General features: G+C 64.5%; 48 protein-coding genes and 3 tRNA genes (2 of these 51 cut by a window edge). 19 read left to right on the top strand and 32 right to left on the bottom strand.

What is annotated here, in order from left to right; all coding sequences use genetic code 11:
• Window positions 1–439, top strand: partial view of an alkyl hydroperoxide reductase gene (locus OPIT5_07075; protein AHF90017.1) — the 3' portion only. The gene continues 179 nt to the left of window position 1, outside the view; the window shows 439 of its 618 coding nt (coding positions 180–618); its start codon lies off the left edge, out of view; the stop codon is at window positions 437–439.
• Window positions 440–494: 55 nt separating this feature from the next.
• Here the strand turns inward: OPIT5_07075 and OPIT5_07070 are convergent, their stop codons facing one another.
• The 5 genes from OPIT5_07070 to OPIT5_07050 all read right to left on the bottom strand — a co-directional run bounded on the left by OPIT5_07070 (window position 495) and on the right by OPIT5_07050 (window position 7,469).
• Complete coding sequence (locus tag OPIT5_07070; GenBank protein ID AHF90016.1) at window positions 495–1,823, bottom strand: exodeoxyribonuclease VII large subunit; 1,329 nt, start codon at window positions 1,821–1,823, stop codon at window positions 495–497.
• The gene (locus OPIT5_07065; GenBank protein ID AHF90015.1) at window positions 1,820–2,593 is read right to left on the bottom strand and encodes a hypothetical protein; all 774 of its coding nucleotides are present in this window, start codon (window positions 2,591–2,593) and stop codon (window positions 1,820–1,822) included. The genes OPIT5_07070 and OPIT5_07065 overlap by 4 nt, the downstream gene beginning before the upstream one ends.
• 230 nt (window positions 2,594–2,823) lie before the next feature.
• Entirely contained in the window at window positions 2,824–3,693 is an 870-nt protein-coding gene (locus OPIT5_07060; protein ID AHF90014.1) for a GlcNAc-PI de-N-acetylase, read from the bottom strand.
• A 122-nt stretch (window positions 3,694–3,815) separates the two neighbouring features.
• Window positions 3,816–5,246 carry a transcriptional regulator gene (locus tag OPIT5_07055; GenBank protein ID AHF90013.1) on the bottom strand — a complete coding sequence of 477 codons (1,431 nt, stop codon included), beginning with the start codon at window positions 5,244–5,246 and terminating at the stop codon, window positions 3,816–3,818.
• Between the two features lie 243 nt (window positions 5,247–5,489).
• Window positions 5,490–7,469, bottom strand: coding sequence for a glucosamine-6-phosphate deaminase (locus OPIT5_07050; GenBank protein AHF90012.1), 1,980 nt, complete (start codon window positions 7,467–7,469; stop codon window positions 5,490–5,492).
• Between the two features lie 81 nt (window positions 7,470–7,550).
• On the opposite strand from OPIT5_07050, the gene OPIT5_07045 reads away from it, so the two are divergent.
• Window positions 7,551–8,471, top strand: coding sequence for an AraC family transcriptional regulator (locus OPIT5_07045; GenBank protein ID AHF90011.1), 921 nt, complete (start codon window positions 7,551–7,553; stop codon window positions 8,469–8,471).
• A gap of 82 nt (window positions 8,472–8,553) precedes the next feature.
• Entirely contained in the window at window positions 8,554–10,254 is a 1,701-nt protein-coding gene (locus tag OPIT5_07040; protein AHF90010.1) for a hypothetical protein, read from the top strand.
• Here the strand turns inward: OPIT5_07040 and OPIT5_07035 are convergent.
• The 4 genes from OPIT5_07035 to OPIT5_07020 all read right to left on the bottom strand — a co-directional run bounded on the left by OPIT5_07035 (window position 10,232) and on the right by OPIT5_07020 (window position 15,875).
• The gene (locus OPIT5_07035; GenBank protein ID AHF90009.1) at window positions 10,232–12,082 is read right to left on the bottom strand and encodes a DNA mismatch repair protein MutL; all 1,851 of its coding nucleotides are present in this window, start codon (window positions 12,080–12,082) and stop codon (window positions 10,232–10,234) included. The genes OPIT5_07040 and OPIT5_07035 overlap by 23 nt on opposite strands.
• Before the next feature lie 229 nt (window positions 12,083–12,311).
• Window positions 12,312–13,760, bottom strand: coding sequence for an argininosuccinate lyase (locus OPIT5_07030; GenBank protein ID AHF90008.1), 1,449 nt, complete (start codon window positions 13,758–13,760; stop codon window positions 12,312–12,314).
• 247 nt (window positions 13,761–14,007) lie between these two features.
• On the bottom strand, window positions 14,008–14,562 hold the full coding sequence (locus OPIT5_07025) for a hypothetical protein (GenBank protein AHF90007.1): 555 nt from the start codon (window positions 14,560–14,562) through the stop codon (window positions 14,008–14,010).
• Between the two features lie 119 nt (window positions 14,563–14,681).
• On the bottom strand, window positions 14,682–15,875 hold the full coding sequence (locus tag OPIT5_07020) for a hypothetical protein (protein AHF90006.1): 1,194 nt from the start codon (window positions 15,873–15,875) through the stop codon (window positions 14,682–14,684).
• Window positions 15,876–15,888: 13 nt separating this feature from the next.
• Between OPIT5_07020 and OPIT5_07015 the strand changes: the two genes are divergently transcribed.
• Both OPIT5_07015 and OPIT5_07010 read left to right on the top strand, forming a co-directional pair.
• Window positions 15,889–16,689, top strand: coding sequence for a transcriptional regulator (locus tag OPIT5_07015; GenBank protein AHF90005.1), 801 nt, complete (start codon window positions 15,889–15,891; stop codon window positions 16,687–16,689).
• 96 nt (window positions 16,690–16,785) lie between these two features.
• Complete coding sequence (locus tag OPIT5_07010; protein ID AHF94162.1) at window positions 16,786–18,855, top strand: hypothetical protein; 2,070 nt, start codon at window positions 16,786–16,788, stop codon at window positions 18,853–18,855.
• Between the two features lie 106 nt (window positions 18,856–18,961).
• Here the strand turns inward: OPIT5_07010 and OPIT5_07005 are convergent, their stop codons facing one another.
• A complete protein-coding gene (locus OPIT5_07005; GenBank protein ID AHF90004.1) occupies window positions 18,962–19,999 on the bottom strand; it encodes a LacI family transcriptional regulator in 1,038 nt (345 codons plus the stop codon).
• A gap of 181 nt (window positions 20,000–20,180) precedes the next feature.
• On the opposite strand from OPIT5_07005, the gene OPIT5_07000 reads away from it, so the two are divergent.
• From OPIT5_07000 to OPIT5_06990, 3 genes are all read left to right on the top strand, one after another.
• Window positions 20,181–20,915, top strand: coding sequence for an N-terminal cleavage protein (locus OPIT5_07000; GenBank protein ID AHF90003.1), 735 nt, complete (start codon window positions 20,181–20,183; stop codon window positions 20,913–20,915).
• A gap of 152 nt (window positions 20,916–21,067) precedes the next feature.
• On the top strand, window positions 21,068–25,639 hold the full coding sequence (locus OPIT5_06995) for a hypothetical protein (GenBank protein ID AHF94161.1): 4,572 nt from the start codon (window positions 21,068–21,070) through the stop codon (window positions 25,637–25,639).
• Window positions 25,640–25,755: 116 nt separating this feature from the next.
• The gene (locus OPIT5_06990) at window positions 25,756–27,048 is read left to right on the top strand and encodes a hypothetical protein (protein ID AHF94160.1); all 1,293 of its coding nucleotides are present in this window, start codon (window positions 25,756–25,758) and stop codon (window positions 27,046–27,048) included.
• 8 nt (window positions 27,049–27,056) lie between these two features.
• Here the strand turns inward: OPIT5_06990 and OPIT5_06985 are convergent, their stop codons facing one another.
• From OPIT5_06985 to OPIT5_06950, 8 genes are all read right to left on the bottom strand, one after another.
• Window positions 27,057–27,404, bottom strand: a complete 348-nt coding sequence (locus tag OPIT5_06985) for a hypothetical protein (protein ID AHF90002.1) — start codon at window positions 27,402–27,404, stop codon at window positions 27,057–27,059.
• 288 nt (window positions 27,405–27,692) lie between these two features.
• The gene (locus tag OPIT5_06980) at window positions 27,693–28,235 is read right to left on the bottom strand and encodes a hypothetical protein (protein ID AHF90001.1); all 543 of its coding nucleotides are present in this window, start codon (window positions 28,233–28,235) and stop codon (window positions 27,693–27,695) included.
• 143 nt (window positions 28,236–28,378) lie between these two features.
• Window positions 28,379–28,846 carry a hypothetical protein gene (locus tag OPIT5_06975; protein ID AHF90000.1) on the bottom strand — a complete coding sequence of 156 codons (468 nt, stop codon included), beginning with the start codon at window positions 28,844–28,846 and terminating at the stop codon, window positions 28,379–28,381.
• 4 nt (window positions 28,847–28,850) lie between these two features.
• Window positions 28,851–29,180, bottom strand: coding sequence for a Clp protease adaptor protein ClpS (locus tag OPIT5_06970; GenBank protein AHF89999.1), 330 nt, complete (start codon window positions 29,178–29,180; stop codon window positions 28,851–28,853).
• A gap of 5 nt (window positions 29,181–29,185) precedes the next feature.
• Window positions 29,186–30,979, bottom strand: coding sequence for a prolyl-tRNA synthetase (locus OPIT5_06965; protein AHF89998.1), 1,794 nt, complete (start codon window positions 30,977–30,979; stop codon window positions 29,186–29,188).
• Between the two features lie 140 nt (window positions 30,980–31,119).
• Window positions 31,120–31,193, bottom strand: a tRNA-Gln gene (locus OPIT5_06960).
• A gap of 55 nt (window positions 31,194–31,248) precedes the next feature.
• A tRNA-Thr gene (locus tag OPIT5_06955) sits at window positions 31,249–31,323 on the bottom strand.
• 82 nt (window positions 31,324–31,405) lie between these two features.
• Window positions 31,406–31,480 (bottom strand) — tRNA-Lys (locus OPIT5_06950).
• A 222-nt stretch (window positions 31,481–31,702) separates the two neighbouring features.
• On the opposite strand from OPIT5_06950, the gene OPIT5_06945 reads away from it, so the two are divergent.
• The 5 genes from OPIT5_06945 to OPIT5_06925 all read left to right on the top strand — a co-directional run bounded on the left by OPIT5_06945 (window position 31,703) and on the right by OPIT5_06925 (window position 37,354).
• Window positions 31,703–32,584, top strand: a complete 882-nt coding sequence (locus tag OPIT5_06945; protein ID AHF89997.1) for an AraC family transcriptional regulator — start codon at window positions 31,703–31,705, stop codon at window positions 32,582–32,584.
• A gap of 224 nt (window positions 32,585–32,808) precedes the next feature.
• Window positions 32,809–34,182 carry an FAD binding protein gene (locus OPIT5_06940; protein AHF89996.1) on the top strand — a complete coding sequence of 458 codons (1,374 nt, stop codon included), beginning with the start codon at window positions 32,809–32,811 and terminating at the stop codon, window positions 34,180–34,182.
• A gap of 11 nt (window positions 34,183–34,193) precedes the next feature.
• A complete protein-coding gene (locus OPIT5_06935; GenBank protein AHF89995.1) occupies window positions 34,194–35,015 on the top strand; it encodes an anchor protein in 822 nt (273 codons plus the stop codon).
• Window positions 35,016–35,039: 24 nt separating this feature from the next.
• On the top strand, window positions 35,040–35,750 hold the full coding sequence (locus OPIT5_06930) for an N-terminal cleavage protein (protein AHF89994.1): 711 nt from the start codon (window positions 35,040–35,042) through the stop codon (window positions 35,748–35,750).
• Between the two features lie 77 nt (window positions 35,751–35,827).
• Window positions 35,828–37,354 (top strand): hypothetical protein, encoded by a 1,527-nt coding sequence (locus tag OPIT5_06925; GenBank protein ID AHF89993.1) that lies wholly within the window; start codon window positions 35,828–35,830, stop codon window positions 37,352–37,354.
• A 44-nt stretch (window positions 37,355–37,398) separates the two neighbouring features.
• Here the strand turns inward: OPIT5_06925 and OPIT5_06920 are convergent, their stop codons facing one another.
• The 12 genes from OPIT5_06920 to OPIT5_06865 all read right to left on the bottom strand — a co-directional run bounded on the left by OPIT5_06920 (window position 37,399) and on the right by OPIT5_06865 (window position 50,199).
• A complete protein-coding gene (locus OPIT5_06920) occupies window positions 37,399–38,028 on the bottom strand; it encodes an isochorismatase hydrolase (GenBank protein AHF89992.1) in 630 nt (209 codons plus the stop codon).
• A 161-nt stretch (window positions 38,029–38,189) separates the two neighbouring features.
• On the bottom strand, window positions 38,190–39,692 hold the full coding sequence (locus OPIT5_06915) for a nicotinate phosphoribosyltransferase (protein AHF89991.1): 1,503 nt from the start codon (window positions 39,690–39,692) through the stop codon (window positions 38,190–38,192).
• A gap of 301 nt (window positions 39,693–39,993) precedes the next feature.
• A complete protein-coding gene (locus OPIT5_06910) occupies window positions 39,994–40,839 on the bottom strand; it encodes an ethanolamine ammonia-lyase (protein AHF89990.1) in 846 nt (281 codons plus the stop codon).
• Window positions 40,820–42,220: an ethanolamine ammonia lyase large subunit gene (locus OPIT5_06905; GenBank protein AHF89989.1), complete on the bottom strand. Its 1,401-nt coding sequence runs from the start codon at window positions 42,218–42,220 to the stop codon at window positions 40,820–40,822. The genes OPIT5_06910 and OPIT5_06905 overlap by 20 nt, the downstream gene beginning before the upstream one ends.
• 69 nt (window positions 42,221–42,289) lie before the next feature.
• The gene (locus OPIT5_06900; protein ID AHF89988.1) at window positions 42,290–43,612 is read right to left on the bottom strand and encodes a C4-dicarboxylate ABC transporter; all 1,323 of its coding nucleotides are present in this window, start codon (window positions 43,610–43,612) and stop codon (window positions 42,290–42,292) included.
• Window positions 43,609–44,133, bottom strand: a complete 525-nt coding sequence (locus tag OPIT5_06895; GenBank protein ID AHF89987.1) for a C4-dicarboxylate ABC transporter permease — start codon at window positions 44,131–44,133, stop codon at window positions 43,609–43,611. The genes OPIT5_06900 and OPIT5_06895 overlap by 4 nt, the downstream gene beginning before the upstream one ends.
• Window positions 44,134–44,291: 158 nt before the next feature.
• The gene (locus OPIT5_06890; protein AHF89986.1) at window positions 44,292–45,329 is read right to left on the bottom strand and encodes a C4-dicarboxylate ABC transporter; all 1,038 of its coding nucleotides are present in this window, start codon (window positions 45,327–45,329) and stop codon (window positions 44,292–44,294) included.
• 536 nt (window positions 45,330–45,865) lie between these two features.
• On the bottom strand, window positions 45,866–46,072 hold the full coding sequence (locus OPIT5_06885; protein AHF94159.1) for a hypothetical protein: 207 nt from the start codon (window positions 46,070–46,072) through the stop codon (window positions 45,866–45,868).
• A 321-nt stretch (window positions 46,073–46,393) separates the two neighbouring features.
• Entirely contained in the window at window positions 46,394–47,434 is a 1,041-nt protein-coding gene (locus OPIT5_06880; protein AHF89985.1) for a D-alanyl-D-alanine carboxypeptidase, read from the bottom strand.
• Window positions 47,435–47,707: 273 nt separating this feature from the next.
• Complete coding sequence (locus tag OPIT5_06875; protein AHF89984.1) at window positions 47,708–48,073, bottom strand: drug:proton antiporter; 366 nt, start codon at window positions 48,071–48,073, stop codon at window positions 47,708–47,710.
• Window positions 48,074–48,172: 99 nt separating this feature from the next.
• Window positions 48,173–48,865 carry a DNA-binding protein gene (locus OPIT5_06870; protein ID AHF89983.1) on the bottom strand — a complete coding sequence of 231 codons (693 nt, stop codon included), beginning with the start codon at window positions 48,863–48,865 and terminating at the stop codon, window positions 48,173–48,175.
• Between the two features lie 434 nt (window positions 48,866–49,299).
• Window positions 49,300–50,199 (bottom strand): hypothetical protein, encoded by a 900-nt coding sequence (locus tag OPIT5_06865; protein AHF94158.1) that lies wholly within the window; start codon window positions 50,197–50,199, stop codon window positions 49,300–49,302.
• A 197-nt stretch (window positions 50,200–50,396) separates the two neighbouring features.
• Between OPIT5_06865 and OPIT5_06860 the strand changes: the two genes are divergently transcribed.
• The 6 genes from OPIT5_06860 to OPIT5_06835 all read left to right on the top strand — a co-directional run bounded on the left by OPIT5_06860 (window position 50,397) and on the right by OPIT5_06835 (window position 56,158).
• Complete coding sequence (locus OPIT5_06860) at window positions 50,397–51,788, top strand: hypothetical protein (GenBank protein AHF89982.1); 1,392 nt, start codon at window positions 50,397–50,399, stop codon at window positions 51,786–51,788.
• 96 nt (window positions 51,789–51,884) lie between these two features.
• Entirely contained in the window at window positions 51,885–52,745 is an 861-nt protein-coding gene (locus OPIT5_06855; protein ID AHF89981.1) for an anchor protein, read from the top strand.
• Between the two features lies 1 nt (window position 52,746).
• Window positions 52,747–53,520, top strand: a complete 774-nt coding sequence (locus tag OPIT5_06850) for an N-terminal cleavage protein (protein AHF89980.1) — start codon at window positions 52,747–52,749, stop codon at window positions 53,518–53,520.
• Complete coding sequence (locus OPIT5_06845; GenBank protein AHF89979.1) at window positions 53,517–54,263, top strand: N-terminal cleavage protein; 747 nt, start codon at window positions 53,517–53,519, stop codon at window positions 54,261–54,263. The genes OPIT5_06850 and OPIT5_06845 overlap by 4 nt, the downstream gene beginning before the upstream one ends.
• A 28-nt stretch (window positions 54,264–54,291) precedes the next feature.
• Window positions 54,292–55,659, top strand: a complete 1,368-nt coding sequence (locus tag OPIT5_06840) for a cephalosporin-C deacetylase (GenBank protein ID AHF89978.1) — start codon at window positions 54,292–54,294, stop codon at window positions 55,657–55,659.
• Between the two features lie 136 nt (window positions 55,660–55,795).
• Complete coding sequence (locus OPIT5_06835; protein ID AHF94157.1) at window positions 55,796–56,158, top strand: hypothetical protein; 363 nt, start codon at window positions 55,796–55,798, stop codon at window positions 56,156–56,158.
• Window positions 56,159–56,213: 55 nt separating this feature from the next.
• Here the strand turns inward: OPIT5_06835 and OPIT5_06830 are convergent, their stop codons facing one another.
• Both OPIT5_06830 and OPIT5_06825 read right to left on the bottom strand, forming a co-directional pair.
• Complete coding sequence (locus OPIT5_06830) at window positions 56,214–57,191, bottom strand: hypothetical protein (GenBank protein AHF89977.1); 978 nt, start codon at window positions 57,189–57,191, stop codon at window positions 56,214–56,216.
• A gap of 55 nt (window positions 57,192–57,246) precedes the next feature.
• A protein-coding gene (locus tag OPIT5_06825) for a signal recognition particle (protein ID AHF89976.1) crosses the window boundary here: on the bottom strand, window positions 57,247–57,671 show its 3' portion. Its footprint extends 937 nt past the window's final position; the window shows 425 of its 1,362 coding nt (coding positions 938–1,362); its start codon lies off the right edge, out of view — the gene reads right to left on this strand; it ends in the stop codon at window positions 57,247–57,249.

Here is a 57,671-nt window from a genome sequence, read left to right as displayed (position 1 = left end):
GGTGAATCCGGAATGCCCCTTCGTCGTGAAGCACTACGAAAAGAGTGGCAACATTCCCGGCCTCCAGAAAACCGCCAGCGCCGACGGCATCGTCTGGCTCTCGATCAACTCGGCTGCTCCCGGCAAGCAGGGTGACTACGACAAGGCCCAGGTCGAGGCGTGGTCCTCCAAAACCGGCGCCGCTCCCGCCGCCTACCTGCGCGACACGGAAGGCAAGGTCGGCCGGCTCTACGACGCCAAGACCACTCCGCACATCTACGTGATCAATTCCGAAGGCGTGCTCGTGTACCAGGGTGGCATCGACAGCATCCGTTCGGCCAACCCGGGCGACATCACCAAGGCCGAGGCCTACGTCGTCGAGGCGCTTGCCGCCGTGAAGAACGGCGAAGCTCCCGCCCGGAACAACACCGCGCCGTACGGCTGCTCGGTGAAGTACTGAAACCGGTTTGTTTACGAGAGCGCGAGCCCGCGAGGTTCGCGCTTTTTTTGTGTCGTCATTCCACCGAAAGCCGGGCTTCGCCGTCGGCGAAGCGGGCGCGCACGCAGCCTTCGGGTTTTAGCTGGGCGCGGCGTTGCACGGGCTGGCCGGTGGTTTCGTCGCTCAGGATCACGAAGCCGCGGTTGAGCACCGAATCGGGGCTGGCCGCCTGCAACCGCTTCCAGAGGCCGAGCAACCGGTGCGACTCGATCTCCACGCGTCGCTCCGGCGAACGTTCGCGCAACGCCGCCTGCACCTCCGTAAAACGCTGGCGGTGTCCGCGCACGGCGTCGGCCAGCGCAGCCTGGAGGCGGTTGGAAAGATCGTCGATGCGCAGGAAACCGCGCTCCACCTGCGCCGACGGCGCGAGCAGCCGCAGGCGCGTGCGTGCGTGATCGAGCAGCCGCGTGGCGTCCTCGATGGCGGTGTCGATGTGGTGGTGCAGGTCTTCGGCGAGGCGTTCGCAGCGCTCCAGCGCTTTCACGAAACCGCTCGAAATCAGTTCAGCCGCGCCGCTCGGCGTCTCGGCGCGCACGTCGGCGGCGAAGTCGCACAGCGTGAAATCGATCTCGTGCCCCACCGCCGAAATGACCGGCACCGGGCAGGCGGCCACGGCGCGCACGAGCGGTTCCTCGTTGAACGCCCACAGGTCCTCGATGCTGCCGCCGCCGCGGCCGATCACGAGCAGGTCGAATATCCCGAGGCGCGCGGCCTCGTCGAGCATCGCGATCATGTCCGCCGCCGCGCCCTCGCCCTGCACGCGCGCGGGCAGCACGACCACGCGCCCGCGCCAGCCGCGGCGCGTGAGGATGCGGCAAAAATCCTGCACCGCCGCGCCGGTCGGCGAGGTGATGAAGCCGACCGTCCGCGGCAGCGCCGGCACGGGCCGTTTGCGGTCGGTATTAAAGAGGCCCTCGTCGGCGAGCTTGCGTTTCAGCGCCTCGAACTCGCGCTGGAGTTTCCCGACGCCGTCCTCGACCACGAGCCGCACGATGAGCTGGTACTGGCCGCGCGCCTCGTAAACGCTGACCTGCCCGAAAACGACGACCTGCATGCCGTCGCGCAGCCTGACGGATTGCCGGGCGGCGTCGCCGCGAAACATCACGGCGGAAAGCTGCGCGCCCGCGTCCTTGAGCGAGAAGTAGGCGTGTCCGCTGGATTGTAACCGGAGATTGGATACTTCGCCGCGAACCCAGCCGGCGCGCAGCTGCGATTCGAGGAGGGCCTTCACGCGGCGGGTGAATTCGGTGACGCTTTCGGCGCGGGCGTTGCCCTCGGCGGCGTCGTCGAAGAGGCCGCCGGCGGCGGGTGTGCCTGACGGGTTGGCGGGACGGAACGGATTCATGGCGTCGGGGGTGGCGTGTCGTTGCCGGTGATGACGGCGGCGGCGGTGCCGGATGTGGCCGCCGTTGCGCCGGCCGCGCCGTGTTCGCGTTTGAGGCGGCGGGCGCTGATCTGTTTGCGGAGGATACGGATGCCGACGGTGAGCGCCACGAGCAGGCTGATGCCGAACAGCGCCATGCCGCCGCGTCCCTTGACGAGGGCGTCGCCAAAGATGATGAGGGCAAACGCAAACGAGCAGGTCGCCACCCAGGAGATGAAGAAGTAGGGCCAGAACGGCACGGCGGCCACGCCGAGCAGGAGGCTCTGGAGCGCGTAGGGCGGACCGGGGGTAAACCGGACGAGCATGATCAGGCTGGTGCTGCCTTCGCCGCGCACTTCGGGAAGGTGGTAGCCGAGCCAGGTGCAGAGCCGGATCGCCCACGGGCGGAGCAGCCAGCGCGCCACGACATAACCGAGCGCGACGTTGATCCCGAGACTTGTCGCTGCGAAGACGAGCACCCGGGGCAGTCCGATGACGGGACCGAACAGCGGGCCGGCCGAGAGATTGAAAATGCTGATCGGCATGCCCAGGGCGGGCAGGATAGCCATCGCGGTGAAGTAGGGAAACGCTCCGAGCGAGCGTACCCAGGCCACGCTTTCGTGAAACAGCCCCGCGATCTCCGGCCCCCACAGCCGCCAGGCGACCGCAGCCGCGCCGAGCCCGACAACGGAAAGGAGGGCGAGGACGATGGCAAAAAGCCGTTTGCGGCGGGTGAAGACAGCGTGAGTCATGCGACGCTGCCGAGGGTGTCCGGGCGGCGGTGGCGACGTCAAGGGCGGGGGTGCAAGTGGCACGGGCATCCTTGCCCGTGGACGGCGCGTGGCGCTGCTCCCCGCCCGACTGCTGCGGAGAGGCAACGCTCACGGGCTGGAAGCCCGTGCCACGTCGATCCGGCGGCTTCGCCGTCGGCGGGCGAGACGCCCGCGCCACACGGGCAGGATGCCCATGCCACGCCGGGCGATCACGCAAACCTGGCCAGGCGGTCGCGGACGTCGGCGGCGAAGCGGTCGATGTACGCCTGCGTGTACGCGGCGATATCGAGCGACGGGTCGGCGACGAGCGGGGTGAGGTCCATCGCCCAGTTGATGCCCTGGAAGGCGTCGGTGGCGTGCGAGGTGTGGTAGGTGGCGTGCGCCAGCCGGCGGCCGGCCGTGGCGAGGTCGTAGCGCTTGCCGCCGGAAATCTGCGAATCGAACACGCCGACGGCGGCGGCGGCGACGTTGGGATACCGGCCGGCGTCGAGCACCTGCTTGTCGGTGTCGAGCATCCAGTCGAGGTCGCGCCACACTTCGCAGCCGAGGACGCGCTGCGGGCGTTTGTCCGCGGGAAGCGCGCGCAGGGCACGCAGCGCGTGCGCGAGGACGCCGATATGCGTGTCGTGCTTGTCGGCGGGCTGGTGCAGGTAGACGACCTCCGCGTCGGCGGTTTCGAAGAGGGTGGCGAGGTCGGCCTGGACGTCGGCGTTGGTTTTGTCCTTCACGGCCGAGCTGGGATGGGCGAGTTGCAACTGGATGCTGTAGTCGCCGACGTAGGCGGCCTTGCGCTGCTCCTGGCGGCGGATCGCCTGCATGGCGGTGTCGTCGTACTGGCCGTAGAGGCCCGAGCGCGGACTGCCGGCGCCGTTGGTGACGACCACGCCGCTGAACCAGCGGTCGGAGCGGCCGAAGCATTCGGCGATGCCATGCCAGGCCATGATCTCGATGTCGTCCTGGTGCGCGGCCACGCAAAGGTGGGTGGTGCGGGCCAGCGCGGCCTCGGGCGTGAGCGGCGCGGCGTTGGCCGCGGCGGATTCGGGGACGAAGATGTCGGCGTCGGTACGGGAGAATTTCATAGGGAAGTTGGGATTTTGAAGTTGGGAGTTGGAAGTTGGGAGTTGCAGTTTGAAATTTGTAGTGGGCAGCGGATGCCGGAGCACGGAAGGAGATCGGGATGACGCTTGCGACCAACTTCCAATCACAAACTGCCAACTACTCCGGCGCGCAGCGCCGGCAGGCTGGCGGCGGCGATGGCCTGGCCGTGGCGCTTGTCCTTTTCGTCGGGCGTGCGGAGGCGGATTTTTTCGGCGAGGTCGGGGAACCCGGCACGGAGGGTTTTGATCGCGCGGTCGATGATGATTTCGCCGCCTTCCCCGGAGGTCACACGGCCGAGGATGAGGAGATTGCGCAAGTCGTAAAATTCCGCGTAGTGAGCGATCGAATACCCGAAGCAGGTGCCGACGGTTTCGAACACGGCGCGGGCGCGGGCGTCGCCGGCGGCGAGGGCGCGCTGCACCTCGACGAGGCGTTCGGGGAGGGGGAGGGTTTCGGCAAAGTCGAAACCGGCGAGGAGGGCGAGGCGGTTGATGCCCTGCTGGGAAAAATACTGCACGCCGCAGCCGGCGTCGCCCGACCATTCGTCGCGGGGAGCGTCGTCGCGGTAATCGACGGGGGCGAAGGCGAGTTCGTTGAGCCAGGGCGTGATGTTGCCGGCGGGTGTCACGTAGCCGGCAGCCATGCTGGTGCCCAGGGAGATGCCGAGCACGGCGTTGTCGTTCATCGAGAGGGAGCCGGCCAGCGCGGTGACTTCGCCGTCGTTGACGACCTCGAAGGGGACGCCGCCCCAGCGTTCCTGAAGCGTGAAGAACATGCGGCGGATGTGTTTTTCGAACGCATCGGCCGGCACGCCGCGGAAGAGCGAGGCGACGCGCACCTCGTTGTTCACGTAGACGCCGGCCGCGCTTCCCCCGATGGCATCCACGCGGGGGAGATGCGCGGCGGCGCGGGCGAGCGAGTCATGGACGCCCTCGATGTGATAAGCGGGGTCTTTCTGGAAGTACGGGTCCCAGGGAATCTCTTCGGAGAAGACAACCTTGCCGTCGACGAGCGCGGCGGCCTTGCGGTCGCTGCCGCCGAGATCGAAGCCGATGCGGCAGCCGTCGAGATTGCGGCCGACGGGAAGCGAGGCGGTGGCGTCGGAGGGGAGGTCACTCTCGTCGGCGACGGCCTCGACGCGGAAAGGTTGTCCGTAGATTTTTTCGCCCATCATGGTGTGGTCGAAGGCGCGGGCGCCGCCGGGGGCGTAGATGCGGGCGAGCGCGGCGGCGATGTCACCGGCGCCGTGGATGAGGATGCGGCAGCCGCCGCGTTGCCAGAGGAGGAATTTGAGGAGGCGCTCGACGTAGCGGAGGGTGAGCTCCGCGGCCGGATGCGTGGCGCGAAGGAGGCGGTCGCGGTGGAGCGAGGCGCTGCCGTCGGCGCGGACGAGCGCGAGCGTGACCGGCCGCGCGCCGGGGTCGGTGGCGACGAGGGCGCGGTAGGCGCGGTTCCAGAGAACGGCGGGCACGAACCCGGGATCGAGCGGAGGACGGAGTTCGGGCGGGATGGAGACGGGAAGCGTGGCTGGCATGCGACAGAAGTCTTTTTGAACAGAAGCCCGATGACCCGGCGGGCCGGTGGATCTCGGGAATCAGCTTGTGATAAAGGGAATGAAAAATTGAACAGAAGATAACGAAGGGAACGAAGATTCGCGGGAAGCCGGCGGGGGATTGGGCGAAAGAGACATTTTCTGTTTTGGAAAAAAGGTTCCGGATACAGGACGGGTTACTGGAACCGGAATATCTTCGTTATCTTCTGTTCTAAACGGTTTGGCTTACAGTCCGGCGAGGCCGATGAGGTCGGCGGGGGAATAGCGTTTGAAGGCTTCGATGGCTTCGTATTCGGCGAGGCCGATCTGGTTGTAGGCGACGGCGAGGGCGCGGCTGCGGTCCTCGGTGCGTTGCCAGAATTCGCGGCGGTCGTTGCCGAGGAAGAGCGCCTGGTCCTTTTGCGTTTCGTGGCGGAAAATCGCGGCGCGGCGGCGAAGGACCTCGCTCGGGCTGAGCGGCACGGCCATGTCGATCTCGTCGAGTTCCCAGTCGGTCCAGGCGCCGCGGTAGAGCCAGAGTTCGGTCCCGCCCACCCAGGGCTCGCCGGTGCCGGCGCTGGTGGCGAGGGCGTCGCGGAGGGCGCGCAGGCAGAGCCGATGCGTGCCGTGCGGGTCGTCGAGATCGCCGGCGGCGAAGATCAGGTGCGGCTTCACGTCGGCGAGGAGCCGGCGGACGCCCTCGATGTCCTCGTGGGCGAGCGTGCGGCGGCGGACGGCGGTGTTTTCGTAGAACGGCAGGTTGAGGAAGTGCTGGCGCTCCTCGGGCAGGCCGCAGACGCGGGCGGCGGCCCGGGTCTCGTTGCGGCGCACGAGCGCTTTCCGGCGGGCGACTTCGGGCGAGGGCGTGAGGGCGCCGTTTTTCTCGAATTCGGCGATGAGGGCCTGCGCCTGGCCGGCGGCGGAACCGTCGCCGGCGAGCAGGCCGGAGTCGCGGGTGAAGAGGAGGAAACGCCAGAGGGTTTCGTCGGAGACGGAGGTGGAGCCGGAGACGAGGTAGCCGACATGGACCTCGTGGCCGTGCTCGACGAGGCGGCAGAGGGTGCCGCCCATGGAGATGACGTCGTCGTCGGGATGGGGCGAGAGGACGAGTATCCGCTTGGGGAATACGCCGGCGGAGGAGGCGCGGAGCGGGCGCACGGGGGCGTTGCCGCGGCGGGCGCGGGCGGGGTCGCGTCCGCCGGGCCAGCCGGTGATGGTGTCCTGCATCTGGTAAAAGCCGACGAGGTTGGCCTCGTAGGCGGAGCCGTGTTTTTGCAGGAGGTCCTGGAGGCCGGTCTCGTTGTAATCGTCGTCGGTGAGCTTGAGGATGGCCTTGCCGCGGGTGCGGGCGAGCCAGAGGAGGGCGCGGCGCGTCATGCGGTCGTCCCACGCCAGGCCCTGGTCCTCGAGCGGGCCGGCGAGCCAGGGCGTGCGGTTGCGGGTGAGGGCGCCGGCGGCGGCCTCGTCGAGGACGAAGAGGGCGTTGTCGTGCTCCTGGAGGAAGGAGGCGGTGACCTGCATGGTGACCTCGCCCTCGACGGCCTCGCGGACGATGCCGGCCTTGTGCTGGCCCCAGGCCATGAGGACGATGCGGCGGGCTTCGAGGATGGTGCGCACGCCCATGCTGACGGCGTAGCGCGGGGTGTGTTCCTCGCCGCCGAAGTCGCCGGCGGCGTCGCGGCGGGTGACGGGGTCGAGGGTGACCAGCCGGGTGCGGGAGCCGCGGTGGCTGCCGGGTTCGTTGAAACCGATGTGGCCGGTGCGGCCGATGCCGAGAATCTGGAAATCGATGCCGCCGGCGGCGCGGATGGCGTCCTCCCAGGCGCGACAGCGGGCGTCGGTTTCGGAGCGCGGGGCCATGCCGTCGGGCACGTGGGTGTTTTCCGGGGCGATGTTCACGTGGTCGAACAGGTGCGACTGCATGAAATGCCGGTAGCTCTGCGGATGGTCGGGGGGCAGGCCGAGGTATTCGTCGAGGTTGAAGGAGATGACGTTTTCGAAGCCCAGGCCTTCCTCGCGGTGGAGGCGGACGAGTTCGGCGTAAAAGCTGATCGGCGAGGAGCCGGTGGCCAGGCCGAGCACGGCTTTCCGGCCTTCCTTCTGCCGGGCGCGGATGAGCGCGGCCACCTCCGCGGCCACGGCGCGCGAGGCGTCGAGGCTGCTGGCGAAGACCGCTACCGGGGCGCGCTCGAATCGGGACGGTGTCAGCAGATGGTTGACGATCATGGCGACAGTGTAGCGCAATCGGTTATTGCCTGAAATGGCCGAAACGATGATAAATTTGCCAAAAACGATCACAGGAATGTCATGCCGGTCTCCCCTGTCCTGAAAAAACTTGCCGGGCGCGCCGCCGCGTTGCCGTTGCCGCGGGATTATTACGCGGGGGCGGCGGTGCGCGAACTGCCGCAGCCGGACAACCTTGTCGTCTTCGCACGCACGCGGCGGCGGCAGCTTTTCCATGGTTCGACGACACGGCGGCAGCATCACCACCACCGTCACGTGCTGATCCTCAACCTGCGGACGGAGGCGACGGCGTGCGTGGACCAGTCGCTCCTGCCGGGGAGGCCGGGCGAGGCGCTGCTGGTGCATCCGCATCAGTTTCACCACTACCGCGATGTGGCGGCGGACCGCGTGTGCTGGGTGTTCGTGACGTTCGAGCTGGCCCCGCCGGCATGGCTGGCGGCGTGGCGCGACGAATGGCGGACGGTGCCGGAGGAGGGGTGGGGATGCGTGGAGCGGTTGCTGGCGGCATGGCCGGAGGCGCGGAGCGATGCGGGTGCGGCGCGGAAGGCGGGCGGGGAGCTGGCGTTGCTGCTGTGCCTGCTGGGCGGGACCGGGGCGGCGTCGGGAATGGCGGCGCGGGCAGGGGCCGGGGCGGGTGCGGCGGCGCGGGCGATGGCGTCGTCCACGCTCAACCGCGTGAACGCCCGGCTGGCGGCGGCGCCGGGGCGGATGCACAGCGTGAAGGCGCTGGCGACGGAGCTCGGGTTTTCCGAAAGCCACCTGCGGCGGGTGTTTCGCGAGGAGACGTCGCTGAGCCTGGGCCGGTATTTGCGGGAGCGGCGGATGGCGCGGGCGATGGCGTTGCTGCGCGAACCGGGAGCCAGCGTGTCGTCGGTGGCGCGGGAGTGCGGGTTCGAGACGATCTACGCCTTCAGCCGGAGTTTCCGCCAGGCCACCGGCCTGCCGCCGCGCGGATACCGCAAGCAGGTGGTGGGACGCGCGTGAGCGGGGAGAGCATGGTGACGAGGGAGTTCCGGAGAAGGGTTTGCCCTTGCCGGAGACGGGAAAGATGCGATCCTGTAGTGCCATGCGTTACTGCTACCTTGGCATGGTCTTTTCCCTCCTGTTGGCATGTTTGACCGCGGTGGTTTCCGCGCAATCCGCCAGCCGGCAGGCGGGCCAGCTTCTGGCGGATGCAAGGTATGACGAACTCGACGCGCTTTATGCGAAGGTCGCCGCCGGCCCGTTTGCGATCACCGATTCCCGTCCGGAGCTGACCGATTATTTCAAGGGATTTTTCCCGAGCGAAACGAAGAGCGAAGCCGAGTGGCAGAAGCGGAGGGAGGCGCTGGAAAGGTGGGTGGAGGCGCGTCCCGAATCGGTGCCTGCCCGGCTGGCGCAGGTGGCGTTTTATCAGGAGCATGCCTGGAAGGCGCGCGGGCAAGGGTACAGCAGCACCGTGTCGGAGGAAGGCTGGAAACTCTTTGCGGAACGCAGGGACAGGGCGCTGGAATTGCTGGCGGCGGCGCCGGAAGCGGCAAGAACGGCGCTCTACGGAATCTACCTGGAGGCTTATATCAAGGCGCCGGAAGGGAAGTATCTGGAGGAGGTGCGGTGGCTCGCGGACAGGATGACGGGGATCGAGCCGGGGTTTGGTCCGGCTTACAGCCTTGTCGGCAATTACCTTTTGCCCCGCTGGTTTGGCGAGCCGGGCGATCTCGCGCGTTATGCCGCCGAAGCGGCGGACAAACTTGGCGGCGCCGATGGCGACATTCTTTATGCGCAATTGCTCGGTTGGGCGGCGTATTGTGAAGAGGACAAGTTTGTCTCCCTGCACCGGCCGGACTACGCCCGCATGGTGTGCGGTTATGAGGCGTGGCTGGAAAAAACCCCGGCGGCCAAACGATTCCCGATCCAGTCGCGTTTCTGTTACGCGGCCGGCCTGACGGGCGACTGGAAACGGGCCCGGCAACTTCTCGGCGAAATCGGCCCGATGGCCAGTTTCGGCAACTGGAATGGCCGGGAAAATTACGGGGTCTGGCTGGAAAAGTCGGGTCTGCGGCAGGAATTCGTTTCCATTGAAATCATCGAACAACAGGGACGCCTGGACGAGGCGGAGAAGCGGTACGCGGAGCTGGCACGGGACCGGGCGTCGAATCGCTGGCTGACGCTGTTTTACCTGAGCCACGGTCTGGCGCGCGAGTACGCGGGGAGCGCGGGCGCGCGGGATATGGCGGCGCCGGTGGATTCGATCCGGTCGATGGACGAGGTGGCCGAGCAATGCCGCGTGAGCATCGCGTTGCGGGATTTCCCTCGAGCCCGCGCGCTCGCGATGAAGTTCGATCGCAGCCGGCCTCACAATCTGATCGGGAAGATCACGCTCTACGAGGCCGCCTTGCTCGAAGGCGATGCGGCTGCGGCCGGCCAGGCGCGCGAAGCGATCGTTGCGCTGAAAACGAACCGCAAGGCCTACCGGGTCGCGCAGGAGGTGCTTTCGGGAAAACGGTCGGCGGCGGACGTGAAGCCGGGTGATTTTGACTGGAAAAGCGACCAGTATGCTTCGCAGGGAGCGACGGCGTGTGCCCTGCGCTTGTACGAGATCGGCGAGCCGGCGGCGGCGACGGCGCTGCTCGATGCGGCGTTGCGGCGTGAAGGAGGTTATCTGGAGGAAGCGGGGCGGTTGCGCGCGCTGGTGCTGCATCCGCCGGGATCGTCGCCCTTGTTATCGGAGGCGGCAGTGGAGGCCGGGCCGAACGCGAAGGCCGTTACCGCTGGAAGCGGCGGTTGAGTTCGCCGTGCGTGAGCTCGACGTGGGTGGGGCGGCCGGCGGGGCTGGTGTGCGGGGCCGCGCAGGCGAAGAGTTGCGCGACGAGCGTCTGCATCTCGGCAGCAGAGGGGGTCTCGGCGAGGCGCACGGCGCGGGCGGCGGAGAGGCGGGTGAGAAATTGGCGGGCGGCGGCGAGGTCGCGCTCGGGGAGTTGTCCGTCGCGCAGGGCGCCGAGCAGGTCGCGCAGGAAGGGCGACGCGGCGGCGGGGTCCATCCAGTCGGGAATGCCCTCGATGCGGAAAAAATTGCGGCCGAATTCGGCGACCTCGAAGCCGTGTCCGGCGAGGAATTTCAGACGGTCGGTGAGGAGCGCGCTGGCGACGGGATCGAGTTCGAGCGGGATGGGAAGGAGCAGGCGCTGCGTGGCCACGGTGTGGTCGGCAAACTGTTTTTCGATCCGCTCGAAAAGGATGCGTTCCTGCGCGGCGCGGCGATCGAGGAGGACGAGGCCGGCGGCGGTTTCGAAGAGCGCATAGGTGCCGTGAGCCAGCCCGATGTAGCGCCAGGCCGTGGCCGCCGGTGTCGGCAACCGGGGAGGGGGGGAGGGGGGGAGCGGTCCGGAGCCGGAGAGTGGCGGCGGTGTGGGCGTAGGCGAGTCTGCCGGCCGCGGAAGAGAAGGCATCCGGGCAGCGGCAGCCGGAGCATGTGTCCCCGGTGTCTCCTCTGTCCCATAGCTCCCATGCCCGGAGACTGCCGCCGGCGTGGCAGCGGTGCGGAGTTGCGGGAGGGGCGGTGAGAGGGGAGAAAGGGGAGGTGTGGGAGACAGGGGAGATAGGGGCGGCGGGGCGGGCGGCGTGGAGAGTTCACGGAGGGTTTGCAGGATGCCGCGGATGACGAAACCGCGCACCTGCGGTTCGCTGCGGAAACGCACCTCGCGTTTGGCCGGGTGGACGTTGACGTCCACGAGCGCGGGGTCGATGTCGAGGAAGAGAAACGCCGCCGGATAGCGGCCTTTCGGGAGCGAGTCGTGGTAGCTCTCGATCAGCGCGTAGGCGAGCGTGCGGTTGTCGACGGGACGCTGGTTGACGAAGGTGATCATCTCGTGGCGCGTGGCGCGGCCGGCGCCGCCGGGACGGGCGATGAGGCCGCGCAGCTCCATGCCGTCCTGGTGGAGATTGACGGGAATGAGCGTCTCGGCGAGCTGGTTGCCGAAAATCTCGGCGACGCGGTCGCGGAGATCGGGGCACTCGGGCGAGCGGAAGATGACGCGGCCGTTTTCGATCAGGGTGAACGAGACCGAGGGGAAGGCCAGGGCGTAGAGGCGCACGCAGGCGATGATGTGCGCGGATTCGGTGGCGTCGGTCTTGAGGAACTTGCGGCGGGCGGGGACGGAGTTGAAGAGCTGGGCGACCTCGATGCGCGTGCCGGTGGCGCGTCCGCATTCGCGGACGTGGACGAGGCGGCCGCCGTTGACGAGGATCTCCGTGCCGGCGTCGCTGGCGGCGGGGCGCGTCTGTAATGTGAAGCGGGATACGCTGGCGATGGAGGGGAGCGCCTCGCCGCGAAAACCGAAGGAGCCGAGGCGGTTGAGGTCGTCGGCGGCGGAGATCTTGCTGGTGGCGTGGCGTTCGATGGAGAGGAGGGCGTCGTCGCGCGTCATGCCGTGGCCGTTGTCCTCGATGCGCATGAGGGCGCGGCCGCCGTGGGCAAACTCCACCTCGACGCGGGTGGCGCCGGCGTCGAGGGCGTTTTCGACGAGCTCCTTGACGACGGCGGCGGGGCGTTCGATCACCTCGCCGGCGGCGATCTGGTTGGCGACGCGGTCGGGGAGCCGGCGGACGGGTTTCATATTAATCACGGAAACACGGAAACGGGGGTAGCAGAGGACGGACCGATACCGGCGCGCCTGTGCGGGCGAAAATGTTTCCCGGAAAGTGAACCACAGAGACACCGAGACACAGAGGGCACACAGAGAGTTATGTTTTTTCTCTGTGGTCCGATTCTCTGTGTCTCGGTGTCTCTGTGGTTCACTTCTTTCGGTTTTAACTCGGCCCGCTCAAGGTTTCCGTGATGGTTTTTCAGGCGAGGGTTTTATTCCAGCGGGCGAGTTGTTTCTTGATCTGCGCGGGGCCGGGCATGCCGGTGCCGCGGCGTTTGTTCATGGCGCGTTCGAGATCGAAAACCGTGGCCCAGTCGTCGCCGTAGCCGGGATGGAGTTTTTTCACTTCGGCCGTGGGGAGCTCGTTGAGCGGGAGTTTCAGTTTCTCGGCGAGTTTGACGACGGCGCCGACGGCGTGGTGGGCTTCGCGGAAGGGGACGCCGCGGTCGACGAGGTAGTCGGCGAGGTCGGTGGCGAGGAGCGCGGGATCGGCGACGGCGGCGGCGCAGGCGTCACGGTTGATGCGCGTGCCGGCGAGGGTGCCGGCGAGAACGTCGGCGCAGAGGGCGGTCTGGTCGTGGCTGTCGAAGACGGGCGGCTTGTCTTCCTGGAGGTCGCGGTTGTAGGTGAGCGGGAGGCCCTTCGCGAGGGTGAGGAGGGTGTGGAGGTTGCCCTGGAGGCGGGCGGACTTGCCGCGGAGGAGTTCGCAGGAATCGGGGTTTTTTTTCTGCGGCATGAGCGAGGAACCGGTACAAAAGGCGTCGGGCAGGTCGGCGAAACGGAACTCGGCGCTGGCCCAGAGAATGAGGTCCTCGGCGATGCGCGAGCAATGGACGCCGAAGAGGGCGCAGGCGGTGGCATACTCGATGAAGAGGTCGCGGTCGGCGACGGTGTCCATGGAGTTTTGCGTGACGCGCGGGCGGCCTTTGGCGTCGACGAAGCCGAGCTTTTGCGCGGTGTATTCGCGGTCGATGGGCAGGGTGGTGCCGGCGATGGCGCCGGAGCCGAGGGGAGACCAGTTGGCGTGGTCGGCGACGACGGCGAAGCGTTCGCGGTCGCGCTGGAGCATTTCCATCCAGGCGAAGAGGTGATGGGCGAGGGCGACGGGCTGGGCGCGCTGGAGGTGGGTGTAGCCGGGGATGAGCACGTCGCCGTCGCGACGGGCGAGGGAGAGGAGGGCGCGCTGGGCCTGGACGATCCTTTCGCCGAGGGCGGCGCAGGAATATTTGAACCAGAGGCGCATGTCGGTGGCCACCTGGTCGTTGCGGCTGCGGGCGGTGTGGAGTTTGGCGGCGGCGGGCACGCGGGCGGTGAGGGCCTGCTCGATGTTCATGTGCACGTCCTCGAGCTGCGTGTTCCAGGCGAACTTGCCGGCCTGGATTTCGTGGAGGACGGCGTCGAGGCCGGCGTGGATGGCGTCGCGTTCCCTGGCCGTGATCAGGCCGACGTGGGCGAGCATGGCGGAGTGGGCCTTGCTGCCGGCGATGTCAAAGGGGGCGAGGCGGTGGTCGAAGGAAACCGATTCGCTGAAACGGAGCATCAGCTCGGCGGGGCCGGACGAGAAGCGTCCGCCCCAGGTGGCCTGGGATTTGGCTGAGGTTTTGGCCGTTTTTCCGGCCGGATTTTTTTTCGCCATGTTTTTCGCCATGTGTGTTGCCATGTCTGGTGGTGCGTTGTCTGGAAGCGGAAACGCTCGCGGGCGCAGGGCGGGCGCGCAATGCGAAAGGCATTGGGGGGGGAGCGGCGGCATTCCTGCCGCTGCGACGAGGCGCAACACGCCTCGCCCTTTGCCCGTATGCGCTGCGGATTTTCCAAACCGGGCGACGGCTTCGCGTCGTCTGCAGCGGCAGGAATGCCACCGCTCCGACACGGACGCTGCGGCTGCGGCTTGCCGGTTATTCGACAAATACCCGCGTCAGCGGCAGACTGAAACCGGGGAGCAGGCGCGTGGTGAGGGTGCCGGTCTTGTCGAGCGTGAAGGCCGGTGTCTGCGAGTTTTCCGGGAGATGATAAACTTTCACGAGCCGGGTGTCGGGATCGACGATCCAGTATTCGAGCACGCCGGTGCGGGCATAGATTTCCTTTTTCAGGCCGAGGTCGAGATGCGCGCTCGAGGGAGAAAGCACCTCGACGGCCAGTTCCGGCGCGCCCTTGGCCCCCTCGCGGGTGAGGTAGGCGTAGCGTTCGCTCGAAAAATAGCACACGTCGGGCTGGTAGACGTTGAGATCGGTCAGATAAACATCGAAAGGAGCGATGTAGGCCTTGCCCACGGGATGGGCATCGAGCCAGTTATCCAGAGCCGAGTAGATTTTCCCGGCACAGGTCTGGTGGAAGCGGTTGGGGGCGGGCGCCATGTGCAAATCTCCTTCGACGAGCTGGTAACGCGGCCCGCTCTCCGGGAGTTCCCGGTAATCGTGAACGGTAAACGGGCGGTGGGTGACCAACGGCATGGCAAGACACCTTGCCCGGTTTGCCGGCAGCGTCAAGGGCAGGGGCGGAGAGCGCACAGCGGCGCTTTCCGCAGACACGGAATCCCGCGCCACCTTTGCCGCCGCCTGCATGACGCCGGTCACTCGCACAGCTTTTCGGACCACGCGCGGAAGCGTCCGGCGGCGGGTTTGCCGTGCAGGACAAATCCCTTGTCACCGGCGGGATCGTCGCGGAATTGCGCGCGGTCGGATTGCTCCTCCCATTTCCACCAGTAAAACCCGCGCCACCACGGCTCCGGGGAAAACACGCGGCAGACGGCCTCCAGAAAATGGGCCTGCTCCTCCGGCGCATAACGTCCGTCGCCCCGCCAGCCGCTCGGGGAGATCGCCCCGCCGGTCGAGGAGGTGCAGCCGGTCTCGCCGAACCAGAACGGCTTGGCGGGCCGGCCCGTGGCGGCACCGTTGCCGCCGCCAAAGAGAGTGGCGATATCGCGGTAGTACGGGATCCATGCCGAGAGTTTGCCGGCCATCTCGTCCACGGTCGCTCCGGGCCGGTCCGCCGCCGGGCGGTAAAAACTCACGCTCAGGCCGTCGAGCTCGTAAAACCAGTGATCGGACCGGCGTCGCAGCTCGGCCAGTACATCCACCTGCGGCGTGTGGCAGGAATCGACCGGACCGTCGTACACGCTGCGGGTGGCGGCGATAACGCGCTTCCAGTGGTCGTTTTCGTCCACCATGCGGTCGAGTTCGCTGTCGAGGCCGTACCACTCGCAACCGCACTCCTGCGCGATGCGCGCGTAGTGGAGCGTGCGGGCGACGAGGCCATCGAACCACGCGGCGCGGTGGCGCGAGACGCGCCCCGGGATGCGTTCGCGGTCGGCCGGGAACCACACCTGGTTGCGGCCGTGGCCGTCGAGCGTTTCGAGCATGGGGCGCAGGTGGACGCGGATGCCGCGCGAGTGGAGGAGGTCGATCATGCGCCGCACCTCGGCGTCGTCGGGAGTGTAGGTAAAATGCCGATACTGAACCTCGCTGCTTGCGGTGTCCTGGAACACCGTGGGGATGAGCACGCACCAGCGCACGCCGAGCGCCGTCATGCGGTCAACCTCGGCGCGGGCGGCATCGGACGAGAAGTAGCCATTGGGGGCGTTGAACCCGAACGACACGCCGAGGCGGCGGGCGTCGCGGGCGGGTGCGGTCGGGGGAAGGCCCGGGCGGGCGATGGTGGCGGTTTTCATGGAAGGGAGCGGGACGGCGCTGACGGAAAGATCGGACTTCGGGCGCCCCGTCTGCGCAAGACGCGCGAGGCTTGAACGGAAGATCGCTTCGAGCATTGATCGAAGGTCCATGCCGCGAAACGCTCCCATCCAGTCCATCGAACGCGCCGTGCGCATCCTCTTCGCCGTGGCCGGCTCGGAAGAGGGGCGCACGGTCGCGCAGATCGCCGCCGCGACGGGTCTCAAGGCCGGCACGGCCTGGCGGCTGGCCCGGACGCTGGAGGGCATGCAGATGCTGGAGCGCATGACGGCGGTCGCGTCGGCGTCCATGGCGGATCGGGAGCCGGCGCCGGCATCGTCGCTGGCGTTGCGTTTCCGGATCGGGGCGGCGGTGGGAGAACTGAAGCGGCTCGACGACGGCCGGCATCTGATCGCGGTGGCGAGCCGCGTGCTGGTGAGGTGGCAGGCAAGGCTGCCGTCGTGCAACCTGGGGCTGGTGGAGCGGATCGGGCACGAAAGTTGCGAACGGGTGCGGGTGACATCGGCGCGGCCGGGCACGGCAATCGTCCGGCGGACGCGCCTGCATCACCCGTACGGCAAGGCGAGTCCGTTGCTGTTTCTGGCGTATGCCGGGCCGGATGAGCGCGACGATTTTTTCCGCCATCATCCGTTCGGGCCGGAGGGTCGGCAGCTCTGGGGAGACCGGGCGCGGCTGGACGGTTTTCTGGCGGATGTATGTCGCCGCGGATACGCGTCGCCGGAGTTTCCCGACGGGAAGTGGTTCCGGGTGGCCGTGCCGGTTTTCTCGCCCGACGGCCATCTGGCTGCGGCGGTGGGCGGATACGTGGAAACGGATGCCTCCGCCCGCACGCGGGCGCGACTGGTCGGATGTTGCCGCGACGCGGCGGCGGAGATCGGACGGCAACTGTGAGCGGCGACCGCTGCCGGGAAAATGCGGATAGCGGACTTATCGCTATAAGTGATGCCCCGATTGACCGTCCGGGGAGAGATTTCAGACAGGTAAGACATGAAGACCCTCTATCCCGAAATCGAGACCGGATTTTCCGGTGGTGTCCGTCCGTCACTGAATCTGCTCCGCCTGCGGTGGAGGACAATCGTATCAGGAGTACTGTTACTGCCCTGTATCTTGCAGGCGCAATGGACGGGAGCGGGCGCGGGTGGCACGGGCACGGATCTGAACGACGCGAGCAACTGGACCGGCGACACGATCGACGGTAACTTTACCGGCAATACGGAGTCGTCGGAGCTCACCTTGTCGGACGACGTTTCATGGACGAACCTGAACTTCGGCTGGACCGGTCCGGGTCTCGATCTGGTGATCACGGGCAGCAACCGGGTGATTTCCCTGAGCGGGAATATTGTCATGCCGGGTGCCACCGGCGCGGGGTCCGTGACCATCGGCAGCGGAATCACGCTCGATTTCGGGGAGATCACAACCACACGGACCATCCAGCGCGGTCCCTCCTCGGGGACGATCGGCACCCTGATCATCGACGCGCTGGTCACCGGCACGGCCTCGGGCAACGGACGTCTCCAGTTTGCCAACAACGCCAACTTCACGACGACGCTGACCAACGACAACAATACCTTCACTGCACCGCTGTCGCTCGGGGGCCAGTTGAATTTCACCTCCATCAAAAACGTGGGCGAGGGCCCTTCCGCGCTGGGATCCGCCACGACGGTCGAGAACGGCACGATCACCCTGGCCCGGAACGGTCAGCTGAACTACATCGGAAACACCGACCAGACCACCGACCGGCGCGTCGTCGTCAACGGCGGTCAGGGACCGGTCTCCATCAATCACGCAGGGACGGCGGGCCGACTCACATACACGTCGGAAATCGCCGGGGGCACCTACGCCAATATCCTCAACCTGAGAGCCGGCCCTGCGCAGACCAGTGCCTCGGATGTCGTTCTGGAAATCTCGGGGGCGATCACCAATGACGAAGGCGGCGCCATGCGACTGGAGATCAACCCTGCCGGCAACAGCGGCACGGTTGTCCTGTCCAACGTGGCCAATACCTATACCGGACGCACCAGTTTGACGGGCGGCGGCGTGCTGGAGGTCGTCAAACTGGCGAATGGCGGCGAGGCCAGCTCCATCGGCGCGTCTTCCGGCGACGCGTCCAACCTGGTGTGGGGCACCTGGGGAGATCGTACGACGACGTTGCGCTACATCGGCGGGGGAGACAGCACCGACCGCCTCTTCATCGTGCAACGCAATGCCCGGATCGAATCCTCCGGCACCGGAGCACTCCGGTTCACCAACACCGGCGACATCGGCCTCGGATCGAGCACCTCCTATGGTCGCGGCCTCACGCTGGGTGGCACCAACACGGATGACAACACGCTGGCCGTCACCATCGGAGATTATGCGCCGGCCGTCGAGGCCAACAGCGCCCGCACGACCTCCCTCACCAAGACAGGCTCGGGCAAGTGGATCCTGACCGGAACCAACACCTACACCGGCGCCACCACGGTGAACGCGGGCACCTTTGTCGTGGACGGTTCGCTGACCAGCGCCGTCACCGTCAACGCGGGCATCTTCGGCGGAGCGGGCAGCACGACGGGCGAGGTGGCGATCGGCAACGGGAGCGGTTCCCGCGATGCGATCCTCGCCGTCGGCGGCGGGTTTGGCGGCTTCTCCACGACAGGCGGGCTCGAGTTCAGATCTGACGCCGAACTGTCCTTCACGCTGGACACTTCAGCAGGTGCGGCCGCGGAGGCGGTAACGGCCCACGGCGTCACCATCGGAAGCGGCGTGTATTTCAACTTCAATGTTACCGGCGACGCCGGCGGCCTTTCCCTCAACGATACGTTCACCGTCCTGAGCAATACGGGTGACAGCGCCATCGGCGGAACATTCAGCAATCTGGCCGAGGGCGAGACCATCATCTCGACCTTGGGAGACACCTGGGTGACATGGGTGGCCAGCTACACCGGCGGCGTGAACGGTCGCGATCTGGTGCTGACGGTGACCGGGATCTCGGCGATCCCCGAACCCGCGACGGCGGCTCTGGCCGCCGGTGCCCTGGCCGTGGCGGCGGCGGTGATTGTCCGCCGCAGAATCAGGTAACCGGACCGGAGGCCGGAGAAAATGCAGAGGGCCGCCGCTTGTCGGCGTGCCGCGTCGGCAGGACGAAGCATCCGGCTGTATTCGTGGCCTTCGACAAGCGACGGCCCTACAAAACTTCGCCTGCCGGCGCAGGTCGCAGCGTTTCCCCGTCATGCCAGCGTCCGTCGATGAGGATGAGCTTGGGCTCTTCGGGAAGCCCGTACTCGTTATTCCGGATACGGGCCGCGACGAGATCGAGTGTGGCGGCGCCGATGGTTTCGTGGCGCTCCTCGAGGCCGGAAAAATGCGATCCCAGCGGGCGGTTGATACAGACCAGCCCGATATCGCGCGGGGCAGACAGGCCGAGCTGGTCGAGCCATTCGGTTTCATGTCCCATGATGCAGAGGAGGGCGTCGGGTTTCCACTTCTGGAACCAGGCCCGGAAGCGGGTGAAGGGTGTGATGTCGGGCCTGCCGGCAAAAAGCGGGATGCGGCGTGACGGGCGCATGCGATGCCGGGCGATGTACCAGCCGGCGAGCCAGTTGGAATCGACGCCTTCGACCGCGTCGGGCGGCAGGCACATGCCGATGCGTTGATAGCCGCGCTTTGCCAGCTGGCCAAACGCCACGTCCACCGAGTGCCGGTGATGGCTGGCCACACGGTCCACGAGAGGCGGCGTCCACGAGTAGGCGATAGTGGCGACGGCGTAGCGTGACCAGTCCATGTCGATGCGGGTCCGCGCCAGCTTGCGGGGCGCGGCGAGGATCACGCCGTTGATGCCGCGTGCCTGGAGGATGCGGTTGATCTTGCTCATGGTCGGGTCCGTGTCGCCGAGGTAAAAACACTCGGTGTGGAAACCCAGGGCCAGGGCGCGTTGCGCGATACCCCGGTACTGGAGCCGCGGAGTCTCGCCGCGCAGCCAGTCTTTCTCCGAGAGCCCGTCAACGATGACGGCGATGCAGCCCTTGTCGCGCGGCGGACGGCCCGAGCGGATATGCGCCATCAGGGTGGAAACGTAGGCATTGGGGCGGTAGCCGAGTTTTTCCGCGATTTCCCGGATGCGCTGCCGCGTGCATTCCGGGATGGACGGGTCGCCGCGCAGGGCCATCGAGACGGCGGCCTGGGTCACGCCGGCGGCCTCGGCAATGTCACGTTGGTTGGGCATGGCACGTGATATCGGGGCACCGGCAACGCCGAGTCAACTTATCGCAATAAGTATCGCCGTTGTTGTCATCGTTCGGGAGGCTGCTCCCCTCTTCTCCATTGACCGCCTCTCCTGCCTTTTCCGGCCGGCGGGGCCCCGCTTCCGGATTATCCCTGAAAACTTCCCTGCCTTCCGATCACTGATGAAAACAATATCCCCGAAAACCAGACACCGTCATGGTTTCACGCTCATCGAACTGCTCACCGTCATCACGATCATCGGCATCCTCGCGGCGATCATCATACCGGTGGCGGGCCGCGTCCGCAAAAATGCCATGACCGCCCGGGCGACGAGCAACATCCGGCAACTCGTCCTCGCCCACCATGCCTATGCGGTGGAAAACAGGGATCGATTCCCGCCTGTGCATAATGGCGATAGCGAATCGCCCACTTACGAACCGGGCTCATGGCAAAATCATATCGCGCCGTATGTCGCTTACAAAATCGGAACCAAGAATGATGACCGTTATCGGCATCGCGGGGATCCGCGCACCATTTTTAATGTTCCCGATAGCAGACCGTGGAAGGAACAGGGCCGCCATGTAAACGCGCCATCGATCAATCGCAGCTTTTATTCGAACTCGGCCAATTTCCGCCCAAGCGTCATTCCGGTTCCCTCACGCTACATCCTGCTTGGCGAATGCGAGGAATCCAACGTGGACCGGATCAGCACGCTCAAAAAATCCGGTTCCGATTATGCCCACAACAAGGGTGAAGCCCCGCTTCTTCCCACCAACACCGAATTCGGCGCGTTCCGTCGCGAAAACGGCAACAAGGCCCTCATGGGTTTCTGCGACGGCCACGTGAAGGCGCTGACCCGCGAGGAACTGCGCGACGACATCACTCCGGCCAACGGCAACCCCTGGCGCTGGTGGTGACTCCGGAGGCACCCGGTCCGGTGGCGCCTCGCCCCGACCCGGTGGCCGGGTTGAACGCGCTGCCACCGCCGGGGCATCCGGGGTGCCTTGTCCGCATTTTTTCCCGTATTTACATTCTCATAACAGCCACTTTCTCCTCGAATTTTTGTTCCATGCGCCACGCTCCCCGCCTCTCCCTCGTTTTCGTTGCTGTCGCTCTCTGGGTGACATCCCTCCTCGTTCCCGCCGCATTCGCGGCCCGTTCGCTGCCCGCATGGACTCCGGCCGCCGCCGATGCGGGCGACGATCTGCGCATCGGTCAATGGCTCTTCCAGCCTGGCGGCGAAACCACCGTCACCGCTCCGCGTCCCGACGCCTGGGAAATCGTTCGCGTGCCCTTCCTGTGGACCAGCGGTGCCTCGCGTCTCGTCAAACCTGCGGCCGGCCAGCCTCCTCTCGCCGACTGGGCAAAGAAACCGAAGGACTGGAAGGCCCATGACAACGGCTGGTTCGAACGCACCGTTTCCGTTCCTGCCGACTGGGCCGGACAACGCATCTGGCTCGCCTTCGACCAGCTCGAGTGCGACGGCCTGCTGTGGATCGATGGCGGCGAACCTGTCTTCCTCGAAGGTCCCGAGGCTCGCGTGGATGTCACCGGCCGCCTCCGTCCCGGCGCCGAATCCACGCTTCGCGTCCGGATCACCCGCTGGTGGCGCGATGTTCCCAAAACCATGGAGCAGGACCCGCTCCGCGCGCAGGCTCTCAACAATGCCGGACGCAGCAACAAGGGCGGCATCGACGCCGTCCGCCGCGACCTCCCCGCCGGCCTCTCCGGCCTGGTGAGGTTCGAGTTGCGGCCGCTTGCCGGCGAGATCACCGGCGTATTCGCCCGGCCCTCCGTCCGCGAAAAGACGCTTCACGTCGACGTCGAGGCACTCCTCCCTTCGCCGGCCGCGGAGGCATCCCGCGTTCGCGTGGAGATTCTCGATCCCGCGGGCGAGGGCGCCCGCTCCGGCCCGCTTCCGCCTCCGGTCGTCCGCCCCCTGTCCGGTCCTGCCCCGACCACCGTCAGCCTCCCCTGGCCCGCTCCCCGCCTCTGGGAACTCGGCGACGGGTATCTTTACGTGCTTCGCGTCACTCTCCTCGATTCCGCCGGCCGTCCCGTCCACGAGGCCGCTCCCGTTTCCTTCGGTTTCCGCGAAGTGTGGGTGGAGGGACGCGAGATCATGCTCAACGGCCACGCCGTCCATCTCCGCATGGCTCCGGTCATTTTTCCGCAATACCCGTCGATCCTTTTCTGGGAGGGCGTCGGTTTCAACGCCTTCCAGTGGCACCCGAATTCGTCCTCGTGGTTTGTGGACAAGGGCCGCCGTTCGCTCATCGTCCCCGATTCCGACAATCCCGGCATGCGCGCCATCCGCCCCGACGTGATCGAGCAGGCCGACCGGCGCGGTCTCGCCATGCTCATGCCCGCGCCCAATGTCAGCCTGGTGCGCACCGCCATGAGCAAGGAGGAAGGCATCCGTGCCTACGAGCGTGAATGCCGCCTCTGGTTCGCCCACATCCGCAACCACCCCTCCATCCTCATGTGGTTTCCCTCCATGAATGTCGGCAGCAGCACCCGCGAAAATCCCGAGCGTATCGGAGCATTACCTGCGGAGGAGGACCGCATCGCCCCCTGGTATGCGACGACCGACAACACCATCAGGGCCGTGGACCCCACCCGCATCGTCACCCACCACTGCGGCGCCGCCGGCGAGATCGATTATCCCAACCAGTACCTGAACTTCATGCCGCTGCAGGAGCGTATCGAGTTTCCCTCGCACTGGGCTGTCCGTCCTGACGCCCGTCCCTGGGGGGCCATCGAGCACGGCACGCCCTGGGTGCACAACTTCTACAAGTGGCACCGCATCCCCCAGTTCACGGAATGGCACGCCGTCTATTTCGGCGACCGTGCGTACGCGGCGGAGACCGACGACTACGTCGACCTCGTCGCCTCCATCCGTCAGGCAGACCGCAAACATCTGCGTTCCGCCGATCTGGTGCCGCTCGGCGCCATGACCCTGCATGACGAATGGGAGACCCTCTTCACCCGCGAGACCAACCGCGCCTGGCGTGCCTGGGGAGTGGCCGGCGGCTGGAAACCGTGGAATTTCGGCATCGGCTACGGTGTCCCTCCCGCCCGCCTCGATGCCGACGGAAAGCTCAAGGGCAACGATTTTTTCTACACCGAGCTGACCGAAAGCGAAGCGCGCGCCACGCTCGATGCCGCCCCTCCGTGGGCCAACGCCATCTACCATGCCTCCCGGGAAACGATGCAGCCGCTCCTCGTTTACCTCGGCGGCCCGCCCGAACGCTTCACGGCCAGGGACCATGCCTTCACCGCCGGCGAGACGTTCCGGAAAACCATCGTCGCCGTCTGGGACGGCGGCTCCCCGCAAACCCTCGATGCCACCTGGACCCTGACCGTTGACGGTCAGGCGGCGCCCGTGGCCACCGGCCGGGAAACCCTGACGCTCGCTCCCGGCCAGATCCTCAAGCATCCGCTCGAATTTGTCGCCCCCGGCGTCGCCGCCCGCACCGATGCCACGCTCGCGCTCACGGTGAAACCGTCCGTCCCGGGACGCGGGCCGAAAGAAATCACCGATACCCTCGCCCTCACTTTCTGGCCTCGCGCCGAAAACGCCGTCGCGCCTCTCCGCTCCCGCTGGGCCGTTTACGATCCCGCGCCCGGCGCTCCCACCGCCGCCTGGCTGAAAAACGGCCCCGGCATCAACGCCACGCCGGTCGCCACCGGAGCCGATCTCGACCGCATTCGTCCCGATGTCCTCGTTATCGGCCGTGAAGCCCTCGCGCATACGCGGGACGGTTCCTTCCCCGTCACCGCCGATCACATCGCGCGCGGCCTGCGCGTGCTTTTCCTCGAACAGAAGCCCGAGGGGATCGAGTCCATGGGCCTTCGTATTCAGGATATCGTGACGCGTCATGCCTTTCCCCGTATCGCGGAGCACCCGGCGCTGGAAGGGCTCGCCGCCTCCGATCTCGCCAACTGGCGCGGCGAACCCGACCTGTTGCCGAAGACCCGCCAGGGCATGAAACCCTGGCCGCTGGCCCGTCCACCGCACTGGGGCAACCAGGGCGCCGTCGCCTCCGTCGTCATCGAAACGCCGCACCGCGGCGCGTTCACACCCGTGATCGACGCCGAGTTCGACCTCGCCTGGAGTCCGCTTCTCGAATGGCGCCACGGCAAGGGCGGCATTCTCTTTTCGCAGCTCGATCTCGTCAACCGGCCCGGCGGAGAACCTGCCGCCGCCCGCATCGCACAAAACATCGTCCGGGCCCTCGACACTCCCTGGGCGGAGGCCCAGAGCCGGCGAGTCCGTTACCTGGGCGGCGATGACGGATGGGACTGGATTTTCTCCCTCGGCTTCGAGGCGGCGCGCCTTTCCGGCGTGACCGCGATCCCGACGCTCGAACCGGCCACCGACATCCTGGTGATCGGACCCGATGCGACCACCGTGACCACACCGGAGAACTTCGCCGCGACACTGAAAACGGCGCGAGCCTTTGCGGCCCGGGGCGGCACGTTTCTTGTCCTGTCCCAAAAACCCGACGCCCTTGCCGCCGCCGCCACGCCGGCGCTGCCGCTCGTGACCGACCCTGTCCGCCGCGCCCGCGTCACGCCCGAACCCTCGGCCACCGTTCCGCTCCTCCGCGGTATCGGCCCTCAACTCACCCGCTGGCGCACCTTCCTCCAGCAGGATCGTTTTACGGCGACCGGTCTTCCGGCCAATGCGACGCTCGCCCTCGAAGGTCTCCTCCTGGAACTGCCTGCCCCTGTATCCGCCGCCGGTGTCGCCGGGCGCGAGATCTACTGCCAGCTCGACTGGCGGCCACTCGACAGCAACGACAAGAACCTCGAAAAACCGTACTGGAACACCGCCAGGCTCTACCGCCAGCTTCTCACCAATCTCGGCGCCCGCACCGGCGACGCCATCGCCGCCCGCCTCTTCGATACCCGCAAGACGGCTCCGCTGGTCAACATCCCCTACTGGCGTCTCTGGAACGACGCCGCGAGGGTCGATCCCGCCACGCGTGACGGCGCCTTCCCCGCGCTCGCCCGCCGCCTTCCGATCGAATCTCCCCCCGCCACCGAAAAGGACGCCGGCGATGTCAGCCTCACCGCCAACGTCGAGATCGGCGAGGGCGAGATCAACATGCCTGGTCTCGACCTCGGCACCGCCAAGTGGCGCACGTATGGTCCCCGGGCGAGCAGCGGCCGCGTTTACCTCGAATGGGTGACGCCCGCCGAACTCGGCAAGATCGGTTACGCCCGCAGCTATGTTTACAGCAGCCGCGATCGCGAGGCTGTCTTTGCGGTGGGGGCCGACTACTGGATGCAATTCCGCGTAAACGGGAAAATCCGTCTCGATCACAGCCGGGAGCCGCGCCCCGCGCGTTCACCCTTTGCCGGCGAGTTCCGGTTCACCGCGCCGCTGAAAGCGGGCTGGAATCTCCTCGAGGCGAAAGTGGCCTCCGGGAGCGGCGGCTTCGGGTTTTTCTGCATGGTAAGCGATCCCGGCGATCTCGATTTCGCCGCGGCCATCAGCAAGCCCCGCAATGCCCCCGACAAGCCCGTCCCCGCCGACCTGCTCGCCGAGCCGCAACTCGACGTGACGACCGACACCTTCTACGTCCGCCCGCTCGATCCGGTTGACGACCCGTATCGTTTCAACCCGTGGTGACCCGTTGGCAAACCGTGGCGCGGGCGGTCCCGCCCGCTCCGGGAAAAGGGTGCGAATAACGAAAGCGGGCGAGGATCCCCGCACCTCGCCGGAAAACCGTCCGTCTCATTCCCATCATGAAACCATCCGCCCTCCTCCCGTTCCTCACAATCGCCTGTAGCGCCTTCACGGTTACAGTCTCCGCCGCCGATGGCGTCACCATCGACCCGAAGCTGAAAGCCGCCTTTGCTGCGGCGAAGACGGAGCGCGTTGCCGTCATCGCCCTCGGTGATTCCAACCAGCGTTTTGGCGGCCACGGCTGGTCACGCCACATGGCCCGCGCGCTCGGGGACACCTTCGGCTGCTACGGCACCGATTTCCTCCTCTATCGCCAGTGGCAGGACAAGGACGCTCCGCCGCCGTCCGTTGCTCCCGCCGGGCTCGCCGACCGCGCATTCAGCTACTGGTACGTTGCGCCCGGCTCCGCTGAACAACTCTCCTGGAAACCGGGCCTGCTCACCGTTCCGGCCAATCATCCGGTCGGCGTTTCCGGGGCTCTCCGCTATCATCTCAACTACGGAACGTTTCCCGAAGCGGGCGGCGCCACCGACGCCGGTTTCAGCCCGGTCGTCCGGCGCGACGAAAAGCCGTGGACCGTGCTCGCCGCCGCGCCGTCGCCCGTCAATCCGGTGACCGGCGAGTACGGGATCGCCCACTACACGCTCGATCTTCCGGCCGATGCCGCGCGCGCCTGGCCGTTGCAATTCATGCCGGTGCCGATGAGGAAACCGGTCAACGGCCCTTTCCTCGTCTCGATTGCCCACGTCGAGAATACCGGCCGGAAAAACGGCATCGCCTACTACACGCTTTACGCCGCCGGCGGAAAGTCCCTGCGCGACATGGTGACCCGCCTGCGTGCGATGAAGCCTGCGCGGGCGGCCGAGTTTTTTGCCGGAATCCTCCGTCTCCAGCCTTCTTCCGACGCGCCCGATGCCTCCCGCGCGAAAGGCATCGTCATGATTTCCTCCGGCCTCAACGACCGCAATTCGCAGGCTCCGAGCCTCGGTCCCGCGCCGGCCAGATCATCCACGCCCGAGGGTTATGCGGACAACCTGCAGGCCCTCCTGACCGAGCTCGACACCATCTGGACTCGCAACGGCGGCGGCGCGGGTTCACTGCATTTCGCTTTCATGGTGAGCCACACGCTGGGCGATCCGGAGGACGCCAAGCTCGCGTCCTACCGCGAAGCCGCCCGCGCCTTTGCCGCAAGGCTTCCCGACGCCTCGCTCGTCGATCTCTCGCAACTCGTCCCTTATGCCGAAATGGTGTCACAGAAATACTACGACAAGGGCCGTGCCACCGATGCGCACCTCGACCCGCGGGGCTACGAGGCGATCAGCCGGGCGCTGGCTGCCGGGCTGGCGGAGTAAGACCGGTTTCACCCGCGCAGCCGGAACACGTAAACCGACCAGAGCGCGACGGCGGCGAGGGCGAGGATGATGCCCATGAAGAGCGGCGCCTTGTCGCGTTTGCGGTAGCCGATGCCGGCCAGCGCGCTGATGCCGAGCCAGCACACGATCTTGACGATCACCCAGGGGGCGAAGGCGTTGTTGTGCAGCTTCGAGAGCAGGCCGAAACCGCTCACCAGCATCAGAATCGAGGCAATGCCGGTGATCATCATCACCTTCTTGCGCGTTTCGGGCGCGCCGGCGAAGGCGTAAAAAGCGCCGCCCGTCAGCACGAGCAGCGAAAGGATGTGGAGGATCTGGTAAACGTAGACGGGCATGGTCGCAACCCGCCGGCGGGCGGCGGGGCAGTTGGTTCGGTCGGTCGGTCGTGAGTCGCTGTCCTGAAAAAAGAATGACACCCCGCCTGTGCCGTGCGCTCAAAGGCTCGTGACCTTTTTGTAGAAAGGTGGGCGCCACCAGACGGTTTTTTGCCTTCCGGTTTACGGCCTGGCATCCCGCCGTCGTTTGCGGCTCCCGAATTGTTTCAAAGGCAAAGAGCTGTTAAATGAAAGCACCTCGTACACTGCAGGGTGTCGGGAGGGACGGTAGGCCTGCCGGCGGGGGCGTCAACCGCCTTCCGGCGATTTTGTGACCGAAGGTTTTTTTCGCAGCGCGCCTCGCAGGAAGCCGCGGGTGCTCCAGATCACAAGCAGCGTTGTGGCAACGACTCCGGGGAACGTCATCCGCAGGGCGACGGCTGAGCCGAGGAGCGCGCCGGTCGCGAGGAAAACGAGGAGGTCGCGCCAGCCGCGCGCGCCCGATCGCCATTGCGAGACGAGCAGGACGAGCGCCACGGCCACGCCCAGCCCGAGCGAGACGAGCTGGAGCCGGTCGGCGAGGGCGGCGCGGCCGTCGTCGCGCACGAGAAAAGCGAACAGCGCGCAGAGGAGCTGGTTGAAAAAAACAAATCCGGTGGCGAGGAGAACGAGGAGATCCCGGGTGACGGGAAACTGGCCGGCGGTCGCGCCGGCCGGGAGGTTGCCGAGGAAGGAGCAGCCGGTGCAGCAGTAATAACGGCGGCCAGGCTCGGGGCGGCGCACGCGCACCGGCAAGCCGCAGTGGGCGCAGGGGATGCGGGCGGGGGGAGGAGGATCAAGGGCGCCGGACATGGATTAACCGGTATAAGGAGCGGCGGCATGGCGGGTTGCCGGCCTTGGGCCTCGATACCTGCCGCTGCATGACAGGGGGGATTTTTGCGACGCGGAGCGTCGTCGCAGCGGCAGGAATGCCGCCGCTCCGTGGTCAACGCTTCTCATGCGTCCGTCCCGAGAATCGCGCCGTCGAGGTGCTGGATGATCAGCTCCTGCACGGTGGCGAGGAACAGGTAACACATGAACGCCTTGCGCGTGGGTTCGTCCAGCGTCTCGGGATCGACACCGCCGCCTTCGAGATCGTCGTCGGCCAGGCTTTTGAGGAATTTCTCGCGGAGGCGGAGCCGCACCGCCGAGCAGGCTTTCGAGATGATTTCGGCATTGTCGCTGTCAAAGGCGACGACGCCATTCGTGAAAAACTCGCTGTCGAACAGCGACAGGAGCGTGCGCAGTTCCTCGTTTTGCGCGGCCTGCAGCTCCTCGCGCCAGTCGTCGCGAAAAAGCGGGTCCACATCCGTCAGGGTGAGGCCGGAGGCGAGCTCGTTCTGCAGCGTGTCGGACGCGGCCTTGATCACGTCGAGCAGCGGCGCGACCACGGGCAGGCTGAGTTTGACCTCGATGCGTTTCATGGCGTTACGGCGCGGACGTGTCGTCGGGTTCGATGATGGCGTTGAGGTGCCACTGCTGGAGCGAGAAGGCGTAGTGCTCGGCCTTCTCGCGCAGCCCGCTCCACACGGCGGCGCGACCGTCCTCGTGGACGGCCATCATGTACTTGCGGGCGGTGTCCTCGTCGATGCCGAGCACCTTGCGGAGCACGAGCACGAGGTAGGACATGAGGTTGACGGGATCGTTGATGACCACGACGCGCCAGTGTCCGTCGGGTGTGAGATGGACCTGGGTCTCCGGCCCCGGAGATTCCTGCGGGGGAGATGAATGGAACGGATGCTGGGTGTCGTCCGCCATGCCGGTTACGGTGTTGCCGCCGCCTGCCGGACGGCCTCTGCGAGGCGCGCCTCCGCTTCGGCGACCGGAATCCTGGAAACTTCTTTTTTCGTGCGCCACTTGAGTTCGATGATGCCGTCCTTGATGCCTTTGCCTCCAACGGTTACGCGCAACGGGATTCCGATCAAGTCGGCGTCCTTGAATTTTACCCCTGGTCTTTCGGTGCGGTCGTCAAGCAGCACGTCGGCTCCGGCGCTTTCGGCGGCGGCGGCGAGCCGGGTGGCGAGTTCCGAAACGGCGGCGTCCTGCGGATCGAGCACGGTGACGAGCACCTGGAAGGGCGCGCAGGCCCAGGGCCAGACGATGCCGTCGGCATCGTGGCTCTGCTCGATGATGGCCTGGAGCGTGCGGCTGATGCCGATGCCGTAGCAACCCATGACCATCGGGTGCTGCTGCTTCCGGTCGTCGGTGTAGAGGGCGTTGAATTTTTCCGAATATTTGGTGCCGAGCTTGAAGATGTGGCCGACCTCGATGCCGCGGCGGATTTTTAAGGGTTGTCCGGATTTCGGGCAGGGCTCGCCGGGGCGTACGGTGCGGAAGTCGCCGAATTTCGTGATGGCGAGATCGCGCGCCACGTTGACGTGGCGGAGGTGGAAGCCGTCCTTGTTGGCGCCGGTGGCGCCGTTGCCGGTGAGGCGGATGGCGTGGTCGGCAAAAATGCCGGCGAGCGCGGCGGGATTCCGGATCGTGCCCTTGACGGCGCCGAGGCTGCCGGGCTTCGCGCCGAGCACGGGCTCGATCTCCTCGGCGACGGCGGGGCGGGTGCGCTGGAAACCGAGGGCGCCGAGCTTGGCTTCCTCGAGATCGTCGCAGCCGCGCAGGATGACGATGAACGGCTTGTCGGTGGTGGTGCCGTCGGGGTTGGCGACGGTGCCGATGAAAACGAGGGTCTTGAACTGCCTGTCGGCGGGCACGGAGTACGGCGCGGCCTCGAGGTGGGCGATGGTGGCGACGCCCGGTGTGGCGAACTCGACGGGAGCGGGCGCCTCGGGCGCGGCGTCGGCGAGGTCGGCGGGGACGAGCGCGCTGGTGGCCTTCTCGCGATTGGCGGCGTAGCCGGCGTCGCTGTAGATGACGTCGTCGTCGCCCACTTCGGCGGGGACCATGAATTCGTGCGAGTAGCTGCCGCCCATGACGCCGGTGTCGGCCTCGACGGCGATGGCCTGGACGCCGAGGCGGGCGAAGAATTTTTCGTAGGCTTCCTTCATGAGGAAGTAGTTTTTCACCGAACCCTCGTCGTCGGCGTCGAACGAGTAGGCGTCCATCATGACAAACTCGCGGGCGCGCATGAGCCCGTAGCGGGGGCGGATCTCGTTACGGAATTTGGTGGCGATCTGGTAAAAATTTTTCGGCAGGTCGCGGTAGCTGGTGATCTCGCTCTTCACGAGCGGGGTGATGATCTCCTCGTGAGTGGGGCCGAGGACAAATTCGGGATCGCGTGGCGCGCGTTTGCCGTCGCCGGCGCTGTCGGCGCGAAACATGATTTCACGGGCGGCGGCCCAGCGGGGGCCCTGTTCCCAGAGTTCGGCAGGGTGGACGTGGGGCATCCAGAGCTCGATGCCGCCGGCGGCGTCGATTTCCTCACGGCAGATTTGCGAGATTTTGTGCAGGGCGCGCAGGCCGAGCGGCATGAACGTGTACAGGCCGCCGCCGAGCTTGCGCACGAGGCCGGCGCGGACGAGGAGCTTGTGCGAGGCGATTTCGGCGTCGGAAGGACTTTCCTTGAGTGTCGGGATGAAGAATTGCGACCAGCGTTTCATGTGGGAAGATGCAGAAGTGGAAAAGGAAGAGGAGGGCAGGGGAAGGCGGCGGTGTCGATGGCGGAGGCGCGGCGGGGGCAATGGGCCGGGAAAACAAAAGGCCCCTCGCAACCGGTTGTCACGAGGGGCCTTGTGAATAATGGCTGCCCGATAAGGACTCGAACCTTAACAAGCAGAGTCAGAATCTGCTGTGCTACCATTACACCATCGGGCAGTGCGAAAAAGAACGTGAGGTGAGCGCCTCGGCCCGGGCGGGGCCGGGATGAAAATGGAGCCGGCGATGGGATTCGAACCCGCAACCGCCTGTTTACAAAACAGGTGCTCTACCGTTGAGCTACGCCGGCAGGAAAAGGATTCCGGCACATCACGAAAGACGAGAGAAAGAACAGAAACAGAAAACCAGGCTGGAAAACCCGGGGCGGAAAATGGTGGCTCCCCGGGGACTCGAACCCCGAACCAATTGATTAAGAGTCAACTGCTCTACCATTGAGCTAGGAAGCCAAAAGAAATGAAGGGCGAATCACTCAAAATCGCCGCTCCCTTGTCAACGCCGATTTCTGCAAAAAGCGGGCGGGAGTATTCGGGCGCCGGGTCCGGATGGCGCGCGGGCCACTGATAGACTTGCCAAAGGATGAAAGGAAGGAGCAAACAGGGTCCCGCCAATTCGCCTCCCGGTGCCGGTTGTCCGTCGCCTTTCCGTTTCCCTGAAATTCCCGCTTCAAGATGAGAAAAGACCGTGAAGAACAGTGTTTCGTACGGCTCATGGAAACCGTCCGGAAACGCTTTCCGGACGGAGATATCCATGTCGCCGCCGAACCTTGGCACGGTTGCCTGACGCATGTGGAATGCCCCCGCTTCAGCATCTGTCTCCGCGGCGCGGCCCGCTATCGCATCGCACGTGGCGGCGCGGTCCACGAGGTGGCGCTGTCACGCGGCGACGCCATTTTTGCCAGCCCCGGGTGCATGATGGATCCGTTGCCTGAATCCGACTACATGGCGCTGGGCGTGGTGTTTCATGCGCACCTCACCCGGTTTCTTGTCGCACGGAAACACCCGGCGGAAACGGCGCAACTCGGGCATGCGTTTCTCGTCGCCCTTCACGCTCCCTCCCGGCTCGACGCCGACGGCCGGAGTCTGTGCGCGCTGATCGGCAACTGTCCCGGACGCACTCCGGCCGATCCTTATCTGCACGACCTGTTCGGCGCCTTGCTCGCGCGCAGTCTCGAATTGCTGGCCGACGACGATGATCCGGAAAAACGCGGCAAGGCGTTTTTCACCTGGCAGGCCGCATGCCAGTTCCTGCAAGACCACCTGAGCGAGCCGGTCGGGCGCAAGGATGTGGCCCGGTTTCTCCGCCTGCATCCCAACCACGTTTCCCGCCTTTTCCGGCAGTTTTCCCATAAACCGTTTCACGAATTTGTGCTTCAGCAACGCCTCGCCCGGGCGCGAAAATTGCTCCGCGGTTCCTCCGACCTGAATGTTACGGACATCGCGGCGGCATCCGGTTTCGCCAACCTCGGTTATTTCAGCCGCTGTTACCAGAGAGCTTTCGGGCGAGCCCCCAGCAAGGACCGGATGACAGGCCAGGCAACCCGTACCCGCTAAACCGGATGATCCGGCGCGTGCCGGAGGGCTGGCCAGGATCGCGTAGCGACATCCGGAGGCCCGACGAAATGTTACCCTGGTGCAAGGAATGTTTCATTCTTTGACTACGCTGGCGAAGGCGGAGCGTGTCAGGATGCAAGCCCGCCGACACGGGTCACAGCCCTTCATCCACGCCGCCCCTTTCGCCCACGCATATGGTCATGAAAAATGAAAACCGGGAGAACATTCTCGAAGCCGCACGCCGCATTCCCGTGGCACGGGAAACCGACGTGCTGGTGTGTGGCGGTGGTCCCGCCGGCATCGCCGCCGCCGTGACCGCGGCACGGGAAGGCGCGCGTGTTCTCATCGTCGAGCGCCATCCCTTTCTTGGCGGCGTGTGGACTGCCGGCGCGCTCGCCATTCTCATCGACACCGAAAAAAAAGCCGGTTTCAACGCCGAGCTCCGCCGGCGTCTCCATGCGCGTGGCGGCGTCACTTTCCACAAAAGCGAATGGCCCGAATGGCCGATCTACGGGCTTGAGGCCATGAAGGGGCTTCTCGACGAAATCGTCGCCGAGGAACACATCGACGTACAGCTTTACACCCACGTCGTGGCGGTTGCCCATGGTGACAGCGATGATGCCTCGCCCGGTTCCCTGTCGGGTGGCGATTCGCGCATCACCGGCGTTTTTACCGAGAGCAAATCCGGCCGCGAGTTCGTCAGGGCTCGTATCGTTATCGACACTACGGGAGATGGCGACGTCGCCGCGCTCGCCGGTTGCCCGTTCGATATGGGGCGTCCCGGCGACGGCAAGGTGCAGCCCATGACGCTCTATGGACGTGTTGGCGGCTACCGCGGCGGCCCCGTCCACATCGAGCCTCTCCGTACCCTCGCCTTGCGCGCCGGATTCCGGCCCAGCTATGAACGCATCACGCTCTTCCCCCAACCCGGGCAACCCGGCGTGTTCATGCTCATGGCCACGCATCTCTACGGCAGCGGCATCGACGCCCGCAACCTCACCCGGGCCGAATTTCAGGGGCGCAAGGAAATCCGTGAACTCGTCTCCGTCCTTCAGGCACACGGCGGTCCCGACTGGCGTGATGCCTACCTGATCGACACCGGTCCCTTTGTCGGCATCCGTGAGGCGCGTCGCATCCGTGGCCGCTACACGCTCAGCGCCGCCGACCTCGCCGCCGGACGCCGCTTCCCTGACGGCATCTGCCAGGTGCGCTTTGTCGCCGACATCCATCATCCCGATCCGGGCGACGGCGCCGGTCTCTTTCACGAACCGACAAAACCCTACGACATTCCGTATCGCAGCCTGCTGGCGGCCGGACACGCCAACCTGCTCCTCGCCGGCCGTTGCATCTCCGGCGACCACGTTGCCCATGCCAGTTACCGGGTGACGGGCGACGCCGTGGCGACAGGCGAAGCCGCCGGTCTGGCCGCGGCCCTGTCCTGCCGGGAAAACACCGATCCGGCGGACATCGATATCCCCCGCCTCCTCACCCGCCTCGCCGAAATCCGCGACCGGCATCCGCCGGATCCTGTGCCGCCGCGTGTTACCTCTTCCGGCACGCGCATTCCCGCCTCTCTCCTCCAACACAATCCAAACTGACATACCCAATCATGAAAATCGCCTCGAAAATCATCGCGTTGCTGCTGCCTGTCACCGCTCTCCTTGTGCTGCCAATCAAGGCAGCCCAATCGCAAAATCTTCTTGCCAATGGCACCTTTGAGGGATCCTGGACGGGCTCCTTCGCTCCCGAAGGCTGGACACTTGCCGGCAACGGCGCGCAGCGCAAGGCACCCGGTCTCGACGGTTCGTCTGCCTCTTTGCTGCTTTCCGATGGACGCCGCGCCGAACAAAGTGTCGCCAGCCGTCCGGAGGACTGGACGTTGAGTTTCCAGTTCACCCTCAATACGGGCACCGCGACCACCACCGAACGCATTCAACCTTTCGTCATCTATCTTTTCGAAGCCGGAGATGACACCGGCAGCAACAATAACGCCTGGATCAACCTCCGGTTCGATACCCGCAATGCGGCCAACGGATCCGAGTTCCAGATTTACGACAAGGACAATGCTTCCTTGTGGGTGTCGGCCGGCGTGCCCAATTTTACCGGCTCCACTTATGACCCGGCCGGTAACACCTTCACCGGGAAAACCGAGTATCAGTTTTCCATTACCTATGATAGCAAGAAAGACACTTATTCCATCAGCTACGGGATCGTGGGCGCCACGCTCTCTACCATCAACACCGGGACTTTCCGGCACGCGACTACCGGCGCAGGGCTCGGGACGATCCGCTTCGCCTCGGGCGGTTCCGGCTTTGCTCTGGACAATGTTGTCCTGACCACACCGATCCCCGAACCCGCGACCGCCGCTGCCGTGATCCTTGCCGCCGCCTTTGTCGCGACTCTGGTCTGGCGGGGTCGTCGCCAACAATAACCGTATCACAACCCGACCGTCATCATGTTACCTGCAAATACCTCCCGGAAAAAAACACCGGCCGCCTCTCCCGGCTTCACATTGATCGAACTGCTGACCGTTATTGCCATCATCGGCATCCTGGCGGCGATCATCATTCCGACCGTTGGCAAAACCCGCCAGCTCGCCAAACGCACCCAGTCGCTCAACCGCCTGCGAATGATCGGCCAGACGCTGCACCTGTATCTCGCCGACAACAAACAGGTCTTCCCCCTGCTGGCAGATACGACCGAAGGGGGGTGGAAAGATCCTTTCTGGACGACAGAGGGTATCCAGCCCTACGAGACGCCGGTCCGGGGCGGCTGGACCAGGCCCGGCAACGGATTGATCCTCCAGAGTCCCATGTTGATGGATACGTTGATCGAGAATCCGAACCATCAGCCGCTGGGCGATTACGGAGGAAGCACGGTGATTTTTGACAAAAAAGTCCGGCGTCCCTACTCGTCACTCGTCAATCCGTCCCGGACGGCCATGGTGATGACCGCCCGCACCGATACGCTCGGCTCCAACGGCGAGGCGCTGCCCAGCTACTACGTGGAGGCGGAATATTTTGTGAACGATCCCACCCGCACCAAGGCCGCTCCCCAGGCGAGAGGCGGAGACTCCGTTCTCGTCGTCTTTGCCGATGGTCACACCCGCATGCTCCCGCTGGATGTCTTTATCCAGGAGAGGGAGCAACTGTTGCTCAACAAGTAGCACATCTCTCTCTCCCCCCCCCCCCGCAGATCGCACAACCGGTGTGATTGTATCCGAAAATAATTACAAACTGAACAATGACTTGCTCCGAATCGTCAGGCATCCGTGTCCCTGTCTTTGCCATTCTTGTGGCCTGTTTGCCGTTTGCCGCATTTTCATCCCGGCCGTTGGTTGCCCAGGACAAGCCTTCGCCTGACGCCAGGCAGGAACGGCTCGTGGTCGCCGAGACGACCGGGATCAATCCGCTGGATGGACCGTTTATCGGCTTCGGGGCCCAGTGGGACTCCACCGCCTACATCAGGAACGGCATCACCGATGCCGATTTCGATCTGATTGAAAAGCGTCTCGGATGGATGCGCACGCCGATCGTCCGCATGATGATGGTTTCCGGTTGGTGTTATCAGGGGAATGGCCGCTATGACTGGGACAGTCCGCAGATGCGGATGGTCTTGCGACAGCTCGACGTCTGCCAGAAACTCGGCATCTCCGTCATCCTCACCGAGTGGGGATACAATACGCGCTGGATGCGCACGCCGGAGGTCAGCGACATCGGCGACCCGAAACATGTCGAAATCATCGGCAGCTACATGGAGTATCTCGTGAAAACGAAAGGGTATTCCTGTATCAGGTATTTCGGTTATGTGAACGAACCCAGTTCCTCCTATGCCCAAAAGCAGGATCTCTGGCTGCAGGGAATCGACGGCATCGCAGCCGAATTCCGGCGGCGCGATCTTGCTGACAAAGTGCGCCTGGTCGGGCCCGACAGTGCGAGTCTTGCGCTGGCCATGTTTGACCGGAAATCCTGGCTCGCGCCGTTGCAGAAGCGGGCGGCTTCGGTTGGTGCGTATCAGTTTCATACCTACATCGTTCTCGAAGACATGCGTCGGGGCGGCTTGAAAGACCTGTATTCGGAAGCCTGGCGTCAGGTCCGCGAGGGGGATCCCGACAAGACCAAGCCGCTCATCATCGGCGAGGCGGGCATCTGGAAATGGGGGCCGACAAGGGAAACCAAAACCGGCGCCGATAATAACGCCTGGAATCGCGAAGACCCGTGGGCCTACGGTATCTACATGGCCGAGTATGCGATCCAGGCAATCGAGGCAGGCAGCTGGGGGGTGCTTGCCTGGATGCTGGATGACAATTCCCACTACGGTTTCAACTGGGGGATGTGGACGTCGAAGAAGGACGGCATGCAACTGCGTCCCTGGTTCTACACCTGGTCCCTGTTGTCGCGATCATTCCCTCCGGGCAGCGAGTTTTCCAAAGTCTATCCGCCTCCCGTCTATTCCAACATGAGGATACTGGCGGCAAAACTGCCGGTGCGCACCGGCGACGCGAAACAGGCCGGCGCCGGGCGTGAGTGGGCGTTTCTGATTGTCAACACCGGCACAAGTCACTCGCGCATTCGGGTGCGCGTTCCTGGCGGGCACGTACAGAAAAGTGACGTTTATTCCTGGTCCAGGAACGCAGCCAGCGCGGATGCGGACGGATTTCCTCGTCCGTCCACCACACTCGAGTCCTCGCTGGATGAGGGATTCCCGATGAGTTTTCCGCCGCAAAGCGTCACCATCGTCGTACCGCAAGGCCGGGACGAAAGGATTTAGCGGGACCGGTCGCCGTACCCGCGGTTGTGGAGACGGCTGACACCTCACAGGCCGTTACTGTCGATCACGCGGACGCCCGCTGCGCGGAGGTCGGCGAGGGCGCGGGCGGTGTCGTCGGGATGGAGGTTCACGCCGCGACAGGCGTCGGCGATGACGTGGGTGCGAAAACCGAGCGAGACGGCATCGAGGGCGGTGAACTTCACGCAGTAATCGGTGGTGAGTCCGGCAAGGCAGACGTCGGTCACGCCCTGTTCGCGGAGCCAGTCGCCGAGGCCGGTGGCGTGGCGGCGGCCGTTGTCGAAAAAGCCGCTGTAGCTGTCGATCTGCGGATCGGCGCCTTTGGTGAACACGCGCGCGATGCGGGTGGTGTCGAGCGCGGGAGCGAAGGCGGCGCCGGGCGTGTGCTGCACGCAGTGGACGGGCCAGAGGATTTGCGGGAGGCCGGCGAGCTGGATCGTATCTCCCGGAGCATGACCGGGGTGCTGCGCGGCGAAGCTGCCGTGGTTGGCCGGATGCCAGTCCTGCGTGGCGATGACGAGCGGGAAGGTTTTGCGGGATTCGGGACTTTGCAGGAGGCGGTTGACGACCGGGAGGATCGCATCGCCTTGCGGCACGGCAAGCGCGCCGCCGGGGAGAAAGTCGTTCTGGATGTCGCTGAGGAGGAGGGCGTTCATGTCGGGCTGTGCTCGCTGGTTGGGCTTGGGGCGGGGTACAGGTTGTACCGGTTCTCTGGATGTTCCGGATTTTACACAAAGATCGCGAAGGGCGCGAAGGAGTTAACAGACAATTCTTTGGGGTCTTTGTGTAAAAATCAGAAAATTTTGAGGGATTGGTATTATCCGCCGGCTCCCCGTTGTTTCAGGATGAGGCGGGTTTTCAGGTCGTGGAGTTTCGGGTCGAGGCCGACCGGATACTCGTGCGGATTGAGCAGGCGGCGGGTGCCGCGGTAGAGGCGCGAGAGCTGGGTCTGCGCGTGCGTCCGGATGGTTTCGAGGGCGGGCGGATCATAGACGAGGCGGCCGCCGCGGAAGATCGGGACGAGGAGGTCTTCGGCGGTGGCGTCAGCAGGAATGGCCTTGCGGCGGGTCAGGTCGGCCGGGTCGATGATGAAGGTGGCGGCTCCGGCGGGGGGCGGGTCCTGTTCGTTGTAGATCGTGTCGCCGACAAATTCCCCGGCATGGGTGTGGCGGCGGACTTGCAGGATGCCGGGGTTCGAGATCTTGGCGACCTGTTCCGAGAGCTTGAGTTTGAACTCCCAGTCGCCGCCGGGCTCGCGGATGGCGCCGAGTTTGTAGACGCCGCCGAGCGCAGGCTGGTCGTACGCGGTGACCAGCCGGGTGCCGACACCCCACGAACCGATCTTCGCGCCCTGCTGCTTGAGGCTGGTGATGATGTGTTCGTCGAGATCGTTGCTGGCCACGATGACGGCGTCGGTGAAGCCGGCTTCGTCGAGGATTTTTCTCGCCTCGATACTGAGCCACGCGAGGTCGCCCGAATCGAGGCGGATGCCGGCCATCCGGTGGCCGCGCTCGCGCAGCCGGCGGCCGGCCTCGACGGCGCGGCGGACGCCGTCGAGCGTGTCGTAGGTATCGACAAGAAAAATACAGTTGTGCGGCATGGCCCCGGCGTATGCCTCGAAGGCGGCGGATTCGTCGTCGAACGACATTACCCAGCTATGTGCGTGGGTGCCGCGGACGGGGATGCCGAAGAGTTGTCCGGCAAGGACGTTGGAGGTGGCGGCGCAACCGCCGATATACGCGGCGCGGCTGGCGGCGAGGGCGCCGTCGATGCCCTGGGCGCGGCGCATGCCGAATTCGAGGACAGGCTCGCCTTGCGCGGCGCCGCAGATGCGCGCGGCCTTGGTGGCGATGAGCGTCTGGAAGTTGATGAAATTGAGGAGGGCCGTCTCGACGAGCTGCGCCTGGAGGATGGGACCGGTGACGCGGAGGAGCGGCTCGTGGGGAAACACGACCGTGCCTTCGGGGACGGCATTGACATCGCAGGTGAAGGCGAACTCGCGCAGGTGGTCGATAAAGCCGGCTTCGAAGAAGGGCGAGTCGTCAGGGCCGGCGAGGGTGCGCAGGTACGCCAGGTCGGCATCGGTGAAGTGCAGGTCGCGGAGCCAGGCGATGGCGTCGCCGAGGCCGGCGGCGATCGTGTAGCCACTCTGGAACGGAGGCCTGCGGAAAGTGAGATGAAACGCGGCCTCCTTCACATGCGTGCCGGTCTTCCAGTAGCCGCAGGCCATCGTGAGCTGGTAGAGATCCGTCATGAGCGGGGAATGACGGCTGAGGCCGGGATGAACCGGGGCGGAAGGCAAGCGCTTCGTGGCAGGCATGACGGTATTGAGAAAACGCGAGGGGAGGGGACTGCTCAAGAGTCATTTCGGGAGACGGGGGAGGGGGGATTCCGAAGCTCCGGATTTTTCGGATTCTTACTACCAAGGCCACCGGAAAGTGAGGTCAGGGACAGCGTGCGTGTGGCACGGCCATCCTGGCCGTGGGCGGTGCGAAACACGGAGAGGCAACGTTCACGGGCTGGAAGCCCGTGCCACTTTTTCTGCCAATCCCGGCGGCTTCGCCGTCGGCGGGCGGGACGCCCGCGCCACATGGGCAGGATGCCCATGCCACGTCCGGGCTTTACTCCAGCCGGCCGTCCTGCGTGGTGTCCTTGAGCGCGACGCCGCTTACGCCGAGGCGGGCAGAGTCGGCCAGCAGGTGGGCGAGCTTGCGCGCGGCGGCGGCCGGAGGGAGGCCGGCGGGGCGAATGTTGGAAATGCAGTTGCGGTCGGCGTCGGTGCACTCGGCGCGCGGCCGGTGCGTGAAATAGGCGCCGAGGCTGTCGGGAGAACCGAGGCCGGGGCGCTCGCCGAGGAGGATGAGCGCATGGCGCGCGCCGAGAATGGCGCCGATTTCGTCCTGCAACTTCACGCGGCCGAAGGGGACGAGCAGGATCGGGTAGAGCGTCCAGCCGGCGGCAGTGAGGTGGCCGGCGAGGCGGGTGACGGTTTCGGCGGCGTGGCGGTCGGCGGCCTGCGCGGCCAGTCCGTCGGAGACAATGATGGCGAGGTCGCGCCGGCCCCATTGCGCGGCGAGCGTGCGGAGGCGTTCGCGCGAAGCGTCATCGAGGCGGCGACCGAGGTCGGGGCGCACGAGGTAGGTCGCCTTGTCGCTGACCGCGGTGGCGAGCCGTTCGGTGGCGAGGCCGTTTTGCGCGAATTGTCGCGCGAGCCCGTCGGGATCGAGCGGGGCGTGGACGGCATCGCGGGCACGGGCGTGGGCGAGGCGAAAATCGAGCAGCGAGGCGGTGCGCAGGCTGCCGCCGGCACGGCCGAGCGCGATGCGCGCGGCGGTGTAGCGTTGCAGGGTCACCCACGGATCACGGTTGGCGGCGTCGCCGGTGGCAGCGGCCGGGTCGACGGCGGCAGGCGGAGAAGGCATTCCGGTGGTGACAACGACCCGGGGGTTATCCGGCGAGGCGGGCATCGGCGAGCAGGGCGTGGGTTGGCGCAACGGGCAGGAGGCGGCGGCCGCCGGCGACGATGCGCATGTTTTCCAGCCACGCCTCGAATTCCGGCGCGGGACGGAGGCCGAGCGCCTGGCGGATGTAGTGGCTGTCGTGATACGAGGTGGACTGGTAGCCGAGCATGATGTCGTCGGCGCCGGGGATGCCCATGATGTAGGTGCAGCCGGCGACGCCGAGGAGGGTGAGGAGGTTGTCCATGTCATCCTGGTCGGCCTCGGCGTGGTTGGTGTAGCAGATGTCGCAGCCCATCGGCAGGCCGAGGAGTTTGCCGCAACAATGGTCTTCGAGGCCGGCGCGGATGATCTGTTTGCCGTCGTAGAGGTATTCGGGGCCGATGAAGCCGACGACGGTGTTGACGAGCAGCGGGCTGAAGGCGCGGGCGACGGCGTAGGCGCGGACTTCGCAGGTCTGCTGGTCGAGCCCGTGATGCGCGTCGGCAGAGAGCGCGGAGCCTTGGCCGGTCTCGAAGTACATGACGTTGTCGCCGACGGTGCCGCGCCGGAGCGAGAGCGCGGCCTCGCGGGCCTCGGCGAGGATCGGCAGCGTGACGCCGAAGCTGCGGTTGGCGGCTTCGGTGCCGGCGATGGACTGGAAAACGAGATCGACGGGCGCGCCGCGCCGCATCACTTCGAGCGCGGTGGTCACGTGGGCGAGCACGCAGGATTGCGTGGGAATATCGTAGCGCCGGACAAGTTCGTCGATCAGGTGCAGCAGGGTTTCCATGGCGGGCACGCTGTCGGTGGCGGGGTTGATGCCGATGACGGCGTCGCCGCAGCCGTAGAGGAGGCCGTCGAGGATGGAGGCGGCGATGCCCTGCGGGTCGTCGGTCGGGTGGTTGGGCTGGAGGCGGACGGAGAGGCGGCCGGGCAGGCCGATGGTGTCGCGGAAGGCGGTGACGACGCGGCATTTTTGCGCCACGAGGATGAGGTCCTGGTTGCTCATCAGCTTGGAAACGGCGGCGACCATTTCGGGCGTGAGGCCGGGGGCGAGCGCGGTGAGGACGGTGTGGTCGGTTTCGTACCGCAGCAGCCAGTCGCGGAACTGGCCGACGGTGAGGCCGGCGACCGGCGCGAAGGCGGCGCGGTCATGCGTGTCGATGATCAGCCGGGTGACGGCGTCGTCCTCGTACGGGATGAGCAGGTCTTCGAGAAACTGCGCGAGCGGCACGTCGGCGAGGCATTGCCGGGCGGCGGCGCGCTCCTCCGCGCTGGCGGCGGCGACGCCGGCGAGGACGTCGCCGGAGCGGTGCGGCGTGGCCCTGGCCATGAGCTCGCGCAGGGAGCCGAAGTGGTACCGGCTCCCGCCTGCGGTCAGGGACCATCGGGACGGGTGGCTGCTCATGTCGGGAAAGGCGTTGGGCCGTTTTCGCAGCGGGAATCGGGCCAGCCGCGCGAGGATTTTCGGGTTGTTTTACTTCACGTTGAACTGCGCAGGCAGCCACAGGGCGATCTGCGGAAAGATCATGATGAGGACCATGGACAGGATCATGATAATGACAAACGGGACGATCGAGGCGTAGATATCGCGGATGGTAATCTCCGGCGGCGACATGGCCCGCATGAGGAACAGGTTGTAGCCGAAGGGCGGTGTGAGGTAGGCGATCTGGCAGGTGATGGTGTAGAGGACGCCGAACCAGATCGGGCTGAAACCGAGTTTTGCGATCAGCGGGATGTACAGGGGCGCCACGATGACGAGCATCGCCGTATCATCGAGGAAGATACCGAGGATGAGAAACGACACCTGCATGAGGATGAGCACCTGCCAAGGCGTAAGCCCCCATTGTTCCAGAAAGATGCCTTCGATGGACTTGACCGCGCCGAGTCCGTCGAAGACGGCGGCGAAGGCAAGGGCTGCCATCATGATCCACATGAACATGGCGCTGGCGTTGAGCGTTTGCAGCAGGGCGTTGTGCAGGACCTTGCCGCGCAGGCGTCCCTTGAAAAACGCCACCAGGAGGGCGGCCAGCGCGCCCACGGCCGAACTTTCCACGAGGCTGGTGTAGCCGAGGAAAAACGAACCGATGACGAGGAACATGAGCAGCAGCGGAATCACGCCGGCGCGCAGCACGCGGAATTTTTCCGCGGTCGAGAAATTGCGCTCCGCGGCAGGCAGGACGGGGCCGAGTTCGGGCTGCAGCCAGCAGCGGACCGCGATGTAGATCAGGAACAGCGCGGCGAGCAGCAGGCCGGGGCCGACGCCCGCGAGCCAGAGCTGGCCGACCGGCTGCCGCGCGATCATGCCGTAGAGCACGAGCACGACGCTGGGCGGCGTCAGGATGCCGAGCGAGCTGCCTGCCTGGATGATGCCGCTGATCATGCGTTTGTCGTAGTGGCGCTTCATGAGCTCGGGCAGCGCCACGCTGCAGCCGATCGCCATGCCCGCCACGCTCAGGCCGTTCATGCAGGAGATGAGGACCATAAGCAGCAGCGTGCCGATGGCCAGCCCGCCGCGCAGCGAACCCATCCAGACGTGCAACATGTGGTAGAGGTCGTTGGCGATGCCGGATTCCGAGAGCATGTAGCCCATGAAAATGAACATCGGCAGCGTCAGCATGGGGTACCAGTTGAAGAGCTTGATGGCCGCGCTGAACCCCAGTTCCGAGCCGCCCGGGCCCCACAGCCAGATGGCGCAGGCCACGCCGACAAAACCCATCACGCCAAAAACGCGCTGGCCGGTCGCCATCAGCAGCATCAGCGACGAGAACATCAGCAGGATGATCATTTCGTGGCTCATGACAGCTCCTTTCCGAGGGCGGCGGCCACGTTCTTGATCAGCTCGGCGACGGCCTGGAGCAGCATCAGCAGCATGCCGAGCGTCATGATGATCTTGATCGGCGCCATGTAGGGACGCCACACGGTGTGATTCCGCTGTCCGTATTCCAGCGCGTAGTACGAGCTCTCGTAGCCGCCCATGACAAGGACCACCAGGTAGAAGATGACCAGCAGGATCGTGAACGAATCCACGCCGGCTCGCCGGCGCGGGCTCCAGCGTTCGTAAAAGATATCCATGCGGACATGGGCGCCCTGTTGCATGCTGAATCCGGCTCCGAGCAGGTAGTAGGCGGCCATGGAAAACTGGGCCATCTCCATCACCCAGATAGCCGGTGAATTGAGCACGCCGTTGGAGATCACCGACCAGGTGAGGATCGCGAGCATGAAGACGAGCAGGTACATGGCGAAGTACCCGACGACCCGGTTGACGGCGTTGACCGCCCGGACGTATTTTTTCAGCGAATACAGGAAAAAGGAAGACATTGTGCAGTATGGTTCTGCCGCGACGGAAGCGCCCCGCGAACCGGCGGGAGGCGCCGGAGCGGGGGCTCTGAACCGGGGACGGGATGATGTGCGGAACCCGGCGTGCCGGCGGCGCGGGATGGCCCCCGGGCGCGAACAGGACGGGCGTCTGGCCCTTCTCAGTAGCGGTAGGGTCGGCCGGCCTTTTGCATCATGTCGTTATAGTCGCGGAAAATCTGCACGACCTTGGCGGCGCGCGGACCGGTCTTGGCGATTTCGTCCCAGAACTTGATCGCCTCGTCCTCGACCGTTTTCCACTCCGCGTCGGGGATGGAGGTGAGTTTCAGCTTGGTCCCCTGGGTGCGCAGCTTGGCCTCGCCGCCCCAGTACCAGTACTGGCGGTAGTAGTGCGAGCTGTCCATGCACAGCCTGAAGAGCGTCTTGAGGTGTTCGGGCACGGCTTCCCACGCCTTGGTGTTGGCGAAGAAGGAGCCGATCCACGCGCCGGAGATGTTGTTGGTCAGGAAGTAGCTGGTGACGTCGGCCCAGCCGACGGTGTAGTCTTCGGTGATGCCCGACCAGGCGACGCCGTCGAGCTCGCCGGTGCGGAGGGCCATCTCGATGTCTTCCCAGGGTAGTGTCACCGGGACTACGCCGAAGCGCGAGAGGAAGCGGCCGGCGGTGGGGAAGGTGAAGACCTTCTTGCCCTTGAGGTCGGCGAGGCTGTTGATCGGTTGTTTGGTCGCGAAGTGGCAGGGGTCCCAGGCGCCGGCGCTCAACCACGTCACGCCTTTGACCTCGGCGTAGGATTCCTCCCAGATCTTGTCCAGGCCGAACTGGGAAAAGAGCGTGGGGACGTCGAGGCTGTAGCGGGTCGCGAACGGGAAGTAGCCGCCGAAAACGGATACATCGGCGGGGGAGGCGATGGAGTCGTCGTCGCTTTGCACGGCGTCGATGGTGCCGCGTTGCACGGCCCGGAAAAGCTCGCCGGTGGGCACGAGCTGGTCGGCGTAATAAAGTTCGATGACCATCTCGCCGTTGGCCGCCTTGTTGAAGGCGTCGATGGCAGGCTTGATGACGTGCTCGCCGAGGGCCGGTCCGGCGTAGGTTTGCAGCCGCCATTTGATCGTCTTTTTTGCCGCCCCCATAATGTAGGGCGCCGCTGCTGCGACAGCCACCCCCATGCCCGCCTTCTTCAGGAATTCGCGTTTGTTCATATAATCTCCGGTGTTTCTGATGCTGGATGTGTTCAGGTTGTAGGCGTGAGACAGGCCGCCGGCGCGAGCAGGTCGCTTCCGCTGGTAGTTGCGAATCTCACGTCCCCGCCGGGAGCACGCCTCATGCCAGCGCGCGCTCCAATACCGGCCCCGCAGACGGGCAGGTAGCGGGATTACAATATCTGAACGACCTTATAAAAGATCGGTGAGCCGGTTTGAAGGCAGCGGGTTAATCGTGCTGAACAGGTTCACCCGGACCGGTTTTCGGGGTGGTATTCCTGTCGCCGTGATTGATGGGAATGTGGTCGCTAAAAACCGGAGACGTGATTTGTATAAAATTTACATATAATGTCTTATACAATTAATATTCGGAGACTAAATGCGGAGAGGAAGCTGGCGGAAAATTGTCCGGATTATTTTTGGCAACACGTGAAACGGCCGCGCAAACCGCGCGCAGGCGCCGGCCTGCGATGATCAAAATAGTCCAGATTCCGATACGGGCGAAAACGCCTGTCCGGTACGGGGGTCGGCCGGCTTCAGCGTCCGGAGGATTTCTTCGCCAGTTGCATCAGGCGATCCGGTTCGTTGACTGGCGGGCACCCTGCCTGGACCCATTGCTCGATGATGAGAGCGGCATACTTGCTCTTGCTCAGGGAAAGCGGCGCGGCTCGCGCGGCGATGGTCTCCACGTGTTTTTTGCTGGCATGCACACTGAGCGTTTCCGAGTCCTTGGCTTTTCCCACGATGCCCTGCCTACCAGGCGTTCAGGATCAAAGCTCCCCAAAACCTGCGATTGACATAGATTCTATAGAATCTATGGTATCGACCGGCTTATCTGATGAAACGTCCTCCTGCCTCTTTCTCTTTCCCGTGCCTCAGCCGGTCAGGCTGATACAAGACTCCTCACCCTTGTCGCCCATGGCCGGCCTTTTCATCCCCGGGCCGGTCGGGTGGGGAGTTGGCACGGGTTCCGCCTCCGGTCGTATCACCTGCTCCGGATCCGAATCACGGAATTTGCCCGGAGGCTCTTTCCTGATCGGCGAAAATGAGCGGCCTCGGCCGGTTCAGAGCGGGAACCGGATGGCGGGGAGGCCGCCCGATTCTTCGGAACTGTCTTCCGGCCCCGGCCCGCCGGTGTCGGGAGTCTTTTGTCCCGGAGCGCTGCCCTCATGCCCGGCGGCGGGGACGAGGCCTACGGGGCGGAGGGGCGGCGTGTACGCGGCCCTGAAATCGGGTGTGCCGGGCGGGAGCGCGGCGAAGCCTTTTTCGACGAGCGTGGCGACGAGGGCGTCGCGTTGCTTGCGTTCGGGGACGCCGAGCACGACGACGATGATGCGTTTGCCGTTGCGTTGCACGGTGGCGGCCAGCGAGAAGCCGGCTTTCGTGTAGTAGCCGGTCTTGAGTCCGTCGCAGCCGTTGACCGACCAGAGGAGGTGGTTGTGGTTTTTCATCGCCTGGACCTTGGGGCCGGGACGGAAATCGCGGGTGCGGGTCGAGGTGTAGCGGAGGATGTCGGTGTGGAGCAGGAGATGGCGGCTGAGCAGGGCGAGGTCGCGCGGCGTGGAGAGATCGGGTTCCTGGCCGAGCCGGGCATTGGGAGGCAGACCGTGGGGCGTGCGCCAGGTGGTATGGGCCATGCCGAGGGCGCGGGCGCGGCTGTTCATCTGTTCGACAAACGCCTCGCGCGATCCGGCGGCGGCTTCGGCGAGGGCGACGGCGGCGTCGTTGGCCGACTGGACCATGAGTGCGTAGAGCAGGTCGTCCACGGCGAAGACCTCCTTCTCCTCGAGGTAAACCTGCGAGCCGCCCATGCGCTGGGCTTCGAGGCTGATGGCGACCGGAGCGTCGGGCGCGAGCGAGCCGGCGGCGATCTTTTCGAAGACGCCGAGAAACGTCATGAGTTTGGTGACGCTGGCGGGCGGGTGGGGAGAGTCGGCGTTGTCCTCCAGCAGGACGCGGCCGGTGGCGGCGTCGGTGACGATGTAGCCGCGGTGCGGGATGTCGGCGGCGGCCCGGGTGGGGAGCGGATGGGTGGCGAACAGGGCGAGCGCGACGGCAGAGACGGAAAAAAGGGAGCGACAGGAGCGATGGAAGAACCGGATCATAGGGTGGCAGGAAAATGACCGGAAAGCGAAGAGACCCGCGCGTGTCAGGTCAATGAGGCGGTGGCCCGTGTGAACGATCAGGTCAGGATGAAGCAACGGCGTCCCCGCCGCCGTTTCGTTGGCTGCCATCGAACGGGTTCCGGACAAGGCAGGCGAGGAGCGGCCGGCACAAGTCGTTAGGGTGGAGTAGGATGGCCAGAGCGCCGGGGAGGCACGGCAAACGTGCGGCCGGCTTTTGACCCGCCGCACGTTGGATGACCGGATGAACTGGCGTTACGCAGGGTGCGTCCAGACCGAGGCGTCGCAGACACGGAGACGGTGTCCGTCGGGGTCGGCGGCGGTGAACGTGTCGCCAAAACCGATGTCTGTCGGGGTCTGCAGCATGGTCAGCCCCAGGTTTCGCCAATGCTCATGCATGGCCAGGACGGCGTCTTTTCCTGAAACATAGAAAACGAGTTCTGTGGCGCCGGGGGCGGCGGTGGCTTTGGGTTCGATGTCGTCGCGTTGGTTAAGCGCGAGGGTCAGGCCGGAGCCGAAGGGGAAGATGGCGAAGGTGGGCCAGGTCTGCGCGGGCGCACGGTCGAGGAGGCGCGAATAAAAGGCGGTGCTGGCGGCGGTGTCGGCCACGTAGAGCACGATCATGTCGGGTTTGCTGACGAGTGTGGAAGTATTCATCGCCAGACAGGATAACAGGCATAAGTGACAGATTGTGTCAGTTGTGTGCCTGGCTGCCGTAAATCAGTCGTGGATGCCTTGGCGGGTTTTCCATTCGCGGAGGAGGGCCATGCGTTTTCGCGGGACGGGGCTCGTCTCCGTCACGAGATGTCGGATACGATCGGTGCGGAACGTGCGGTAGTCCTGCCGGAGTTCGCACCAGGCGACGAGCAGGCGGACGTGTTCGAAGTAGCCGAGCGCAAAGGGCCAGAGGGTGCGTGTGCTGGGCGTCCCGTTACCATCCTGGTAGGTGACGGTGAGTTTGCGCCCGGCGCGAATGGCGCGCCGGATCAGTTCGAGGTGGTTGTCATCGTCGGTGGCGGCGTGCCCGGGAAGCGGTCCGATGAGCAGGGTTGAGGCGTCGAGTTCGTCACAGAGGGAGGAGGTGAGGATGGCGCGGATTTTGGCGAGGGCGTCGCGTGCGGCGCGGGCGAGCTTGTCGTCGCCGCGCGAGGCGACCCAGCGCGAGCCGAGCACGAGAGCTTCGATTTCCTCCCCGGAGAACATGAGCGGCGGCAGGGTGAAGCCGGGGCGAAGCTGGTAGCCGACGCCGCGTTCGCCTTCGATGTTCGCGCCCTGGGCCTGCAATGCGGCGATGTCGCGGTAGAGCGTGCGCAGGCTGATGCCGAGTTCGGCGGAGAGAGCGGCGCCACTCACCGGCTGACGGTGGCGACGCAGGACTTGCAGAAGTTCAAGCAGACGTGAGGCGCGGGACATGGTGAAATCGTCGTGAGGCTGACACTGTTGAAAGCCAAAAGCGGTTCCGTAGTGCGGGAGCGACCTGTCGGAAGGGGGGAAACCTCGGGAGTGGACTACTGCGGCAGGCCGAAGGGGTCAGCCTGGAATGGCGCTTAGATAAGGATGATGGTCGTCATTTTGATAGATAATTCCCAATGCATGAAGCGATCCAGTATCGGCCCGGATTCCAGAGGAATTTTTTCTCTCAAAAGGCTGGATAGTTTTCACGTTTTTCATGTGTTTGGAAGTCACTGATTTTCAACGGGGAGATGGCTTAATCAAGCGCCATTCAGACCTGACTCCATCGGCTTGGCATCAGATTACCAACCCGGATACCGTTCGATTGCCTTCTTTGGGTTCCCTCTAGATGCGTTTGCCCTGGGTAATTTAGCAATCACTGCACCGCTGATGACTCACGAAGGCTCCTCTATTCGCATGATCGGCTTGAGTCGTACGCGACCGCTCAGCATACGCTTTTGCCTGCACATTTCCGGCATAGCCGGAAACCGCCGCCAAGTATGCGGTGTGCAATTAAGATGTTTTTTGAAAACCCGGCAAAAATCCGGAGTGCTTGAGAAACCGCATGTCTCCGCCACCTCGTCGAGTGTCAACGTGCTTGTCGCCAATATCTCCGTCGCCCGGACCAAACGCAGATGCGTGAAAACCTGATTTGGAGATCCCTGGTCGTTTCCCTGGGCCACCGCCACATCACGAAAATCCCGCCGCAACTGCGTCGGTGAGATGTGTAAATATGCTGCTACGTCATTAACCGACGGGCACTCCGCCATGTGCTGATTGAACCACGCCACCGCATGTTCGAAGCGATCCCATATCGGATCGGCAAACCACGATGAACTCTCCACCGGCTTTTCATCATTCAAGGCGATCAACGACAGATCCAGCATCGCCCGATCAGAGATGATCGACGCAAACTGATTGGGGCGCTGGTAAAGCGGCAGCAACTCCTCTCCCAACTTCCTTACTCGCTCCAAATCCTCCCGGAGCAGTCGCCGCTCCAAAAAACCCTCTCTTCGCACCCGCAACGCCAGCAAGTGCGGCACGTCGGTAAACTGCAACGCCACACGATCAACCGACTCACCCGGTTCCCCCTGCCATATCCAGCGCATCATCGGAGGAAACACCCAGAAATTGGCGCCTTCCACCCGGCGTTTTTGCGGTCTTACGGACTCATCCTCCAGCACCAGCGAAAGCCTGCCCTCCAACAACGCATAAAACTCCCAGTTCAAACGACGGGCAAAACGATCCGGCTTTGTGCCGAAATTCCGGATACCAACATGAGCCAACTTTATCATATTTTGAAAGACCGTTAAAATTCACAAAAACGACCATCTGTTTTACAAAACCATTCATTTTGCCGTCTTCTCGCTTGTCAAGATACACAGCGAGGCTGGTTGTGGACATCGTGACTCCCGCCGTCTTTAGTCCCCACCCCCGCGTTCCAACTGCACTCATAGCGTTTCATCGTCGCCACTCCTGCATCAGCCTCCGGATGCCTTTGTTCGCCGGCATTCTTTTGGCCTTGGCCACCGGAGTCCAGAGCCCGGCGGCTGCCATGTTAGCGTCATCTGACGCCACGCAGATAGCTGCCGTTCGCATCACCAATCGCATCGACATCGACAAAGTCTGGTCCGGCCATCCCGTCGGATTCGCCCTCCTTACCGATGCCGCCCGCAATCTCCAATATGTCGCTTATTATGACGCCCGGCGCATCATGACCGTGGCTTCGCGCACGCTCGATTCTCGCGAATGGAAACGCCAGTCTCTGGATTCACTCGTGGGCTGGGATTCCCACAACAACATCACACTTGCCCTGGATCGCTACGGGTACCTGCACGTTGTCGGCAACCTGCATGTTTCTCCTCTCGTTTACTTCAGAACCACGCGTGCGGGCGACATCTCCACGCTCGTCCGCATCCCACGCATGGTCGGCGAAGGAGAACGCGAGACGCTTATGACGTATCCAAAATTCAGAACGACCTCAGAAGGACGCCTTACCTTCAATTACCGCGACGGACGTAGCGGATGCGGTGATACGATCTACAATGTCTACGATGAAGCCACCCGGTCCTGGTCGCGCCTCCTCGACCGCCCGCTTTTCGACGGCCAGGGCCGCATGAACGCTTACCCGCTCGGCCCCGAACTCGGACCTGACGGCTGGTGGCACATGACCTGGGTATGGCGCGACAATAAAAACGCCGAAACCAACCATGACCTCGGATACGCCCGATCTCCCGATCTCGTGCGCTGGGAAACCAACGCCGGACAGCCCATCACGCTTCCCATCCGCCACGCCACGCCCGGCGTCACTCTCGATCCCGTCCCCGTTAACGGCGGCATCCTCAACGGCTCCGGAAAAGTCGGCTTCGACAAGGAAAACCGCGTGCTTGTTATCTGGCACAAATTCGATGCCAACGGAAACACGCAGCTCTACCTGGGCCGCTCGGAAAACGGAAACTGGCGCATCACCCAGCTCACCAAATGGGAGTATCGTTGGGAACCACGCGGAGGCGGCAGTATCTCCACCGACGTCCGCCACTCCGAACCCCGGTACGATCCCAAAGTCGGTTTTTATGTTGCCACCAACCACGTCAAATACGGCAACGCAATCTGGGGACTCAACCTTGACTCCTTTTCCCTCGGAAAACGGATTTCGGTCAACCATCTCAGCAATCAACTGCCGAACGAACTCTCCGCGATCACCACTCCCTACGAAGGCATGCAAAGGAGGATGAGCGAAGACCTGGGAACACCGCCATCCGGGAAACGTTACATCCTCCGCTGGGAAACGCTTCCTCCCAACCGCGACCAACCACGCCGCGGTCAGCATCCATCCCCCAGCACCATTGAACTCGTCGAGCTTACCCTCCCCCGCTCTCCATAGCCCACTGATTTCCAATCTTCGTATATCTCTCTGCTCCAAACCACCAAAACCTGAAATATCATGAAAAAAGCACCGTCAAAACTGATACCCGTCCTCATTGCGACCTCCCTTCTGACCTTCGCGTCCACCCCGGCCTCCGCCGAACTGCTTCTTCACTTCGACTTCAACAGCATCAACGGCAATGCCGTCCCCGACGTCTCCGGCCACGCCAACAATGGCGAACTCAAAGGTACCGCCGCCGGCAAGGCAGCCGGCGCCGGCGTATCCGGGACATCCGGCGATTACGCTTTCAACAACTCCGATTCCACCTTCGGGAGTGGGACGGCCAACACGGGAGGCGGCGTCTTGGTCACCACCGGGCTTGGCAATCTCACTTCCTTTACCGTCACCATGTGGTACAAGGCTGACTCTGTCATGCCTGCGAGTAATTCCGCCCGGATCTTCGATCTGAATGGCACACCAGGGGGTGGAGATCAGGGCAGCCTTTCGCTCACTCCTGCCGGCCAGTTGAACGGACTCGGTAAAACAAGCGAGGCAAATGAAATTTTGAAAAGCAGCGCGGAATGGGTATTCGTCGCCTTTGCCTTTAACGGCACTGATAAAACCGTCCGTTTTTACACTGGCACTTCCGACGCAAGCGCGCCCCTTGTCTCGCTTGGGGGTTCAACTGTCACCAATACCTCGCTTAATTTTGGCGGATCCGGCGCCTTGCTGACCTTTGGCTCCAACACGGCCTACGGTCGTGCCCTTGACGGATGGCTTGATGGCATCCGTGTATACGGTGCCACGTCAGGCGCTTCGGGTGCGCTCGACGCCTCGGCCATCGCACAGATACGTCTTGATGGGTTGAGCAGCATTCCCGAGCCATCCACCTGTGTGATGCTGGCCGGCCTGCTGGCCATTGCGGGGGCAATCGTTGGAAAATTTTCCCAAAAGACATTCAGTTCCAGAAACTAACATGACCTCATCCCCATTGCCCATCAACTGTCAAATCCGGCGTGCATGTCCCGCCGCTGCAGCCTTCACCCTCATCGAACTGCTCACCGTCATCGCCATCATCGGCATCCTTGCAGCCATCCTCATTCCCACGGTGGGGAAAGTTCGCCAGACCGCCCGGCAGTCCCTCTGCATCAGCCGCGCAAGGGAACTCGGCTCCGCCATTCAACTTTACTCTGGCGATCACCGCGACCAGCTTCCCTTCCCCAAAGACCAGGCAGGGAAACGCTGGGTCGTTTATATCGCTCCCTACATCGGCTCATTTACTCATAACTACGATCAGTATGGTGAGATCTCGGGCATCAAACCGAACGATGCCGCGATCTATGGTCACCCGGCGGTTCTTTGCCCGACGACTCCGCAGGACGTCATCGGAACGGGAAGGGGCGTTTTTGGATACAACGTCAAGCTCAACAGTACCTTTAACGGGAGTACCATGCGCGACACTCCCGCGCGCGTGGCCGACCTTTCCGCTCCTTCCTGGTTCCCGGTCCTGGGCACCTCGCAACCCGACAAAAGCGGTATCCAGATGTCCTATGTCGGTCCCTCGCCTCGTGCTCATGACGAATACGGTTTCAGCGGCACCTATACCAATGCCGGCCCCTCGCCAAACTTCGGGCGCAAGGCCATTTTCCTCTTCGCCGACTGGCATGTCGCCGCTCACGACGTCTGCAACCCCGACGCATGGCCTTGGAATGGGAAAGGACATCAGAATGATTCGTTCGACGTCAAATGATGCCCGGGTTTCCTCTCCTCTCGAACCATCTTCCCCGGATGAAATTCGTCCTGCCGCCCCGGCGTCCCATGTCTTCATTCCCCCCAAAAAACGCACCGTCCCGCCATGGCGGCCATCCTCGCTCTGGACGCGGGCAGCACGGCGCGGGCTTCACACTCGTCGAACTGCTCGCCGTCATCGCCATCATCGGCATCCTCTCCGCGATTTTGATCCCGGTCGTCGGAATCGCCCGTAAAAGCGCCCATCAGGCCCGATGCCTCTCCAATCTGAAAGATCTCGGAAATGCATTCTTCCTCTATCATGCCGAAAACCGGGAATTGTTTCCCCGGGCCAGGGACGCCGACGGGAAAACATGGGATACAGCCATCGGCTTCAGCCCGGAGACTGGGACCGTTTTGCATTGTCCCCTGGATACGGACGAGAGATCCCCGGGGCCGGGTATTGCGCCACGGAGCTATTCAATGAATGATCAGTTGATGGAAAATCTGGACAACCCCCAGAGGGGTATCAATTTTCCCATTATCCCCAATCCCGTAAAAACCGTGCTGCTGAGCGAGTGGTTCGCCAATGGCAACATTGTGGGCCGGAGCGACTACGCCTGGAACATAACGCCCGACAAGGTGTTTGACAGCATGCCTTACGTCCATGGCGGCGGCTCCTCGTGCCATATTCTCTGGATGGACGGCCACGTCAGCCTCGTCCGCAAATCCAAACTGACCTTGGAAGACTTCCTCTTCGACTGAACAGATCTCCAGCCTGACAAAACAGACTATGTCCGTCTCATCCCCTTGCAACCGATCCACGAGCGTCCGCTGCCGCAGCCTCCTTCGTGTCTTTCCGCCAGCGATTCTTTCACTCGTTCTTTCAACGCTCCTTTTCGCGACCGACGCCCCCGGCGTGCAGCTCAAGATCCGCCCCGATCGCGCCGACTGGACCTACACCTGCGGGGAGCCTGCCCGCTTCGTCGTTACCGCCACCATGGATGGCAAGCCCCTCGCCGGCGCCGACCTGCATTACAGCATCGGCCCTGAACAAATGCCCGTCACCATGAAAAACGCCCGCCTCGACGAACAAGGGCGCCTCAATCTCGATGCCGGCACGCTGGAGCGGCCCGGGTTCCTTCGCTGCAATGTCAGCTTGGCTTACAAGGGCCAAAACCATCGCGGCCTGTCCACCGCCGCCTACTCCCCGGAAAAAATACGCCCCACGCAGACCGAGCCGCCCGATTTCGATGCGTTCTGGCGGCACGGTCTTGCCCAGCTCAGGGAGATTTCACTCGAACCGGAAATCACCCCGTTTGGCGGAAAGGCCTCCCCCTTCGTTGACCTCTATTACGTCAGTTTTCGCACCGTGCCGCATCTCGATGCCAAAAGCCATCCCCTTGAATCCTCCCCCCGCGTCCATGGCGTTCTTTCCGTGCCCAAAGCACCCGGCCGATATCCTGGCGCGCTCTACATCCCGGGCGCCGGAGTCAGCCGCCGTAATGGAGAACGCGAACCGGATGCCATCACCCTGCAAATAGGAGTCCACGGCATTCCAGTCAACCAACCCGATGCGTATTATAAAAAACAGTACACAGGACCGCTGAAGGAATATTATCTGCAAGGTTTGGATTCCCCTCTTCAGCACTATTACCGCCGTGTGATCCTTGGTTGTATCCGCGCTCTCGATTTTCTTGCCAGCCGCCCCGAATACGACGGAAACAACCTTTCCGTCATCGGAGGCAGCCAAGGCGGCTTTCTGGCCCTTGCCACCACTGCGCTCGATTCACGGGTCAAAAGCGTCGTCGTCCGGTATCCGGCTTATTGCGATGTCACCGGCTATCTCCATGGCCGCGCGGGCGGCTGGCCTCATATGTTTGCCCCTCGCCCCGACGGCGCGTCCAATCCCAACGTCACGCCGGGAAAAATCTCCACCACCGGATATTATGACTCCGTCAACTTTGCCCGGCGCATCCGCGTTCCCGGCCATTATTCATGGGGGTACAATGACGAGGTCTGCCCGCCCACCTCCATCTACGCCGCCTACAATCTCATTTCCGCGCCCAAGGATCTGAGCCTCGTTCTTGAAGCTGGGCACAGGCCCACCGAGGTTCAGCTCAAAGCCGCCCGTCTCTGGCTTGCCAGTCAGCGTCAGTAAATCCCCTTCAGCACGAACCGCCACGGCTTCGCCGTCCATCCGGACCGACGCCGAGAACGTTTTTTAGAAAATTCGCGAGCATGCCATGCCCGCTCGCAGTGGATTCCCGAAGTTTTCACCAGTTGGCGCCGTCGTAGTGGGCGGGGGTGATGGTGTCGGGCGGTTGTTCGTGGAAAAATTCTGCCTTCTCGGTCAGATGCCGAACAAGGATGGGCTGGTCGCGGGCCAGCGATTTCTTGTAATAGAGCAGTTCAAAAAAAGCCGTAGCCGCTTTTTAACGACGGATTGCGGATTTTTCGGAGACTGCACCGATCAACAAAAACTCATCTTTTTGATTACCCGCGCAATCCGTCTTCATCTGTGCAATCCGTGGTTCAATTTCCCACGATTCCGTATGGCTATAGCTCAAATGAAACCACTCCAGCGTGTTTTGGCGGTTCCCCTGGCTGCGGTTTTCAGGTTCATCACCCCGGAGTGCACATCTCGGGGAGGGAAGTAAGGAGGACGGGCGGCTGCCGCGGAGAGACGGATACGGCAGATGCCCGAGGGATGGATTACTGCGGCGGGTTGCGCGGGGCGGGCCGGCTGAAAAAAACGGCGTCGACGGGCGGGTTGGCCTCGATGTGCTCGTTGATCACGACGTAGACGATGCGGCCATTCTGTTTTTGCGTGATGCGGGTGGGGAGCATGACGCCCTTCACGGGCTTGTAATCGGAGTAGTAGTTCTGGACGGGGATCGGGAAGGCGTTGGTGCGCGAGGAGACGTCGCGGCGGACGATGTGCAGGGTTTCGAGATCCACGAAGAGATGGGAAACTTCGGTGAAATTCTGGGTGACGAGGTAGCGGGCGGCGGGACGGCCGTTGACCCTGGCTTCGCCGGCGTAGTCGATCGAGATGCCGTTGCGATCGAGGCTGGCGACGAGGATGTCGTCGAACTCGGCGTCGGCGATGAAGGCCCGCACGGAGGCAGGCTTCATGTCGACAGGCGCGCCTTCGCGGGAGTCGAGCACCCAGGGCGGATTGGCACCGTCGTAACCTTCGGTGAGGGTGCGTTCGGCGGTCACGGTCTGGATGAGGACGCGGTTGGGACGGGCCGACCACATGTTGAATTGCAGGTGCTGGGCGCGGCCGTCGAAGCGGATGGTGCCCTTGACGGCGATGGCCCGGAGCGCGGAAACGGCTTCCCGGCCGCCGATGGCCTGGAGGTGGCGGCGGATGAGCTCCCGGATATTGGCAGGATCGAGCGGAGCCGGCGACGAGGGCAGGGCGGAGAAGGGAATGACGGTCGGAGGCTGGAACCGGATGGCGGGCGGCGAGGCCGGACCGCTCGCCGGCTCCTGATCGCTTGCCGGCCCCGGGGCGCTACTGCGAAGCGGAGGCGCGGGAGGCAACCCGGCGAGGCCGCGCGCGGAAACGGAGAGAAGGGACACCAGGGCCACACCGGCGCCGGTCGCAACGGCGAGGGAGCGGCGGAGGCAGGAAGACGGGCCGGACGATGCCACGGGGGCGAAAGTGGAGGGAGACGTTTTCACCGTGAGGGACAGGAACAGGGAGAGGGAAGGGGGGGCGGGCCGGCCTGGCCTGCGGTCAGAACATGCGCCGGCCGCCGCCGGGCTGGCCGCCCTGTTTTTGCAGGGCCTGCATCTGGCGCATCATCTTTTTGCCGCCGCCGCCTTTCATCATCTTCATCATTTTCTGCATCTGCTGGAACTGCTTGAGGAGCTGGTTGACCTCGACGACTTTCACGCCGGCGCCGTTGGCGATGCGGAGGCGGCGGCTGCCGTTGAGGATCTCGGGTTTGCGGCGCTCCTTGAGCGTCATGGAAAGGATGATCGACTCGGTGCGTTTCATGCCTTTTTCGGCCTGGTCATCGAGCTTGATGCCGTTGAGGCCGGGCATCATGCCGAGGATATTCTGCATGGAGCCGAGTTTCTTGATCTGCTGCATCTGCGCGAGGAAGTCCTCGAGGTTGAAGTCGGCCTTGCGCATTTTCTCGGCCATGCGCTCGGCTT

The sequence above is a fragment of the Opitutaceae bacterium TAV5 genome, from assembly GCA_000242935.3.
Lineage (GTDB): Bacteria > Verrucomicrobiota > Verrucomicrobiia > Opitutales > Opitutaceae > Geminisphaera.
This window is presented reverse-complemented; position numbering and strand designations above follow the sequence as displayed.

What these genes read in the sequence shown, in the direction of transcription:
- OPIT5_07045 (AHF90011.1), top strand. Translation starts at nt 7,551, where the DNA reads ATGCCGGTCTCCCCTGTCCTGAAAAAACTTGCCGGGCGCGCCGCCGCG.
- OPIT5_07015 (AHF90005.1), top strand. Translation starts at nt 15,889, where the DNA reads ATGCCGCGAAACGCTCCCATCCAGTCCATCGAACGCGCCGTGCGCATC.
- OPIT5_06840 (AHF89978.1), top strand. Translation starts at nt 54,292, where the DNA reads ATGTCCGTCTCATCCCCTTGCAACCGATCCACGAGCGTCCGCTGCCGC.
- OPIT5_07020 (AHF90006.1), bottom strand. Translation starts at nt 15,875, where the DNA reads ATGCTCGAAGCGATCTTCCGTTCAAGCCTCGCGCGTCTTGCGCAGACG.
- OPIT5_06845 (AHF89979.1), top strand. Translation starts at nt 53,517, where the DNA reads ATGATGCCCGGGTTTCCTCTCCTCTCGAACCATCTTCCCCGGATGAAA.
- OPIT5_07040 (AHF90010.1), top strand. Translation starts at nt 8,554, where the DNA reads ATGCGTTACTGCTACCTTGGCATGGTCTTTTCCCTCCTGTTGGCATGT.
- OPIT5_06905 (AHF89989.1), bottom strand. Translation starts at nt 42,220, where the DNA reads ATGAGCAGCCACCCGTCCCGATGGTCCCTGACCGCAGGCGGGAGCCGG.
- OPIT5_06850 (AHF89980.1), top strand. Translation starts at nt 52,747, where the DNA reads ATGACCTCATCCCCATTGCCCATCAACTGTCAAATCCGGCGTGCATGT.
- OPIT5_06910 (AHF89990.1), bottom strand. Translation starts at nt 40,839, where the DNA reads ATGCCCGCCTCGCCGGATAACCCCCGGGTCGTTGTCACCACCGGAATG.
- OPIT5_07005 (AHF90004.1), bottom strand. Translation starts at nt 19,999, where the DNA reads ATGCCCAACCAACGTGACATTGCCGAGGCCGCCGGCGTGACCCAGGCC.
- OPIT5_06970 (AHF89999.1), bottom strand. Translation starts at nt 29,180, where the DNA reads ATGGCGGACGACACCCAGCATCCGTTCCATTCATCTCCCCCGCAGGAA.
- OPIT5_07065 (AHF90015.1), bottom strand. Translation starts at nt 2,593, where the DNA reads ATGACTCACGCTGTCTTCACCCGCCGCAAACGGCTTTTTGCCATCGTC.
- OPIT5_07030 (AHF90008.1), bottom strand. Translation starts at nt 13,760, where the DNA reads ATGGCGAAAAACATGGCGAAAAAAAATCCGGCCGGAAAAACGGCCAAA.
- OPIT5_07035 (AHF90009.1), bottom strand. Translation starts at nt 12,082, where the DNA reads ATGAAACCCGTCCGCCGGCTCCCCGACCGCGTCGCCAACCAGATCGCC.
- OPIT5_06965 (AHF89998.1), bottom strand. Translation starts at nt 30,979, where the DNA reads ATGAAACGCTGGTCGCAATTCTTCATCCCGACACTCAAGGAAAGTCCT.
- OPIT5_07070 (AHF90016.1), bottom strand. Translation starts at nt 1,823, where the DNA reads ATGAATCCGTTCCGTCCCGCCAACCCGTCAGGCACACCCGCCGCCGGC.
- OPIT5_06980 (AHF90001.1), bottom strand. Translation starts at nt 28,235, where the DNA reads ATGTCCGGCGCCCTTGATCCTCCTCCCCCCGCCCGCATCCCCTGCGCC.
- OPIT5_07060 (AHF90014.1), bottom strand. Translation starts at nt 3,693, where the DNA reads ATGAAATTCTCCCGTACCGACGCCGACATCTTCGTCCCCGAATCCGCC.
- OPIT5_06860 (AHF89982.1), top strand. Translation starts at nt 50,397, where the DNA reads ATGCCTTTGTTCGCCGGCATTCTTTTGGCCTTGGCCACCGGAGTCCAG.
- OPIT5_06880 (AHF89985.1), bottom strand. Translation starts at nt 47,434, where the DNA reads ATGATCCGGTTCTTCCATCGCTCCTGTCGCTCCCTTTTTTCCGTCTCT.
- OPIT5_07050 (AHF90012.1), bottom strand. Translation starts at nt 7,469, where the DNA reads ATGATCGTCAACCATCTGCTGACACCGTCCCGATTCGAGCGCGCCCCG.
- OPIT5_06920 (AHF89992.1), bottom strand. Translation starts at nt 38,028, where the DNA reads ATGAACGCCCTCCTCCTCAGCGACATCCAGAACGACTTTCTCCCCGGC.
- OPIT5_06865 (AHF94158.1), bottom strand. Translation starts at nt 50,199, where the DNA reads ATGATAAAGTTGGCTCATGTTGGTATCCGGAATTTCGGCACAAAGCCG.
- OPIT5_06990 (AHF94160.1), top strand. Translation starts at nt 25,756, where the DNA reads ATGAAACCATCCGCCCTCCTCCCGTTCCTCACAATCGCCTGTAGCGCC.
- OPIT5_06935 (AHF89995.1), top strand. Translation starts at nt 34,194, where the DNA reads ATGAAAATCGCCTCGAAAATCATCGCGTTGCTGCTGCCTGTCACCGCT.
- OPIT5_06930 (AHF89994.1), top strand. Translation starts at nt 35,040, where the DNA reads ATGTTACCTGCAAATACCTCCCGGAAAAAAACACCGGCCGCCTCTCCC.
- OPIT5_06915 (AHF89991.1), bottom strand. Translation starts at nt 39,692, where the DNA reads ATGCCTGCCACGAAGCGCTTGCCTTCCGCCCCGGTTCATCCCGGCCTC.
- OPIT5_06925 (AHF89993.1), top strand. Translation starts at nt 35,828, where the DNA reads ATGACTTGCTCCGAATCGTCAGGCATCCGTGTCCCTGTCTTTGCCATT.
- OPIT5_06890 (AHF89986.1), bottom strand. Translation starts at nt 45,329, where the DNA reads ATGAACAAACGCGAATTCCTGAAGAAGGCGGGCATGGGGGTGGCTGTC.
- OPIT5_06945 (AHF89997.1), top strand. Translation starts at nt 31,703, where the DNA reads ATGAGAAAAGACCGTGAAGAACAGTGTTTCGTACGGCTCATGGAAACC.
- OPIT5_06975 (AHF90000.1), bottom strand. Translation starts at nt 28,846, where the DNA reads ATGAAACGCATCGAGGTCAAACTCAGCCTGCCCGTGGTCGCGCCGCTG.
- OPIT5_06895 (AHF89987.1), bottom strand. Translation starts at nt 44,133, where the DNA reads ATGTCTTCCTTTTTCCTGTATTCGCTGAAAAAATACGTCCGGGCGGTC.
- OPIT5_06900 (AHF89988.1), bottom strand. Translation starts at nt 43,612, where the DNA reads ATGAGCCACGAAATGATCATCCTGCTGATGTTCTCGTCGCTGATGCTG.
- OPIT5_07055 (AHF90013.1), bottom strand. Translation starts at nt 5,246, where the DNA reads ATGCCAGCCACGCTTCCCGTCTCCATCCCGCCCGAACTCCGTCCTCCG.
- OPIT5_06985 (AHF90002.1), bottom strand. Translation starts at nt 27,404, where the DNA reads ATGCCCGTCTACGTTTACCAGATCCTCCACATCCTTTCGCTGCTCGTG.
- OPIT5_07010 (AHF94162.1), top strand. Translation starts at nt 16,786, where the DNA reads ATGAAGACCCTCTATCCCGAAATCGAGACCGGATTTTCCGGTGGTGTC.
- OPIT5_07025 (AHF90007.1), bottom strand. Translation starts at nt 14,562, where the DNA reads ATGCCGTTGGTCACCCACCGCCCGTTTACCGTTCACGATTACCGGGAA.
- OPIT5_06870 (AHF89983.1), bottom strand. Translation starts at nt 48,865, where the DNA reads ATGTCCCGCGCCTCACGTCTGCTTGAACTTCTGCAAGTCCTGCGTCGC.
- OPIT5_07000 (AHF90003.1), top strand. Translation starts at nt 20,181, where the DNA reads ATGAAAACAATATCCCCGAAAACCAGACACCGTCATGGTTTCACGCTC.
- OPIT5_06995 (AHF94161.1), top strand. Translation starts at nt 21,068, where the DNA reads ATGCGCCACGCTCCCCGCCTCTCCCTCGTTTTCGTTGCTGTCGCTCTC.